38 protein-coding genes and 3 pseudogenes (1 of these 41 running past the window's edge) are annotated in these 57671 nt (G+C 53.1%); 29 read left to right on the plus strand and 12 right to left on the minus strand.

Annotated features, from left to right (window positions below; genetic code table 11):
- The first annotated feature begins 90 nt into the window (after positions 1-90).
- The 15 genes from WMO46_RS05670 (at position 91) to WMO46_RS05740 (ending at position 14751) form a co-directional block, all read left to right on the plus strand.
- Positions 91-438, plus strand: coding sequence for a hypothetical protein (locus tag WMO46_RS05670; RefSeq protein WP_281717338.1), 348 nt, complete (start codon positions 91-93; stop codon positions 436-438).
- Positions 439-849: 411 nt separating this feature from the next.
- The gene (locus tag WMO46_RS05675) at positions 850-1986 is read left to right on the plus strand and encodes a replication initiation protein (RefSeq protein WP_129651766.1); all 1137 of its coding nucleotides are present in this window, start codon (positions 850-852) and stop codon (positions 1984-1986) included.
- 4 nt (positions 1987-1990) lie between these two features.
- Positions 1991-2764: a ParA family protein gene (locus WMO46_RS05680; protein ID WP_349093977.1), complete on the plus strand. Its 774-nt coding sequence runs from the start codon at positions 1991-1993 to the stop codon at positions 2762-2764.
- Positions 2754-2996 carry a hypothetical protein gene (locus WMO46_RS05685; protein ID WP_129651764.1) on the plus strand — a complete coding sequence of 81 codons (243 nt, stop codon included), beginning with the start codon at positions 2754-2756 and terminating at the stop codon, positions 2994-2996. Before WMO46_RS05680 ends, WMO46_RS05685 begins: the two co-directional genes overlap by 11 nt.
- Positions 2986-3258, plus strand: a complete 273-nt coding sequence (locus WMO46_RS05690; protein WP_349093978.1) for a hypothetical protein — start codon at positions 2986-2988, stop codon at positions 3256-3258. The genes WMO46_RS05685 and WMO46_RS05690 overlap by 11 nt, the downstream gene beginning before the upstream one ends.
- Positions 3255-3881 (plus strand): M23 family metallopeptidase, encoded by a 627-nt coding sequence (locus WMO46_RS05695; protein ID WP_349093979.1) that lies wholly within the window; start codon positions 3255-3257, stop codon positions 3879-3881. The genes WMO46_RS05690 and WMO46_RS05695 overlap by 4 nt, the downstream gene beginning before the upstream one ends.
- A gap of 20 nt (positions 3882-3901) precedes the next feature.
- Complete coding sequence (locus tag WMO46_RS05700) at positions 3902-4444, plus strand: DUF3575 domain-containing protein (RefSeq protein ID WP_349093980.1); 543 nt, start codon at positions 3902-3904, stop codon at positions 4442-4444.
- A 74-nt stretch (positions 4445-4518) separates the two neighbouring features.
- Positions 4519-6252: a tetratricopeptide repeat protein gene (locus WMO46_RS05705; protein ID WP_349093981.1), complete on the plus strand. Its 1734-nt coding sequence runs from the start codon at positions 4519-4521 to the stop codon at positions 6250-6252.
- A gap of 109 nt (positions 6253-6361) precedes the next feature.
- Complete coding sequence (locus WMO46_RS05710) at positions 6362-6613, plus strand: hypothetical protein (RefSeq protein WP_349093982.1); 252 nt, start codon at positions 6362-6364, stop codon at positions 6611-6613.
- A 1-nt stretch (position 6614) separates the two neighbouring features.
- On the plus strand, positions 6615-7493 hold the full coding sequence (locus tag WMO46_RS05715; RefSeq protein ID WP_349093983.1) for a FimB/Mfa2 family fimbrial subunit: 879 nt from the start codon (positions 6615-6617) through the stop codon (positions 7491-7493).
- Between the two features lie 46 nt (positions 7494-7539).
- Entirely contained in the window at positions 7540-8607 is a 1068-nt protein-coding gene (locus WMO46_RS05720; protein ID WP_349093984.1) for a DUF4906 domain-containing protein, read from the plus strand.
- A 135-nt stretch (positions 8608-8742) separates the two neighbouring features.
- On the plus strand, positions 8743-10149 hold the full coding sequence (locus WMO46_RS05725; protein ID WP_349093985.1) for a hypothetical protein: 1407 nt from the start codon (positions 8743-8745) through the stop codon (positions 10147-10149).
- 2 nt (positions 10150-10151) lie between these two features.
- Complete coding sequence (locus WMO46_RS05730; RefSeq protein WP_129651758.1) at positions 10152-10862, plus strand: hypothetical protein; 711 nt, start codon at positions 10152-10154, stop codon at positions 10860-10862.
- A 4-nt stretch (positions 10863-10866) separates the two neighbouring features.
- A complete protein-coding gene (locus tag WMO46_RS05735) occupies positions 10867-12186 on the plus strand; it encodes a hypothetical protein (RefSeq protein WP_349093986.1) in 1320 nt (439 codons plus the stop codon).
- Between the two features lie 18 nt (positions 12187-12204).
- On the plus strand, positions 12205-14751 hold the full coding sequence (locus WMO46_RS05740; RefSeq protein ID WP_349093987.1) for a DUF4906 domain-containing protein: 2547 nt from the start codon (positions 12205-12207) through the stop codon (positions 14749-14751).
- A 407-nt stretch (positions 14752-15158) separates the two neighbouring features.
- On the opposite strand, the pseudogene WMO46_RS05745 reads toward WMO46_RS05740, so the two are convergent.
- The 5 genes and pseudogenes from WMO46_RS05745 to WMO46_RS05765 form a co-directional block, all read right to left on the minus strand.
- Positions 15159-16337, minus strand: a pseudogene (locus WMO46_RS05745) (IS4 family transposase).
- A 12-nt stretch (positions 16338-16349) separates the two neighbouring features.
- Positions 16350-17564: a transposase gene (locus tag WMO46_RS05750; RefSeq protein ID WP_349093988.1), complete on the minus strand. Its 1215-nt coding sequence runs from the start codon at positions 17562-17564 to the stop codon at positions 16350-16352.
- A 116-nt stretch (positions 17565-17680) separates the two neighbouring features.
- A pseudogene (locus WMO46_RS05755) lies at positions 17681-18623 on the minus strand (IS982 family transposase).
- A gap of 247 nt (positions 18624-18870) precedes the next feature.
- Positions 18871-20754: a DUF5689 domain-containing protein gene (locus WMO46_RS05760; protein ID WP_349093989.1), complete on the minus strand. Its 1884-nt coding sequence runs from the start codon at positions 20752-20754 to the stop codon at positions 18871-18873.
- 16 nt (positions 20755-20770) lie between these two features.
- Positions 20771-22276, minus strand: a complete 1506-nt coding sequence (locus tag WMO46_RS05765; RefSeq protein ID WP_349093990.1) for a SusD/RagB family nutrient-binding outer membrane lipoprotein — start codon at positions 22274-22276, stop codon at positions 20771-20773.
- 514 nt (positions 22277-22790) lie between these two features.
- Here WMO46_RS05765 and WMO46_RS05770 point away from each other — a divergent pair.
- Entirely contained in the window at positions 22791-23117 is a 327-nt protein-coding gene (locus WMO46_RS05770; protein WP_349093991.1) for a hypothetical protein, read from the plus strand.
- A 1086-nt stretch (positions 23118-24203) separates the two neighbouring features.
- On the opposite strand, the pseudogene WMO46_RS05775 reads toward WMO46_RS05770, so the two are convergent.
- From WMO46_RS05775 to WMO46_RS05785, 3 genes and pseudogenes are all read right to left on the minus strand, one after another.
- Positions 24204-24395: pseudogene (locus WMO46_RS05775) on the minus strand (Arm DNA-binding domain-containing protein); the annotation flags it as partial.
- Positions 24396-24842: 447 nt separating this feature from the next.
- Positions 24843-26384 (minus strand): arylsulfatase, encoded by a 1542-nt coding sequence (locus tag WMO46_RS05780; RefSeq protein WP_349093992.1) that lies wholly within the window; start codon positions 26382-26384, stop codon positions 24843-24845.
- Positions 26385-26476: 92 nt separating this feature from the next.
- Positions 26477-29416 carry a fibronectin type III domain-containing protein gene (locus WMO46_RS05785; RefSeq protein ID WP_129650495.1) on the minus strand — a complete coding sequence of 980 codons (2940 nt, stop codon included), beginning with the start codon at positions 29414-29416 and terminating at the stop codon, positions 26477-26479.
- Positions 29417-30160: 744 nt separating this feature from the next.
- On the opposite strand from WMO46_RS05785, the gene WMO46_RS05790 reads away from it, so the two are divergent.
- The 4 genes from WMO46_RS05790 (at position 30161) to WMO46_RS05805 (ending at position 38139) form a co-directional block, all read left to right on the plus strand.
- The gene (locus tag WMO46_RS05790) at positions 30161-33328 is read left to right on the plus strand and encodes a SusC/RagA family TonB-linked outer membrane protein (RefSeq protein ID WP_410520084.1); all 3168 of its coding nucleotides are present in this window, start codon (positions 30161-30163) and stop codon (positions 33326-33328) included.
- Between the two features lie 12 nt (positions 33329-33340).
- Positions 33341-35107 (plus strand): RagB/SusD family nutrient uptake outer membrane protein, encoded by a 1767-nt coding sequence (locus WMO46_RS05795; protein WP_129650497.1) that lies wholly within the window; start codon positions 33341-33343, stop codon positions 35105-35107.
- A gap of 54 nt (positions 35108-35161) precedes the next feature.
- Positions 35162-36718, plus strand: coding sequence for a calcineurin-like phosphoesterase C-terminal domain-containing protein (locus WMO46_RS05800; protein ID WP_129650498.1), 1557 nt, complete (start codon positions 35162-35164; stop codon positions 36716-36718).
- Between the two features lie 149 nt (positions 36719-36867).
- Positions 36868-38139: an Sb-PDE family phosphodiesterase gene (locus WMO46_RS05805; RefSeq protein ID WP_129650499.1), complete on the plus strand. Its 1272-nt coding sequence runs from the start codon at positions 36868-36870 to the stop codon at positions 38137-38139.
- A 423-nt stretch (positions 38140-38562) separates the two neighbouring features.
- On the opposite strand, the gene WMO46_RS05810 is transcribed toward WMO46_RS05805, so the two are convergent.
- The 3 genes from WMO46_RS05810 to lpxK are packed head-to-tail and all read right to left on the minus strand — an operon-like array spanning position 38563 to position 40930.
- Complete coding sequence (locus WMO46_RS05810; RefSeq protein WP_129650500.1) at positions 38563-39093, minus strand: single-stranded DNA-binding protein; 531 nt, start codon at positions 39091-39093, stop codon at positions 38563-38565.
- Entirely contained in the window at positions 39094-39903 is an 810-nt protein-coding gene (locus WMO46_RS05815; RefSeq protein ID WP_019149722.1) for a purine-nucleoside phosphorylase, read from the minus strand. It lies immediately after the preceding gene.
- Positions 39887-40930 carry a tetraacyldisaccharide 4'-kinase gene (gene lpxK, locus WMO46_RS05820; protein ID WP_019149721.1) on the minus strand — a complete coding sequence of 348 codons (1044 nt, stop codon included), beginning with the start codon at positions 40928-40930 and terminating at the stop codon, positions 39887-39889. The genes WMO46_RS05815 and lpxK overlap by 17 nt, the downstream gene beginning before the upstream one ends.
- A gap of 148 nt (positions 40931-41078) precedes the next feature.
- Here lpxK and WMO46_RS05825 point away from each other — a divergent pair, with 148 nt between their 5' ends.
- The 5 genes from WMO46_RS05825 (at position 41079) to WMO46_RS05845 (ending at position 44579) form a co-directional block, all read left to right on the plus strand.
- On the plus strand, positions 41079-42374 hold the full coding sequence (locus WMO46_RS05825; RefSeq protein WP_129650502.1) for a M23 family metallopeptidase: 1296 nt from the start codon (positions 41079-41081) through the stop codon (positions 42372-42374).
- A gap of 5 nt (positions 42375-42379) precedes the next feature.
- Complete coding sequence (ispD, locus tag WMO46_RS05830; RefSeq protein WP_349093993.1) at positions 42380-43117, plus strand: 2-C-methyl-D-erythritol 4-phosphate cytidylyltransferase; 738 nt, start codon at positions 42380-42382, stop codon at positions 43115-43117.
- Positions 43101-43640 carry a PH domain-containing protein gene (locus tag WMO46_RS05835; protein WP_129650504.1) on the plus strand — a complete coding sequence of 180 codons (540 nt, stop codon included), beginning with the start codon at positions 43101-43103 and terminating at the stop codon, positions 43638-43640. The genes ispD and WMO46_RS05835 overlap by 17 nt, the downstream gene beginning before the upstream one ends.
- Positions 43641-43684: 44 nt before the next feature.
- Entirely contained in the window at positions 43685-43849 is a 165-nt protein-coding gene (rd, locus tag WMO46_RS05840) for a rubredoxin (protein WP_019149717.1), read from the plus strand.
- A gap of 154 nt (positions 43850-44003) precedes the next feature.
- Positions 44004-44579, plus strand: a complete 576-nt coding sequence (locus WMO46_RS05845; RefSeq protein ID WP_227901047.1) for a hypothetical protein — start codon at positions 44004-44006, stop codon at positions 44577-44579.
- Between the two features lie 177 nt (positions 44580-44756).
- Here the strand turns inward: WMO46_RS05845 and WMO46_RS05850 are convergent, their stop codons facing one another.
- Positions 44757-46775 (minus strand): dipeptidyl-peptidase 3 family protein, encoded by a 2019-nt coding sequence (locus tag WMO46_RS05850; protein WP_410518165.1) that lies wholly within the window; start codon positions 46773-46775, stop codon positions 44757-44759.
- Positions 46776-47162: 387 nt separating this feature from the next.
- On the opposite strand from WMO46_RS05850, the gene WMO46_RS05855 reads away from it, so the two are divergent.
- The 4 genes from WMO46_RS05855 to WMO46_RS05870 all read left to right on the plus strand — a co-directional run.
- Positions 47163-48722: a fimbrillin family protein gene (locus WMO46_RS05855; RefSeq protein WP_349093994.1), complete on the plus strand. Its 1560-nt coding sequence runs from the start codon at positions 47163-47165 to the stop codon at positions 48720-48722.
- Between the two features lie 40 nt (positions 48723-48762).
- Positions 48763-50556 carry a sialidase family protein gene (locus tag WMO46_RS05860; protein WP_349093995.1) on the plus strand — a complete coding sequence of 598 codons (1794 nt, stop codon included), beginning with the start codon at positions 48763-48765 and terminating at the stop codon, positions 50554-50556.
- A gap of 44 nt (positions 50557-50600) precedes the next feature.
- Entirely contained in the window at positions 50601-54569 is a 3969-nt protein-coding gene (locus WMO46_RS05865) for a two-component regulator propeller domain-containing protein (RefSeq protein ID WP_349093996.1), read from the plus strand.
- Between the two features lie 220 nt (positions 54570-54789).
- Positions 54790-57671, plus strand: the 5' portion of a protein-coding gene (locus tag WMO46_RS05870) for a SusC/RagA family TonB-linked outer membrane protein (RefSeq protein ID WP_349093997.1). It continues 388 nt past the right edge of the window; the window shows 2882 of its 3270 coding nt (coding positions 1-2882); the start codon lies at positions 54790-54792; its stop codon lies off the right edge, out of view.

Below are 57671 nucleotides of genomic sequence, written 5' to 3' on the forward strand. Positions count from 1 at the left end.
AGATCTATATAATCCCATTATTCCGGGGCTATTTGATTAATTGTTTAACTCGTCCCATTTTAACGGGACACTAATGAACACGGATAAATGATGATCCCGGACCTCAAAACAATAAAGCAACTACTTGAAGAGGCTATCGCAGTCGGTTCTTCAACGGTTCTGAAAGAGTTGCGGCCAAAATCCGATACTCTATCTCGTAAGAAAGCAGAGTTAGAATTCGGAGAATCCAGAATCCGAGAACTACTCGAAGCCAATTTAATTAGTTTAAGAAAAATTGGTGCGAGATATTATCTGAGTAGAGTAGAAATCAATCAAGCCCTTTGTCAATCATCAGTTCAATTACTATACATCAAAACTCAAGATGGGCAGCAACCGACCTCTGACAAAAAAAGAGTGGGCCGAATACTGGGCAATCGTAGACGAACAAGAAAAACGTGAGTATCTACGCCTGCGGACATACACTGTGCTGTTTAAGATGCTTTGTCCTGCATGTTCTTATAATGCAGAGACAAGGAAAAAGATAGTCTATGATTGTCCAAACTGCCGGATAATTAAATGGCACAACTGTTCGATAAGACAAGTTCAGAGCGGAGAAATAAAAAATAGAATTATAACGAAATATCCAACAACAGAATGGATTAAGGCTTATGATCACGCACGAGCCCTGAAATGGAGTTGGAAAAAGCACGAATCGAAGTTCAAACAAGACATCATGGGGAATTGGATTCCAAAATGATATTCGAATATGCGTAGAAAGCGCATATATGGTTCTTTTAATAATCTATTTTTCGAAGTAAAGTAGAGAAAACTTCGGGGAGGCAGTTGCCCCTGTCTCCCCAAATTTTACAGATGGCGAATCAGGTTAAAATACGAGATAGGGGTGGCTACGTCTACACGATTCCGGAAAATAACATTTCGGAAGCAGCTATTGATATATCGTCATATACGAAGGTCAAGCATCCCAATCTGTTTATTGATATGAGATCTGCGTATTCATACACGCAGTTCCTCGCACTGTTTCGTATCGCAATATCGTTACAACCAATTATTCGGACCAATTTCGACACACCTGATGGAAAAATTTCCATCCAAGCAAAAAATGTCTACTGGGATAGAGAATCACACATAGTAGAAATTGTATTACCACTACGAGACTTTGGCGTTAGGCCCGAACATTATAACGAACTCGAAAGGGCTCTCCTCGACATGAGCCGTATCAGTGTAACTTTTCCACAAAAATCGGCTTTGACGAATGAAGAACTGACTGCAACCGGAGGATTGTGCCATGTTGCGATTGAACGAAAGAATAAACGTCGTCAGAATGCACATTTCTTCTTTCACGAGCAGATCGTACACACAATCATTAATCCTCAAAACGGTTTTTCCCAAATATTAAAAGAAACGGTTGAGAAGGTCAGTTCAATCTATACTGCCAAGTTATATTTCAATATCTGTCGTTGGGCAGATAAAGGCCAGTGGGTTGTCAGCTATTTGGAACTGCGATCCATCCTGAATATTGATCCAACAAAATACAATTCATATCACGATTTTCGGAAACGAATACTGAAAAGCAGTGCTGATGCTTTGATGAACAAAACGAATTATTGGTTTACGTTTTACGAACGGTTTCCCTTGCGCTCGAAGATTCCTGATATAATCTATTTCATTATTCATAATGGCCAGTTGAGTGACCAAGAGCAGCGTGATTATAAAAACCGAGTAGATCGGATTAAGGACATAAGCTCACATTTTGGAATAACCGCTCGTTCCATGAGCTCTATCTTAGAAAAGATTACCCCGCAGAATAGTCGCTATGTGTACGAAAAACATAACGAACTACTTGCATATATCGGTGAAAATGAAAGTGAAATTACGAATCGTGCAGCCTATTACAGACAGGCTATGCAAAATATAGTGTTTGGCGAATTGCTCAAGCCAGCCGAGATACAGACAGAATTCGATTTCTCAAACCCTTCAATACTTTAGGACAATGAAAGTTATAACAATTCTCAACTTAAAAGGCGGGGTTGGTAAAACCACGTCTACAATCAATCTGGCAGAGTATATAGCTTCGGTTGAAAAAAAGCGCGTACTACTCATTGATGCAGACCCACAGGCAAACCTTACTCATTTCTACCAAACAGACGTGCCCAAACAGGATAATTTTTTTGGAATTTTCGCCATGCGGGATAAGGTTCAACCGACCATCATCAAAAGGAACCTGCATATTATCCCTTCCAATGCCCGGTCGTCCAAGATCAATTCATTGATCGAAGGGGAGCATAATTCACTATATATTCTCACCGACATATTGCACAGTCGAGATTATACGGATATTTATGACTTTGTAATTATTGATTGCCCGCCCAGTTTGGGCCAAACGGTTGTCAATGCAGTCGTAGCAGCAGACTATGTAATTATTCCAGTTACAACCGGGGAATTTGCATCTCAAGGTCTCGAATCAGTGATTGCGGCAATAACAACCATCCAAAGGGAATACAATCCAAAGGTTACAATCCTGGGAATACTTCCAACACTTTTTAGTGCCGGTAGAGTCGCATCCCAAAACCTTATTTCACATTTGAGCGATAGCGGTTTACCCATGTTCGATTGCCGGATTCGATATTGCGAGAGTTTCCGTAGAGCAGAGCTGGCACATAAAAGCGTATATGAATTTGACCGACGCAGTAATGCGGCTCTCGATATGACTGCATTCTCAAAAGAAGTAATGCTTCGACTCAAAAACAGTAATTATGACCAGTGAATTGGACAACCTGATTACCGACATGGGGCAAGGCTCCAGACGTCGCGGTATAAAAAAGGGGCGTAAAAAGATCAGAACGACTGTTCGAAGATCCACTATTGAGTTCACCGCAGAAATGGACTCCATTATCAAACAGCACCTATTCAAACATCATAAATCCTACGTCTGGGAAGCTGTTTACGACGGATTAAAATGTTTGGCCAAAAACGAAGGATATAAATATGACGAATGAAGAATATAAAGAGCGTCGCCAGGCACTCGGTCTGGCAATCGCCGCATTGGATAAAGAACACCTCGAAGACCGAGAATTTACAGACGGGAAACTTGTAGAAATTGATTACGACTGGCACAAACGTATCGGCGTGATCTGCGGCTGTTTTATCGACCCCTTCGATGGTTCCATCCAATACAGGTATCATCCGCTGCGAAAGAACGGCATTCCTGCAAAAAATATATGTCATACCTACCACGGCTGTAAAATTACGAGAGCATGACATTTCTCATATTATGCACCGCAACAGTTTGCAGTCTCGCATCGCAGACCGATATCGAACGATTATTAAATATGGCAGGAAACTACCGCCAGGTCGAACAAACGATTCTGCTGCTCAAGCGGCCGAATCCGATAATTGACCATGTACCCTGCATCTCGCCACTTCGGGCCGAAGATTTTCGACACCTCCGGATCAGCTCCGCTTACGGGCCTCGTCTCCATCCGCTCCTGAATGAATACAAACACCACGCAGGCATAGATCTGCCTGGCAACCCGGGCGAATGGGTTTATGCGACAGCGGGAGGAATGGTAGCGAAGGTCGGCCGGACAGCAACGATCGGAAAGTTCATCCGGCTACGCCACAATTACGGTTTTACAACCCTTTACGGCCATTTGAGTTCGATCGACGTTGTGGAAAGTGACAGTGTTCATATCGGTCAGGCAATCGGGCGCGTTGGCAGCACCGGCCGCAGCACGGGGCCGCACCTGCACTACGGAGTCACCAAGAACGGGGTTGAGCAAAACCCGCTCCCCTATTGCTATTTGTACCTCCGATGGCAGAAAATGTTGAATCGTGAAGGGAAGAAGTACATCAAAAGATCCGGTCCCAATTTAACGAATTAGCATTTTAATAACGTTTTATAATGAAACATATCCTTCTATCTATTGCCGCAATTCTTATCGCAGCGGTTGCACAGGCACAGTTCTCCTCAGTATCAACTAATATCGTCGGCTGGGCCGCCGGTAATATCAATGTCGCCATCGATGTTAACGTCAACCTCCACAATACAGTCAACATCCCCGTGTCGATCAATCCTTTCAGATTCGGCGATACACAGTGGAGCCATGTCGTCCTGCAACCGGGCTGGCGGCACTGGTTCGTCGAGCGTTACATCGGACATTTCATAGCTCCATCGCTGGTCTACGCCAACTATACCATCGGTTACGACAAGCACACTTTCAAAGGCAATGCCTATGGCATAGGTTGCTCCTGGGGCTACTCAAAACTCCTAAGTACTCGATGGAACTTCATCGTCGAAATAGGTGCCGGTATCGTCTATACCCCCTACACCGAAAAACTGCGGACGAAATACATCGGGGAATTCGACGACGAATACACCTACTGCCACCGTCGGTTTCTGCTCCTCCCACTCAAGTGCAATTTGGCTTTTTCGTACCTTTTCTAACCCAGACACGGATAATGAGAATCTTCAAAACCACCACATATTTTGCGCTCTGTATCATAACGATCTCCTGTGCCATGACGCACTCTCTGCAACGGCAAACCCCAACGGCCGACATTCACCTGCCCAGTAACGGCCCCGTGGAAACTCCCGAAATTGAAGACGTTGAACGAGCCGTCACGCAGATGCGCAAGATCTCCATGAACGGCAGCCGTGACAGCGCCTATCTTGCCGAGGTCGAACGCGACTCCACGGGAGAATTCACCATCAAAGGCGAGAACATTCAGACGGTCTACATCGTTGCCAAGTCGAAAACCGTAGCTGAGCGCAACGGCGAGATTGCGATCGACTTCATCGTGGGCATCCCCAGCACCCTTCAGAACAACACCTGGGGGTTGTCCCTCACCCCGGTCATAGAGAACAACGGAACAGAAGAGGCGCTGCAACCCCTCTCTATCCGGGGTGAGCTTTTTTCCGAAGTGCAAAAACGCCAGTACTGGCAAATGAACAAGTATCTGAACCGCATTCTCGGCGATACAACGGGACTCTCATCCACGGTCAGTCTTGCGGCCAAATACTACGAAGCCTACAACCGATACCTGGGAAACGATAAAAAACGCCTGGCTGAGAAACTGGAAACCACGTACAAGGAAACGATCTCATTCCCCTATTTATCCGATCCACGTCTCGATTCGGTGCTGTTTCGAAAAGGCGAACTCAGGTATTATTATACGCAACGTTATCGGCCGACCAAAAATACGCATCGGCTGCACCTCTATTTTCGGGGACACGTCGATGCAATCGACCGTAGCCAATACGCCCTGGCCAACAGCGATACGTTGACCTATACCGTGACATCCATGCTGTCGCTTTTGGACAACGAACCCCGGTATATGCTCAAAATCATAGACAAGTACGTCGAGGTCCGAGATCGCAACTACATCACCTTCCCGGTCGGCCGTGCCAATGTAATAGACACGATGGGCCAGAACCATGTGCAGCTTGCCAAAATCGAGCGCCTGATGGACACGCTCATCAACCAATACGAATTCTTCGTCGATTCCATCACCATTACCGCTTCATCATCTCCCGACGGCTCGATGGCGACCAACAACCGTATTGCCGGGGAACGGGCCCGATCGATCAAAGAACGTCTGGTCCGAAAGTTCGGCCGTGAAATCGACACGCTGATCCATACTCGTTCGATCGGCGAGGACTGGACACTTCTCAAACATCTTATCCGCCACAACAGCGATGTCCCCAACTGGAAGCAGATCACAGCCATGATCGACCAAAGCAGGAACCTCGACGTAACGGAGCCGCAAATCCGCCAGCAGTTTCCCAAAGACTATGCCTACATGAAGGAGATCCTCTATCCCCAGTTGCGAGCCGTGGACTTCCGCTACAACTTGCGCCGGGTCGATATGGTCAAGGATACCGTTGTATTGACCGTGCTCGATACTACCTACATGCGCGGAGTGCAGCAACTCCGTGACCGGGATTATGTCGGGGCACTGCGCACCCTGAACGACTACAAGTGCCAGAATCTTGCAATCGTGTTATTGTCATTGAGCTACGACGAAGCCGCATTCGAGATTCTGGAGCAGCTACCTCCGGCCGAGAAGAACGCACGCACAGATTACCTCTCGGCCATTGCGCTCTCGCGCATGAACCGGCCGCGCGAAGGACTGGAGTATTACCTCAAGGCGATTCAGGCAGACCCGGTGCTGAAGTTCCGCGGCAACCTCGACCCCGAAATCCAGATACTCTATAAGCAGAACAACGTAAAATCTACGACCTATGACAGTTGAGTTAGGCTTATTCGATATAGTGCTCTATGCACTTCTGTTGTGTGCAGCAACCGGATTATGTTACAAATTGTCGAACTCGGTCTCTTTTCGCAGAAAGAGCTACGAGACTATGGCACTCGACCTTTGGGAGCAGGGAAAGTTCGAAGATGCCGCATATATCATGGATTGTCTGCACCGGTGGCATTTCACGAAAGAAACACACGCTCTGGCGGCCATAGTGTACTACAAGGCCGGGCGCATCGACGACGCGCAGGAACACCTGACCATGATTTGTAAACCGAAAAATGTACTCTTCCTGTTTTTGACCTCCAACGCGACACTCAAGACGCTATTCGACGAACTCAAGAAACACAACAATTAATATGAAATACCTCTGCTACATACTCACGGGGCTTTGGCTCGTAAGCTCTCTGGCCAGCTGCGAGATTCACGACGACATCGACGTAAGTGTGAAGCGCAAGGCCGTTGTATACCTGCGCTACAACTACAACGACGGAGAACACGACACGATGGACGAAGTGCAGACCGTGCGGCTGTTTTTCTTCGACCTGAAGACCGGACGACAGTACCGGGACACGACACTGACACGCGAAAAGTTCCTGACCGATACCGGAGCCATGCAAACCTACATTTCAAATGGAGAATATGGAATTGTGACGCTTGCGAACGTAGGGCATGGCTCCACGGTATCGGCAGACAACCTCGGCGATGCCGCCATCACCTTCCCTGAAACGGGGGCCGACCCGGTTTTCTTCAACCGCATCGAAACGCCGATCCTGAAGGGCGATTCGCTGCGCTTCGACATCGACCTGTTCAAGTCGGTATATAAGGTCAACGTCTTGATCGAAGGGATGCAGAACATCGACAACCCCGAAGACTTCTATTTCGGACTGAACAACTACGCCGCTCTGAATTTTGACAACAAGCCCTGCGGCGGCTTCAAGATGTATCGCCCCCGACTCACCGTCGATCCAGTTGCCGGCACCATGTCGGGGACATTTTTCACGCCCTACTTCCCGTCGAACCTGCCAATCTCGCTCGGCATTTACACCAACAATCCCGCCTCAATCTACGGACATGAACTCTTTGCTGCCACAATCCAACGTTACATGGAGATCGTACCAAATCCGGGGCATGATGTCGAGATAGACATTCGCATTCTCCTGAACGGAGCCAATGTGACGGTGATTATCTCCGACTGGGAAGGAACAGTTATTCAAGAAGAACATTTCGGAGTATAAAATAGACTCGAAATAAACTTATTATCTTACTTAATTAATCTCCTCTATGAAAAACATTATTATCAAATTGACCGCGATCGCGGTAACGTTGGGATTCGCTGCCTGCGAAAAAAACGAAGCCAATCCAACACCAGAAAACAGCGGGAAAACCGGCGAGATCGAACTTGTCCTGAAAAACGGGAACGTAGCCGATGAAACCCGCGCCTTTGGTTCCGGAACTACTGAGACCTGGGAGAAATCGATCTCCTCGGCCATACTGATCGTCTACAACACCTCCGGCACGCAAATTCTGCGTCGCGTCCTAACCGCTACGGAAGTAAACAATTCGGCAAGTTCGCCGATCAGGTTTGTTCTTCCGGGCGTCAATGTTGATACTACGTGCGATTTCTTTGTCATTATCAACCGCACCGTTGCAGACAACATCATCACCAAAACCGGGCTACTCGCAGAGTTGGAAAGCGATGTCGCATCCTACAACAGCACCTATGCCAACGTCACTACGAAAGCCATGCGCACCGGAGGATTTGTTATGACAGGCTCCGCGAGCGCAAAGATTGCAGTAGGAACGACGGCCGTGTCTTTGACTGTGAAGCGCGTCGTGGCGAAAGTCGAGATACAGACGATTATGACCGACGCATTTCGCAGCAAATACGGCAATGGCTGCGTCGAAATCAAAAAGATAACCATAAGCAGGGGTGCTGAGAAGTCCTACCTGATAGATCAAACATCGAGTAAGTACGCGACCGTAAACTCTTCCTTCACCTCTGCACAAGACGCCTATTGCGACAAAACCGGGGCGTCGAAAACAAACGCTTATAAGTACAACAACCTTTTCTACATCAATGAGAAGGCCGCAGCTGAAGCCGGATCGCGTGTCAAACTCGACATCGAGGCTATCTATGATGCCGACGGAAACCTCTCGACGACAGACGACCAACTGCCGATTTCCTACGAAACTGAGTTAACGGGAGCAACCAGCGGCAAAATCGTACGCAACGGCTCCTACAAGGTCAACGCCAAACTCGATGGCCTGACAGGCCAGGATGTAACGCTGGCCATCACCGTTGCAAACTGGGAAGCACTCGTAACGCAGGATGTAAATCTGGGACAGTAATCCATTCCATCATCCCCGCATTGCCGGGGATGATTCCGGCCACCGTAGCTCAATGGAAAGAGCGCACCTCCCATCGGGAGCTGAGGTTGTGGGTTTGAGTCCCGCCGGCGGCACACATTTCTAACATTAAGCGCCATGAAACAAATACTTCTTTCCCTGTTGCTCGCAACCAGCGTCGCCTGCAACAAAAACAATGACGGTCCCGCACCGCAACAAGAGAATCCGTTCACTTTGAACGTCGAATATGAAAACCGCGCCTATAATCCGGGTGAAACGGTAGATGTTACATTGACCGTTGAAAAGAAAACAGCCCAAGAGGATTACTTCCTCTTTGCCCCCGTATTCTATGGAACGGGAACTATTACGCTCGAAGGAGAGCCTATGAGCTGGAAAAAGGGGCAGCAGATTCCATACGGAATCATCAATGAATCCGGCTCGTCGGCAACGCTACATTTTAACGTGGCTCCTGAATTCAGCAACAAAGCTAAAAATGAATACAGTCTGCGGTTTTTCGTCAGCGGCCCTGACGGAACGCACAAAACATACAAAGAAATCCAGATCAAGACTCAAAATACAGCTCCGATCACGGCACAAATCATCAGCACCGGAAAAACACACATCGAATTGGATGAAACTTTTTCTTTCGAATGGTCAGCATCAAAAGAAAACTATACGGGCAATTTCAAAGTAGATACTAAAATCTCAGAAGGGGACGGATATTTTATCGATCCGGACAATGACAATCGCACCGTATGGAGTTTCAACATACCGGCCAATTCCACGAAAAGACTCGAATACCAACCCCTGAAAACCGGGATTCACAAATTTACTATTACAATTTTCGACGGCATGAGCAGGACGGCATTAGACGGCTCTGTCGAGGTAATGCCGGATAGCTACGGCCCGGAGTCCGGGCAGATTAGCCCTGATCTCGGAGTGTACATTTACGCTGGGGCACGATATTACCCGCGCTCGAAGTGGAAAACCGAATGGGGGCTGAAAGCCGAAGGGGTAGCGATCGTTTCAAGCCAAAGTTCCTTTCTTCTGGCTCCCGCGCCTAAAAGCGGGAAATGGGCAGATCCTCTGCAAGAGGGTGATCCAGAGAAAAGAGATTACATGAGTATCATGCCGGAATTGACATGGACGATGGATTATGACATGGCCAAAGCGGATTTCGACGGGTATAAGAATACGAAAGCGTTGGTAGATGCCGACAGCAAAGGATTAATACAGGCTCCGATAGCGAAACTCTGCTACAATTATGATCCCGAGCAGCCCGGGAAATGGTATATACCGGCCGCCGGGCAGCTGTTCCTGATCCACGAGAATTTCGAAGAAGTACAGGCATGTTTGAAAGCAATCGGAGGCCAGCGTTTCGAATACCAGTATCGAAATGAATATTATTGCAGCTCCACAGGGTGCAACAACATCAATATCTTTGCCCTTATATGCAATTCGACCGGGACCTCCTCATTCGGATCGCACTGGATTTATCCAAGTCATTCTTACAAGACCTACCCCGTTCAAACCTTAACATTTTAAGTATGAATAAGACAATCATTATTTTGATAGGCTGCATTCTATTTAACAGTTGTTCAAAGTCAACCTATCGAATCACCGAGCCGGCACCAACGCTCGAAATAAAAGCATTGCAGGATACCTATACGCTCCAGGAACCGGCATACATCCAGCTCAAAGTCTCGCAACAGGGATATGACGGGGAGTTTCAGGTCTCGGCAGTACTCAGTGAAGGTGTCTGCGAATTGACCATGCAGGGCCGCGACCTGCCTACCGACGGGACATGGGCATCGATGTCCAATGCCACGGAGATACTGACGCTCACACCGACCAAAGCCGGAACACTGAAAATCTCTTTCGAGGTAAAGTCGAAAGATGGCGGCCAAAGCGGCCGTAGCTTCATAAACTTCACGGTGAAAGAGAGCCCGGCCCTACAATTTTCCATCGAATGTCCGGAGACCGCATCCATAGCTTCCCCGGTAGCGTTGACGATGATCGTTACCAAAACCGGATGGGAAGGAGCCATACCCGTAAGATATGAACAGCTCAGCGGTAACGGAACACTTCAATACGGCGCAGTTAATCTTGCACCAAGTGTAAACTTTTCCGTACCGGCGAACTCCGAGCAGCCACTCTACTACACGCCTGATGCACGAGGTATTCACAAACTCCAGTTCTCGGCAACAGACGGGCGAACGACAGAATACAAAGACATCGAAATCATCATAACAAACTGATACTATGAAACAGATTATAATAGCTGCACTCTTATTCATATCGGTTGGATGCACCTCTTCAGAGTATCGGATCGTTGAGCCGCGGCCGACACTGGCACTTTCGAAAAACTCGGCCAACTGCGAACTCGGCCAGGCGGTAAACATCACATTGACCGTCGATCAGGAAGGAGTGGATGGAAATTTCTCGATTTCCGCATTTATCCGTCAAGGGAAAGCGCAAATCTCGATCGAGGGAAGAGAGGTTCAAACGACCGGGCAATGGGTCACATTGGACGGGAAAACCGCTCGAATAGACATAACGCCGGAGGCCGTCGGGGAACTGGTCGTAAACCTCCAGGCGAAAGCACCATCCGGAGAAACCAGCGATCAGCAAGAACTGTCAGTAACCGTAACCGCACCGTCCCAGATAGCCGCCGAAGCAACCTGTGAAGCCAAGATCATAAATCTCGGGCACGAAGCCAAAATTCCCGTACAACTTCGGATCGACGGAAAAAGTCCGGATGGAAAATTCATGGTAACCCCATCGATCAGTCAGGGTCAGGGTAAAATATTTCTCGAGGGGAATATCGTCAACGATGCAAAATGCCCCGTAGACGAGAACACGACGTTCGAATATCTCCCGGAAGTGATCGGGGAACAGATCCTCGAGTTTCAAGTAACCACCTCCCAGGCGACAGCCAAAGCAAGGGCATATATGGATGTCGTAAGGAATATCGTCGTCACAAGCACCGTCGAGGGATGCTTCTCGATCGAGGGAGCCGGAGAATATAACACTGAAGGGCAAGAAATAACTCTCGCCCTGGTCAATGACGAACTATTCAACTTCGAGGCGGCAGGATGGTATGACGCATCCGGGAATTTGCTTTCCGCAGAAGAAACATATTCAATGAAACTATCGACCGACTGCATCACGGACATCGAAGTAAGGCTGAAACAGCGGAATGTAACGATTACCCGAACCGGAATAGCGCAACTCGAGTATCAATACCTCGTGATGGAGAACGGCCGTCCCGTACCAAAAGTTGCCTATGATTACCGGACGCAATACTCGGCCGACTATAAAGCATCGGAACCTATCAAATTCTACTACGAAGAATACAGGCTCGACAAAAGCAAGATTCCACCGCCTGCCGTGAAAAAGAGTGCGGCGCCGGCCCTGCCCAAAGGGGCCACAAAATCCGGATACTTCTGGCGGTACGACAAGAAATACACCGTCTACCTGCGGGCATCGGACAATCCGGAGTTTAAGTTCAATTTCAATCAAAGATGTATAGAATCGAAAACTACGAAATACTACATCCCTACCGATATAACAATGCAATAACCTTCAAAACCACACGACATGAAAAAGACAATTTGGATATTAATGGCAGCATGGATTCTGCACGGTTGCAATCAAGACAACACTCAGGATACATCCGATCCGCGCAGCGTTGCGATCGAAATAAAAATCCAGCCCGACAAACTCGGAAAAATCACGAGGGCGACAGACGAAATGTCCATCAAAGACGTAAACATCTATCTCTATAATGACAAAGGCGAGATCATACTGCATCGTTATCAGACAAGTCCGACGCTGCAATTCCAATGCGTTCCAGGAAACTATCGGATGCGAATTGCGACCAATTTAGGGCACGATGTGGGGGAAAATCCGGCATCGGAAGATTTCATCGTTACACACGCCGACGAGTATGATATCCTGCCGATGTTCTACGAAGGCAATGTTAGCATACCGCCGTCAGGAGGGACACTGCCCGCAGTAGAAGTACAACGCATCGTAGCAAAAATATCCTATAATATTGCCGTCCAACCCACGGATATAGAGCTGCAATCCGTACAACTTCGCTCCGTACCTCGCTCGGTATCCCCTTTCGATGCTACAGTCACTCCGTCGGACAATCCCGACGATTATACAGACTGCCCCGAAACCGAAATCTCAGGCAAACAAGCTACCGGAACCTGTTATCTGCTATCCAATATGCAGGGTTCGGTCCCATCGATTACCGATCAGCGGCAAAAAAACAAAGATAATGCCCCCGGCAATGCCTCCTATCTGCTGATTCGGGCGTTGGCCGGCAACAAGGTACTGACATATACGGTCTTTCTTGGTGAAAACAACACCTCGGATTTCAATGTCCGTGCGAATGTACAATATCAATTCAATATCTCGATTCTGGGAAACAATGAAGTAGACACCCGGATTTCCGCCTATACATTGCAAGTGTGGGATGATTTCGACGACTACAACTACGGTGGATACTGCCTGATGGACGGAACACGTTACCTGCACATCGACGTAGAATGCTTCGACGGATCGGCTCCGACTCGGGGACATTTGAAACTCCTTTCGGGAGATCTGAAAGGTTTTACGTTCAACTACGGAGATACCGGAGCAGAACATGATTTCGACTTGTACGATATGAACGGAGACAACACCTACGAAATGGAATATACTCCAAAATGCTTCACCGAAAAGAATTCATTGCTGGCATACCGTATTACGTTGGTGGATGCACATGGATTCACGCAATCATACGACTTCGAACACCGCATGGCAAATACCATTCGGACACATGTTGTCGGTTCCGGAAATATCACCGTAGCAGGTGCACTTTATTCCGAAACTCACGACATGTCGGTTATAACCCTTTGCATGGAAGGATGTACCCTGACGGCAACTCCTGCCGCCGGATACTTGTTCGATGGGTGGTATTATGACGAGGAATTCAGCAACAAGGCATCGGATCAAAACCCGTATGCGTTTGCGACGACAGATTGGTTCCGCGACATGTATGCAGTATTCCGGACTGAAACGGAGCCTTTGGACAACGAAGGAACGGCCAATTGCTACATCGCGCCGAAACTCGGGTCTTCATACTCATTCAATGCAACGGTAATGGGCAACGACAAAACAACACTCAATATCACCCCGCAGAAACTATCCGGAACACAGGCCCGTGTGATCTGGGAAACCGGAACAGTACGCGGGACAGTCATAACGGATGTCGAATACAAGTCCGGACGCATCATTTTCAAGACCGGGACAGAGCGGGGAAATGCGCTTATCGGGCTCTTCGACGCTTTTGGAAATTGCATCTGGTCCTGGCACATCTGGTCGGTAGACTATGACATTGAGACATCGGGGCAAACTTATGTTTCCGGAGCCGTATTTATGGACCGGAACCTCGGAGCTCTGACAACAGACTGTACGCAAGCTGCCGCCAAAGGGCTATACTATCAATGGGGACGCAAAGACCCGTTCATGTATCCTTCGACTTTCCAGCAAAACAGTTGGAATCAGAAGGTGCAGGCTCCGGCAACCTATATGTCCGGATTCGAATATACTGAAATAACGGCCACAAGTGAGTGGGAAGAAATGATGAGCCCGGAATGGGCGGCAGCACATCCGTCGAATTATATCAATCCGCTGTTCCCGCAGGATTGGGACGACTTTCCCTCCGTATCGGACTGGTCATACAAAGATCGACCGAATCTGTGGGGAAACAGAACCACGACCTCTATAGACAAAACCACCAGCAAATCCATCTACGACCCATGTCCTCCGGGATGGAGAGTACCCGATCTGGAAAGTTTCAAAGGAATAGAATACGTGAGCAGTACGGCACCCTATTATGTAACGATACGCTATAATGGAAATGCTACGACACAAATTCCGTTGGGAGGACGTTATTTCGAGATATACAGCCAAAACGGAACAATAGGAACACTATATACGGCTGCACCTTACGGCTGGAACTCGGATAGGAACTACTACTATTTCGAACGTCGTGGGACAGGAATCACCTTCCAACCACAGGCCAGCACAACAATCACGACGTCAGACCTGTCTCGATATTGGGCCAGTCCTGTGCGGTGCATACGGGAATAAGCCGGAACATCATTTCTATGCAACCAAAGAGGAACGAGATAAAACTCGTTCCTCTTATGCCTTCTATTCAATTAGGCATATATCATATAGCAACGCCTGAGCATCAACTTTTACCTGAAATTTTCGCTGAAACATTTCGATCATACTACCCAAAATACATTACGCGGCGTTACAAATAAAAACCGGCAACAAAAGTTTAGAATTTGCAAGTAACCGAATGTGCAGAAAAAAGCAAATATCAGGTATAGCTATTTTAATACTTTATTCTATTCTGCCTATATTCGATAAAGTCCGATCGGGCAGGCTTGGCAGTAAGTTGAGTTACCTACCCGTTACCTGCCCGAAATACCTTAGATATTTGTTTTCATCTTACATTAGTGTCCAATAAAAATGGACGAGTTTACAAATTAATCAAATAGTCCTTCAAAAAGAGGATAATCGAGTTCTTTGACTTCATTGATAACAGTCTTATCGAACAGGTCTCGTAAGTGAGTTTTGTCCGTTAGTGAGATACTTAGAATCTGCAAGACTTCATATGTCGATCGCTTCAACTGCATATCATGCCGGACAACTGCAACGAGACAATACGTGATGATAGCCACACTGATTTGTATGCGCACAGCATTCTCTGTTGTACCCCAAAATTTCTTTATCTTAAGATGCTGTTTTAGCCATTTGAAGAATAGCTTGACCAACCATCTTTTCTTATAGAGATTGGCGACATCCAGTGCAGAAATATGCTTGGCATTCGTCAGGAAAGTAAACTCGCGATCATCCTCTTCGTCGTAGTAGCGAATGAGTCTGAATGACTCTGGATACTTCTTCTCGGAAAGGTAACCTGTCAGCTTTACTTCTGCATCAGTCAGTACGTTCTTGGGCATCCTACGTTTCCATTTGACCATCTTATATTTCAAGTTCGTCTTAGCTCTGACTACGAAGAAGGAGCATGTAAGGTGAATCCTATAGAGTTCCTTGAAAGAGTCCTAGGCCCTGTCGAATATGTAATAAGCATTTGGTTCATAGGATATTGAAGACATTGCGGTAGAATCATGCTTGGATGCTGTGGTCACAGTGTAGAAAGCCGGAACCTGAGCCTCTATGTCATACAAGACATGAGCTTTGACTCCACCTTTCTTCCTTCGGAACTTCGCCCATGGAAACGTAGCAAGACACAATGGGATTGTAGTTGAATCGAATGCATACTTCTTCCCAGGAATCTCCAAAATGTTGGCCGCTCGCTTTTCGCAGGCCTCCGTCATCATATAGAATGCGAAATCTTCGAAGATCCTATAGCCACGATTCTGATTAGCATAGGCGAGAGTTGCCTTGGCAATGGATTTACATCCTAGACCTAGATGGTATTGTCGGGCTCGATGTGCTTCCAAAGCTACAATCAAGTCGCGCAGACTCTCTCGATTACTCAGTTGGCCGAACATCATTGCTAGTAGCTGATTCCAGCAGGTGAACTGCTTCACATAGCGATTACCATCATACTTGCGAACGAAGTTGTTAAACTGAGTTCTGTTCAGAAAAGCGGTAAGTTGAGCGAATACGTACTTGTCTTGATTTAATAGTTCGTTAAAAATTCAACATATCGGCTAAGCGGCTTCTGCCACTATGCCAAATAGTTCTTTGATAAGTTTAGTATTAAAAGTTCTGTTCGGTTTCAGACCGGACTTGCTAAAAATTCTTTTGAACGTATAAATGTTACTCAGACAGGCCTTTAGCAGTCCGATGGAAAGCGACGGATAGTATCGTTGCCGCATGCCCTTTGCGATGTTTACCAAGGCCAGTGAAGCATTGAAAGCGAAGTCAAGTTTCCTCAAGTCTCTTGCCTGACAATCATTGAGTCCGGAAAACTGCTTGGAATCCCGAAAGCAAAACTCAATCTGGAATCGTGTACGGTAGTATTCGATGATGTCTTTGGCCGACATGTCAAGGTCGGTGGAGAAATAGATTTTATGTCCTCCTGATTTTGGATAATGAACCACGACTTTGATGTTGCGTTTCATCGCCTTTGAATATGCCTTGACTGAGTAAGCTCTTCCTCCCTCAATGTCGAGAATCTCGCAACGCTGAAGGTCGAGTTTCTCAAAATCAATCTTCTCGCCTTTGATACGCGGTCGTCCCCGTTTGCCTGTGCGGACACCGTCATGTGAATACCATAAGGCGGCATCATCACGCAGGCGGCTGATGACATGGAATCCAATCAGACAGGCCTCATTGACGAACTTTGCCTTTGAGAACCATGCATCCGCAACGACATAACGTGTTATGCCGAGCAACTTGTCCTTGTATTTGCGGAGCACGTCAAGATACCAGTCCACAAGATTGTAATCTTCGCCTTGCTTTTCCAGATACGCCTTGTTCGGTGTCTGTTCCGCACGTAGCATCATACAGTCCCGACTGTCAATGTCAACAATGCCGATACCGAGAATTTCCAAGCCTCGTTTCATTGCAGAAGCGCATCCCGACCGGAACTTGCCGATATAAGGAGTCTTCTTTCCCGACTTTGAGATGTAGCTTGCGTCTATGGCAATGGCTTTTCTAACACTTTCACCAAATCGCTGCCGAATAAGAAAGTGATTGAACTGCATCCAGTCAAACTCACGTTCAAACAACTGCCGGAAGCGTTGTTCCGAACTGTCTGAGTAACGCCCCATTTGGGTGAAATTAATCTTTCTTGGTAGCACCATATACAAAATCATGAGTCGGATGAATGCTGTTTGAAAACTTTTGCGTAACTTCGCTGAACAACTTTTCAAAGCATCGGTTACGATTTCCTCATATTGGTCAAGTGCTGTTTGGTTCATTGCTTTAATGTGTGGTAGAGTACCATTAAAGATAATGAAAATCAGCCACTTGACCTATTTTATTATACTAAACCTTGTTAACTAACTCGTTTGTTTTCAACGGATTAACTGTAAATTTAACGGAGTATTAAGTTAATATATTGGAGGATTGTAAGTGCGCTAATCTTCCCGATAATCCGGGCAACCAATCCATCTGTATCTTTCGCATAATTCCTTATAATCATAAACTGGTCACACAATTGCGAGAATAGGGTTTCAATTCTTTTTCTCGCTTTGGCAAAAGCCGGAAACATCGGCTTCCATTCTTTCTGGTTACATCTGTATGGTACCTCCAATCTGATATTGGCTGTTTCAAACAGATCCAATTGAATTTGGGCACTTATATATCCCCTGTCCCCTATGACTGTACAATTACTATAGTCCACCTTCACATCCTTCAGGTAATGAATGTCATGCACACTTGCCTTAGTGAGGTCAAAGGAATGGATGACTCCGCTTAACCCACAGACCGCATGGAGTTTATACCCATAATAATACAAACTTTGTGATGCACAGTATCCTATCCCCGGCGCTTTCTCAAAATCCTTCTTCCCCATACTGCAACGCTTGGAACGGGCAATACGGACATACTTCTATCGGCTTCGAATCAATACAGAAATAGTCTTCACCACCATCCATTTCAGAAACCATTCTTTCTCGGATTGCATTGCATAGGGAGGAAGTTATTTTACGCCTGTCATTGTATTGTCTGCGGGATATAAGATTGGGTATTTCAACCCTATATTCCTGTAGCTTTGCAAACAACAGCGACTCACTGTCAATATCCACAGCCTCAAATGCCATGTTCAATGCCACTATTTCAAGGTCTGAGAATTTGGGAACGACTCCTCGTCTTAGTACATTCCCTGATTCATTGACTAAATTGCCGGCTACTTGCTTGCATATGCTCAGGATTTTTGCGAATATTGCATATAGGTTGTGCATACGATATTTGTCCATTAAAAGTTTAGCTACCTTTAATTTACTAAATATCAACAATATGCACAACTTTTTAAACATAAATCTTTTTTATCTATTTAATTCCGCCAACGGGTTGCAATACATTATGTCAATCAGCATCTTGCACTATGATTATATTTAACCAGAATTAATGACCATCCAGAATCAGATTTTTGCCAATATTATCCGGCCGACTTACTCTTAAAACTACAATCTTGAGAGAGCACTCAACTTATCTTAGATTCTAATTTCAATTGGGAGGGGGAGAGGCAGTTGTTTCCAAAACAGCCACCTCTCAATCATAAGTTTATTTCCTTTCCTCTATAGAAATATAGCAGAGTTTGTTGCTTCCATTGATGGAAATCAACGGATTAGACTTATTTTCCTGAGCCCGTTCTGCACTAGAACAACGTAGCCGGATGCGCAATAACGTTTTGCCCTGTACTCCCGGGAGTTTCATGTCGACATTCATCAGGATATTACTGTGATCTGAGTTCGCGTCGCCCCAACTCCAGCACTCATAGGTTCCGACCTGTGTCCATTTGGCTCCAGTTTCGCTGCTGTCGGTCCATTCCACTGTAAAGTTTTTCGGTCCGTCGTTCGAACTGCCGGTGTAGAGCGAGAGATATATATCGCCTGTTGCGTCGGCTGTCGATGTGGAAAACTCCCAACTTTGGCCAGTACCGCTACCAGTATCCCACCAGTGGTCAAGTTGCGGGCCATGATGGCCGTTCGTAGCGCTATTCTTCTGAAAAGGATCGATACGGTCATAGTTCCAGCCCTGTTTCAATGCGCCGAAAGCTCCGAAAGTCATATCGCCGGCTCCTGTTTTAGGGATCCAAGAAGATCCGAGCGTCGTGTTGATCCACTTTCCAACGTTGTACCACTCTACAATCGTCCGGTAGACCGAAGGTATAGTCGAATCCGAGAGGTCTACGGCACGACGGATCCGCAGTACCAGTCCGTCTCCATGTTTCATCAGGATGCCGGTGACGTTGCAGTTGCCAGCAGGAACCAGCCGCGCATGTTTTTCGGTAAAGGTCGTATGGGTGCGCAGGTTGATATTGTTACCATAGGAGTCGCGCAGTAATGTTACACAATCGTTCCCGGTTTCTTTATTAGAATTATAAAGAGTTCCGAACGGATAGGTAAAACATACATTTGTCAATTTGACCAGCGTATTTTCCAATTCGGCTGGGTCTATGGTCGACAAGTCGGTTACGGTTACGGGCGTCGCTTCGGTTCCGGTCAATGAAGTCTCCCCGATTAGGTTGGCCTCGGTAAGATTGGTGATCTTAGTGACTCCGTCCACCGTTTTCATTTCACAGGCAGCAAGCCATACGCCGACCTTGTCATTGAGCGCATAGACGTTTTTCTCGGCATCGCTGAACTCGAACAGAATCCCGCGTCCGCTGTTATCTTGGAGATACATCTGGTAAGCTTCGGTGTTACCCGAAGTCTTGTCACTGGTAACGAACCCTTCGATTTTAATGTTATCCTCGATAATACCGCTGTTTTCGACAAACACCTCTCGAATCGTTTTCAGAATCGCTTTATTTTTGTCCAAAACCGGGAACTGTATGATCGTCAATTCAGTATATATATTCGGATCATCCTCATGGAAAAACCGGATGATGCCGGCTCGGCGTTCAACGCCTGTATTGTCGCCCAATCTGAATGCCTGGGTCTTCTCGGTTGTTTCACCAAGGGTGAGCCAACTTACATCTTCACCTTCGGCTTGCGGAAAAACTTCGGCGATCCAGTTGACATTGGCCGATACCAATACAACACCGGAAGTCGTTTCAGACGAGAACGTAAGCCGTTCTTCATCGAGTTTCAAATAGGCCGGCAGGCCGTTCTGCTTTACGTTGATCGTCCGCTTAGACCCGTCCTGCAAAGTTATCTTTACCTGACAGTTGCGGGCATAACCTTTGTTCCGGTCTTCAGCGTTGATGTAGAAACGCCCTTCGTCCTCCCCGATCTGCGGATAAAGTGTACACCACTCTGCGTCGGATTCGACCGTCCATTTCCCGACGGCATTCACAGCCATGAAATAACTGGTGTTCGTCGGAGCCAAGACACAGTCAAGAGAGGCCACTTCCAGATACAGGCTCAAAGTCTCGTCCTTTTTACACGATGACAGCAGCACGGCTGCCGTGATCAGCATTTTTAAAAGTTTTATCGGTTTCATGCCGCGTTAGTTTTTGTTAATAACTCCCTTGAGCCCACCAGACCTTGGTCAGCATATCGTCTTTGCCGCCCATGCGTTCCACGGCTTCGTGGTAGTGTTCATAATTGGTGCTTTGGCTGATGATCGGATAAATCAGGCGGGTCGGCATGTGTGCGACTCCTTGCGCATCCTTGTTCTGTGCCGCAGGACCGATCGGCAAATCGGGAAGTCCCGTGCGGCGGTAGTCATTCCATGCCTCATAACCCACCAGGAAAGAAGCAATGTACTTCTGCTCCATGATCATTTCGAGTCCCCGGTCGGGATTGTATTTGGTCGGGGTGTTGGCCAGCAGGTTGTCTGTTTTCTGGCCGCTGCCACACCACTCCTGCACCGAAGCCGTGACGCCGCGTTCGTAATAAGTCCGGGCGTCGCCTTCGATAAACCCGCGGAACGCCGCTTCGGCCAGAATAAAATTCAGTTCAGCGTAGGACATGTAGGTCGAAGGCTGGGTATTGCTTTCGAGTGTAGTGGCATATTGCGAAGCGCCTTCGCCAACCCATACATCGACCTTGTCATAATCATAGCCGCTCGGAATGCCGCGAAATTGTCCAAGGTATTTCGAGTTGGAGGGGATCGAAACCCCACCTACAAATTTCTCGGTACGAGGGTCTGACGATATGTTTAACAGGTCGACCAGTGTTGAGCACATCCGTTTGTTGGCCAGCAACTTTACTTTCAGTTTCCCGGCGGGACCGAATCCATTGATATTGGGAATTTCGCCCGTGAAGTAGAGAATTGCCCCATCTTCATTGTTGGTGAATACCGGATAGGTCGCCGGATCAGCCAGCATTTTTCGCATTTCGGCCGGAGCATTCATCTCCGCTTGGCGGGTTACACGCATCAGCAGGCGCAGGCGCAGTGAATTGGTGAATTTTTGCCATTTGGTAATGTCTCCTCCGTAGAGAATGTCTTTCTGGGGACTGTCAAGCGTTCTTGATTTGTCGTACAACGAATTGGCTGTCTCCAATTCGGCCAGCAGCGACGTATAAATCTCTTTCTGTGTATCGTATCTCGGAGTTACATTATTTATTTCCGTTCCAGCCTGAAAGGCCTCGCTGTAAGGAATATCACCGAAAATATCGGTAAGCTGCGTGACAAAATAAGCTTTGAGGGTAAGGGCGATCGCTTTACAATTATCATCCTGGGCCGTTTCGGCCAATTCGTACATCCGCTGACAGGCAGCCGCACGGGGTGCTAGTCCAGCCCAGGTGTCTTTCGAATCATCGGGTTTGATGATAAAGTTGCTGATCTGCTCCCCGGATTCCACGTAAACAGAGTACTGCATCAGTTCGCTGTTGACACGTACGGAGCGGTAAAGAATCGTCCAGTTCCCTCCGTGAACAATATCCTGCAACAGACTCAGCGGCTTTGCTTTGCCGTACGGAATGCTGGTTGGGTCGGTATTAATCTCCTCAAAGTTGTCGCAGGACGAGAGGCTGCCAAGCAGCAGGGCAAAAAAGAATATGAATTTATATCGGTTCATCGTCGTAAAAGCGTTAGCTTTTATTCGTGCGTCTTGAAACTTGGACAATTTCAACGAACGTAGCACAATGAATAAAGTTCAACGCCCATGTTGCTGCATCTGCAGAACAACGTGGGCTTTATTCAATTGTTTGTGCTACGGGTAAGTCCAAGACCTCAAGACGCAAGCGAAAGAATTAAAGTCCGCGTTTTTATTTGCACCATACCCAAATACAGCAGCACAATGAAACTAAACTATCCTAAATGTACCCACCCACCATGAATGTGAGAATAGACAAAAATGATGTCAAATAAGTTGAACAATAATAATACTAACAATGGAATGTTTTGAATGCAAATCAGAAATACCTGATGGTGCGAGACGATGCCGATATTGTGGAGCACCACAACCAATAATAATAACGCAACCACGACGCGGAGGATGCCTCCGCATTATACTTTGTATAATCATCATCATTATAGCTTTATGGATTGTAGGGGAAAGTGTAGACACGAAACCCGAACAAAGCCAAACAATGCAACCGAACAAAATCGAAACAAAGTCAAAAGATAAACCAAGTACAACGATATCTATCAAACCGCAAGGCGAAGTGCCTAAACAAAAGAAAATAGAAAGCAAAACAACAGTAAGTACTCAGGGAAGCACAAACGCGTCATCTAAGAATGAATCCCATATAGATAAAAAGGACACTACAGATCACACAGAATGCCAAACTGAAAAAGACCAAGAAAAATATGAAGAAGAACTAAAAGAAATCAAGAGAACACAAGAAAAAGCTCTCAGAAAAGCTAAAAAAGAAGCCAGAAGAAAAAACAAGGAACGAAATAAACACAAAAATTAAAGAGATTAGATATGGGACTATTATTCGGATATGACAGAAAAAAAGGTAAAAAATGCTGCAACTGTAGACAACGAATAGATATTAGTGCAGATCGATGCCCATACTGCTATTCGAAACAACCAAGTTGGGCCGATAACCCATTGGAATTTGTAAGAAGATTCGGATGCATAGGAGCACCAACCATAATTGGAATAATAATCGTCATTTTCTATCTATTGGCAAATTATTGGGATTGAAACTGAGATGACATAATTCCATACAAAGCGTGTAAGGAATTACAATCTATTTGAATTTCACAAAACTCATTAAGACGCAATATCCTATAAATGCCAAAATGACATACCTACTAAAAGGCAACCCCATCCGTAGGATGGGGTTGGTTATATCACACCTGTCATCAGGGTGTCAATATGGCGGAAAAAAAGCATTGGCATGAAGATTGTTCAAGCAATCAATATGCTGATAGTCAGTGCGAAAAATTAAATTAATTAAGCAAAATGATTACTATTTTAACCACTAAAGATGGTGTATCTCGATACACCATCTTTACGATGGCCCGACTCGACAGCTCGGGCAGTATTTCGCCTATTAGCGGAACTCCGCGTAAATGTGAGAAAATAATCCTCCCCGAGGATGAACTCGCACAACTGGAGCAATCCGCAAAGGAAGACCGCTAAGCCGGGAGTCCGCGATGGGGCACCTAATGGGAGTTAGGTGCCCCCAATTTGTATCTCCATACCAATGCAACTATATATACGTAAAGCCTCGGAAAATTTAGTCGGTGTAAAATAGTACGTAGTTACCTTTAGTTTGTCTTTAAATTGCTAGGAGGAGGAAACAAAGGAATGTACAATCCTACATTTGCGTCCAAAAACGCAATCAACTGAACAACCTTTCGCATCAAATTACGGTACGAGGTGCATATTTAGCATGATGGTCTGGTTATAAATGCCATATATGATGAAAACTACACTTGTTCGGGGGCAAGAGTAGCTTTTCCAACACAATCTCCTTGAGTTGTTCATCGGTCAGCTTATCTTCCTGCAAAGGGTTCAGCGAAGCATGGAAGACCGTGTCGGTCGTTCTTCTGTTGGCTTCGAGGCTTTTGCCCTTGGCACGACCGTCCTTCACTTCCCACAAATGGGGAGGAACGCTGAGTTTGGCACTGAACTGGGCGATCGTACCGTTGACGGTAATACGGCCCATGACAGGAATAACCGGCTGAACTTTGTGTTTGTCCTTTTCGAGGTAGAACAGAACCTTGAATGTGCTGCGCATACTCCGATGAAATTTAGGGGTTAAAACTAATTTTCTCAGAGTTGCCTGTCAAGATGAAGCGCGATGCAAGAAATTGCAAATGAATATCTTATGCAAGATATAGCAAAACAGACGAGGTAACGATCTGAAAACCGTAACCTCGTCTGGAATTACCTTATTATGCTTGGAGTTCCTCGAAGAAGAAACCCTGTGCAAATATTAAATCGTTAAAAACTTAATATTTACACCCTTTTACCTCTCTCGGAAAACGAATGAGTAGTACTCGAAGTACTATCCTCTTACATCCCAACAGAGTTGTAACTTACAAAGTTATAACTCTATTGGGATATTAAAGGGTTCTGCCATTACTGTCTATCTCCGAATCCATCGTAGAACCGCAGCAGATCGACTGCCGGATCGCGCAGGACGGCCGAAGGCGGCGGCAACGGAGTGCAGCCTTTCATCGCATCATTCGTTCTCATCGCTCTTCGATTTTTCGATCCGCATGCGGAATTTGGGATTCTCGGGCTCCTCGTGCGACGAGAAGACATACGACCACATGCGCTCCACGATCTCAGGATGTTCGGCGGCTACGTCGTGTGTCTCGCGCGGGTCGTCGGCCAGGTTGAAAAGCTCCATCTGCCCGTTGCCGGCCTTGACCCGGCGGAGCAAGCCTTTCCAATCGCCCCAACGCACAGCCACCCATCCGTTGCTTCCGGGAAACTCCCAATAAAGGTACTCGTGCTGCCGCAACGTATCCCCGCGGCCGTCGAGAAGCGGCCGGAACGAAATGCCGTCGGTCCGAGGCGTGCGGACGCCGGCAAGATCGCAAAGCGTAGGCATAACGTCGGGAAAATAACCGATCCGGTCGCAGACGCCCGGACGCAGTCTGTCGCCCCAAGCCACGATGAAGGGGATGCGGATGCCCCCTTCGCGGAGCGACGACTTACCCCACCCCTTGCCGCAACGGAAAGGCCGTGCGCTGTCGAACCACTCGCTCGATGAACAGGAATTCGAGGCCGGACCGTTATCGCTGGTGATGACGATAAGCGTGTTGTCGAGGATGCCCAACTGGTCGAGCTCCGCCACCAGACCCCCGATCTGACGGTCGAAATAAGTGATCATCGCCGCATAGGTAGCGTGAGGCCAACGGGAGGGATAATATCCCCGGCCCTCGATCGGACTCTCGTCGCCGAACTTATCGACGTAATAACGCACGTCGGCGTCGGGAGCCTGCATCGGGCTGTGCGGAAGCGGCGTGGTCCACATCAGGAAGAAGGGACGATCCCGGTTCTCGCGAACGAACGACAACACCCGGTCGTACATCAGATCGGGGCTGTACTCAGTCTGCGTGTACTTGTCGTAACTGTGAGGGTCGAACGGGTCGGCGCCCTCGTCGAGCGGAGTTCCCGGAGCCACGAGCCGGTTGCTGAGATAGAGCCGCCGGTCGTTCTGCCAAAGGAACGGCGGGTAATAGGTGTGTGCCTGCCGCTGGCAGATACATCCGAAGTAGGTGTCGAAACCCATCTTCCCCGGTGTGCTTTCGGTCGCAGGACCCCCGACGCCCCATTTGCCGATCATGCCCGTAGAATAACCGGCATCCCGCAACACTGTGCCCAATGTCGGAGTTCCGGCCTGCATCGGAGCCTGGCCCTCGAGCGTCGAATCGCGCAACATGGCCTCGTGGCTCCAAACGTCACCGCGCCACTCCATCTCGTCGTTGGCGCGGATGTCGGCGTGGCCGCTGTGACGCCCCGTCAACAACCCGCAACGGGCCGGAGAGGAGAGAGGAGCCGAAGTGTACATCTGTGTGAAACGGATGCCGCGTGCGCTCAATGAATCGATATTCGGAGTCTCGATCTTCTGCTGTCCGTAACAACCGAAGTCGCCGTAACCGGCGTCGTCCATCAAGATAAAGACTATGTTCGGGCGCGGAGGCGCATCGTCGGAACATCCGAAAAGACCGAACGAAGGCAATACGACAGGCAGCAATAAATAACGAGTCTTCATACCATGAAATTTATTAGCATCGCTATTTTCTCTTCAATACAAAATGTTGATAAAAACAGGGACCGCAGACACCCGCAGTCCCTGTTTCAAAACTAATTAGCCTTTTTGACCTTCAGATTATCCAACCACATACGATGGTTTTTACCGTCGTTTTCAAGAGCCGAATAGATTTTTATACGGGTATCGGCCGTAACACCGCTAATCTTCACCTTATGGGTCGTATAGCGATAGGTATCCTTCAGCCCCTCCCCGATCATTTTATCCACAAGCACGTTACGCAAAGTCACCGTGGCACCGTCGCCGCTGATAACAGCGTCGGCCGAGGTCTCGCCCGTCACGCCCACGATCGTCGCTCCGGTTACCATCACCCCGAAATATTCGGTGATGTCGGTATTGGAGGGCGCCATCATATCCCCCGTCGAACTGGGCTCGTAATACGGACATGCATCAAATTCCAGTTCGATCTCGGTAGCTTCGGACAGCGAGGAAAATTTCGGCAAAGTCACCCATGCGGGTTTACTGCCGCCGCCGAATTTCATATACCCGGCGGCAAGTCCGACATTGGTACTGTTGGCGCTCCAATCCGCGCGGTCCCACTCAGGCAGGTATGCGCTGAAATACGAGTCGTTGTCCTTCACACCCTGGCAATAGATGAAATTCTTATCGCCCGTCGCAATCAAGATTTTATCCGGATCGGAGAAATCGGTCGTACTGCCCAAACTGAATCCATAAGCGCCATAGAACGGCTGCCCGCCGCCGGGAATATTTTCGAAATCCTTATACAGCAGGTAACCGGATTTATCGGGCGCGGCATTGGTCGTAACGGCAGCGGAAGCCCACTCGGAATCAAGGTAAGCATCCTTATTGGCCGTAGACTTGCGCCGAAGTTCCAACGTATATGCGGTCCCCGGAGTCAGACCGCCCCACACGAGCCGGTAATATTTGTACTTCTTAAAATTGAATGCCGAGAAGTTCTCGAACGATCGAATCACATTTCCGCCGGCATCTTTCACCCGGAAATCGTAAGTATCGCTCGTCCCCACAGGCTGCTGTTCCAGGGCCGCAGCAGACAACTCCCACTCCAGTACGGCCAAACCGTGCGTTTTGGCAAAGATACGCGCCGTCGGAGCGATCATCGGAACAGGGTCGGTCGTCTTGAATTGGGATGCCGCCATATCAGAATCGAACTCGCTGGCTGCCGAGCCGTCGCCGACAAGCGCCTGAACCGAAACCGTATAATCCGTACCGGCCTTGAGTCCCGTAACCGTGTAGCTGGTTTCAGCAACCACGGTGGAAACGACCTCCTCCTCGTCGGCAGCCGTCCTGATCACGACGCGGTAATTAGCCGCACCGCTCACTTCGGCCCAGCTGATCTTGGCTCCCGAGGAAGTCACATCGGCAGTCCCCAATTCCGTAGGTATCGCTAATTTCTCAGCCGCAAAGCCCAATGTCCCCACGACCTTCTGCGTCGGGTCGGAATTGAATTCCGCATTCCCGGCATAAAGCGCCCTGACGGTAAAGATATAGAGCCCCGGCTCCAACCCGGTAAATTCGCAGTTGGCGTCCTCGGTGTCGATCGTCTTCTTGAAATCGGGACGGCTCTGCTGCGCTACGGAAACCTCGTAGGAAGTGGCACCCTTCACGCCTTCCCATGCGAACGATATGGACGTCTCCGAAGGAGAATAGGTGATCTTTTCGAGTTCGGGGGCGGGCAGTTTCCCGGTCACTTCGACTTTGTCTCCGGCCATAACGACGATATTGTCGATATTGATACGGTAGCCGGTCTGTTCGTAGGTCTGCGCTCCGATCTTGATGCGTGTTTTATTGGTGGCATTCTGCACTGTGAAAGTCAGCGTCTTCCATTTGCGTCCGGAAGCCGACGTTTGGGCCGGCAGCACGGTATTGTTCACCTCGCCGTTGGTTACGGTTCCGGCCCCTTCGGCCGAAACGATATAGGTGCCCGTTTCATTATCGAATCGCAGGAAATCAATCGAAACAGACACTGTTTCGGGAGCAGCCGAAAGACTTTCGAGCTCCGGCGTCATGATCCAGCCTCCATTGGCCGTGACACCCAGTTTCACATAGCCCGGATGCTCGTAAACACGCTCTCCGGACCACTTCTCGACACCGCGGTTGATGCGATATTGATCACTCATGGATTTGAACACATCCTTCGTACCGTCGCTTCCCGCCGTAATTTGACCCGGCAGGGCCTCTTCCGTGCCGTCGAAAGTCGCGCCGGCAGCCGAAGAACCGTTCGCACCCGGCCCCTTTTTGTTGTTCGGGTAATCACCGCCCCATTTGAACAAGTCGAAGCCCATCCGAAATACTTCGTTCGAAGAACTTACGGACCCGGAAATCTCGCCCTGGAACTTCACGACCCCATCGAGTTTGAATGTCACGTGGCAAACCAACTCTCCCAGTGCCACAGGGACACCGGTGATAGGCAGCGAAATCGTGCCGCTACCCTCATCTTCGATCGCAGACCGATACGGACTGCTGATGCTGAGCCCCTCGGCAGCAACGCCGTCGAGTGTAGCTTCGATCTCTACGACCTCTTTGCCGAAAGCCTTGTCATAGACGATGTCGAGCATCGCAGCGGATTCCGTATTGGATTTGAGAGACCCTGAAATCACGGGGTCGCTCACCGAAAAATTACCGTCGGCCTGCGTAACCTCGATCTTGATCTCTTCACCGTTATTGGGTTTCAAATAGATATATCCCGTGCGTTTGTTTCCGGCATTACGCTCTGCCGTAACAGTCAACCACTGGTAATCGCGCCCGTTGCCGACACTGTTGTCAGGGGAGATGGAAAACCAATTATTCACCGGAGTTCCGCTTTCGTCCGAACACTCAACACGCGCCGACCATGAACCGGCATAGCGTACCGAAACCTGGGTCGTAGCGCCTGAATTGTACGCCAACTCGACAGCATCGGTATCCCGTTTGAGCGGGGCTACATCCGGATCGTCGGAACAAGCCGCCAGACAGAAAGCCGATACAAAGAGTATCGTCGTTATCCAATTTTTCATAATTTCATAGCATTTGATTAGAGTAATCTATTACAAAAAAATAGTAAACCGGATGCGCTGTGATTAGCGCCTCCTTACTCTCAAAAGATATGTCGGAAGACTTGCAAGGCAAATATAAGCACGTTTTTGCTTTTTTGCAATTTTTTACGCCCCAAAAACAATATCACAATGCAAATTATTTCGAATTATTCTTTTTCACAACCATACAATCAACATCCACAAGCACAAAAGGAACAAAAAAGCAAACAAATAAAGTTGCCGAATAAAATACTGATATCGGATGCCGAACGGCTACACTTATAATTATAAAGAACACTTCCAATGCGCATTTTTCCAAACTATGTTTTTTACACATTTTCCACACTAAAAGTTGCATAAAAGAAAATAAAAACATACATTTGGCAATAGAATTAAGAACCTGACAAATAAACCTCACAAATTTAACATGCGTATGCAAACAACCTAAAATTACTTTGCTTACACTCTTCAAAAGAGGCTGTATCGGAAATGGCTTGCAACCGACCGAAATTCCGGAAGAGTCCATAACATGCTTCAGTATGGAATCCGGCAACAAACCGACTGATAACTTAAATTGAAATAAAATGAAACAATGTTACACGCTGACCGAACTTGACGTAGCGGGCAAAATATGTTCGTACATCAGGCTTATGGCGGTCGCCTTCCTGTGCGTGACATTATCGCTCCCAGCCTCTGCGCAAGGGGGGGGGGAAATTTGTTTCAGGCATCGTTAAAGATGATGCCGGAAATCCTCTCGTAGGTGTCACCGTCACTGTCCCCGGCACCACAAAAGGCACCACGACCGATGCCAGCGGAGCCTACACCCTCAAAGTTGAAAAAAACGAATCCTTGAATTTCAGCTACGTAGGCTACAAGCCGCAAACGATTCCCGTAAACAATCAATCCACCATCGACGTTACCATGAGTGAAGACAACACCAGCCTCGAAGAGGTCGTCGTTGTCGGCTACGGCGTGCAGAAACGCCGCGATATCGTGGGCGCGGTCGAGACCCTTTCGACCAAAAGCCTCGAAGAGCGCATGGGGTCGTCGATGAGCATTTCGCGGTCGTTGCAGGGCGCCATCCCGGGCCTTACGATGACATTTTCCGACGGCAAGCCCAACCGCGGTGCCACGATCCGCATCCGCGGTGCGGAGAACTCGATCGGATCGGGCGGTTCGGCCCTGGTGATGGTTGACGGCGTCGAAACCGACATGTCCACCGTGAATCCGGACGACATCGAGTCGATTACGGTGCTGAAAGACGCCTCGTCAACCGCCGTTTACGGTGCGCGCGGCACCTTCGGCGTCATTCTTCTCACCACAAAAAAACCGCAAAAAGGCAGTGCCAAAGTCACCTACAACGGCACGTTCACCTTCTATAAGCGTGCGACCAAGCCGCAAATGGTAACCAACGGCTACGATTATACCACCTCGTTCTTGGAATCCTATGTCAACGCATTCGGCAAAGATCCTTCGAACATCAACAACGTATTCAATTTCTCGCGCACCTGGTACGACGAACTGGCCCGCCGCAACAGCGACCCGTCGTATGAGAAATGGCGTATCAACAACCGCAACCAATACGAATACTTCGGCAACACCGACTGGTACGACGTGTTTTACAAGAACTACACGACCGGACACCAGCACAACATCAGCATAACGGGCGGCGGCGACGTGGCATCGTACTATGTTTCCGGCCGCATGTTCGAGCAGGACGGCATCTACAATGCCGGCGATGAGAAATACCAGCAGTTCAACGTCAAGGCCAAGGGTATCGTCAATGTGAAACCCTGGCTGCGCGTGGAGAATACTACCGACTTCATGTATCGCTACTCCCACCAGCCGACGGGCCACACCGGCATCTCCACCACGCCGATGACCGTATCGCGCATGCTCAACCACCAAGCCTTCCCCGTAACATTAGTCACCAACCCCGACGGCACTTGGACGGAAGCGTCCGTATACACGGGATGGGCCGGCTTCGTCGAAGGCAACTCGTGGCGCAAAGACCGCAAGTTCGACATGAACAACCGCACAGCGGTCACGATCGACCTTCTGAAAGACGTGCTCGTAGCGGCTGCCGATGTCAGCTTCTATTTCAATCAGACGGACCGCCGCCAGGCTGTGAACAGCTATACGTACTACACCGGCCCTGAGAACTCGGGCGAACGTCCCGCAGGTTCGCTCTACGAGGAACGTTCCTACAACCGCCAGAAAGTCGCGTCGAGCGCCACACTGACCTACACGCCCCGCCTGGGCGACAACCATTCGCTGAGCGTTATGGGCGGATGGAACATCGAAGACTATACCTACAAGAGCAACCTGATGAACCGTGAAGGCATCATCATCCCCTCCAAACCCAATTTCAGCCTGTTAGAAGGAGAAGCGATGACACTGAAAGACAACGGCAGCTACGATTGGGGCCTCGTCGGTGCTTTCTATCGCGTAAGCTACTCGTATAAGGGCAAATACTTGCTCGAAGCCAGCGGCCGTTACGACGGAAACTCCAAATTCCCGTCCAATCAGCGGTGGGGATTCTTCCCGTCGGGTTCGGTGGGATGGCGCATTTCGGAAGAGAATTTTCTCCGAAACGCCGCTTGGCTCGACAACCTGAAAATCCGTGCATCGGTAGGGTCCGCCGGCAACGGTCTCATCAGCGACGCCTATGCGTACCTCTCTTCGATGTCCATCGCACAGTCGAGCCTGCTGAACAACGGCGCGGTATTCAACTACACACAGGCCCCGTCGCCGATTCCCGACGGTCTGACATGGGAAAAAGCCACGACCTACGACCTGGGTCTGGACTTCGAGGCATTCAACGGACGCCTGAACTTCTCGGCCGACATCTACCGCAAGAAGACCACCGACATGTACGTCGTCGGCGAGGAACTGCCCGCCGTATTCGGCAACAGCGCCCCCAAAGGCAACTACGCCGACATGCGCACCGATGGCTGGGAGGCGAGCCTCTCATGGCGCGACAGCCACACAGTCGCAGGCAAGGCCCTGAGCTACAACATCAAGGTCGCCGTATGGGACAACGTCAGCAAAATAACACGCTACACCAGTAAAACGGGGACCCTTCCCACCAACTATAAAGTCAACTATTACGAGGGCATGACACTCGGCGAAATGTGGGGCTACAAGTGCGACGGGCTGTTCCAAAGCGACGAAGAGGCGCAAACTTGGGCCAACTACTCGAAATTCACCAACCGCTCGGCAACCTGGCAAGCCGGCGATCCGCGCTATCTCGACCTGAACGGCGACGGATACGTGAACAACGGCAACAATACCATCTACGACCACGGCGATCTGGTGAAGATCGGCAACACGACGCCCCGTTACAGTTACAGCATCCAGGGTGGTGTACGCTGGAATGGCATCGGTATCAGCATGATGTGGCAGGGAGTCGGCAAACGCGACTGGTATCCAGCCAAGGAGTCGGGGTATTTCTGGGGACAGTACGGCCGCCCGTACAGCATGGCGCTGCCGTGGCAGAACAGCGACCGCTGGTCGCCCACCAACCGCGACGCCTACTGGCCCCGTCTGGTCGGTTACTCGGCCAGCGACTCGGGGCTGATCCTCTCACAGCCCAATACGCGCTACATGCAGGATGCTTCGTACATCCGCCTGAAAAACCTGACCATCGACTACAATTTCCCGAAGGAACTGGTTAACAAGATCGGTCTCCAGGCGCTCAAAATCTATGTATCGGGCGAAAACCTGCTGACCTTCTCGCCTCTCAAAAAATACGCGAAGAATTATGATCCGGAAGGCATCTATGCCGGCGATGCAGACTACGGAACCGATAAACTCGGAACCGATAATTTCGGCGACGGCGACGGCTATCCTGTCATGAAATCGTATACGATCGGTTTGAGCATAACTTTCTAAATTCAGACGGCAATGAAAAAGATAATATACATCCTGTTCCCGGCCTGTTTCCTGCTTGCATCCTGTGAAGATTTTCTAAACAGGGACCCTGATGCCGAAGTCGGGTCGGGCGACTATTTCACGGATGAGAGTTCGCTGCTGACCTATGTCAACGGATTCCTCAACAAATACACACCATCTTCGGATGATCTGGGATTCGGTGACGGGTACTCGGACATCGTGGCTACCGAAAAGTCCTTCACGTTCCTGACAAATGCCTCGTGGACACCCGACTTGCAGACCGGATGGGCGATCAGCAACTGGACACCGATCTACAACATCAACTATTTCCTCGTACACATGCGGGAAGCAAAGGGGCTTTCCGAAGCGACCTACAACCACTATGAAGGCACCGGGCGCTTCTGGCGCGCATGGCAGTATTTCGAGAAGGTAAAGACCTTCGGCGCAGTACCCTGGTATGACGAGCCGATCGACCCGGAAGACATGGCGGCGCTCTACAAGCCCCGCGACAGTCGCGAATACGTCATGGAGCGCGTGCTCGAAGATCTCGACTTCGCCTGCGAACACTGCTACACGTCATCCGACTGGATCAACTGCGCACGCATCAACCGATACATCGCCCTGGCCTATAAAGCCCGCGTATGCCTGTTCGAAGGCACCTACCGCAAATACCATCAGGTAGATCCCTCCACAGGCGAGGCATGGGTGGACAAACTGGCGTCCGAGAGATTCCTGCGCGAGTGTGTCAAAGCCTGCGAGGAGTTGATGACCGCCGGTATTTACACCCTCGTGAACAACCCGGCGCAGGTCAAGACCCAGTACCGGGAGCTCTTTACGCAGGAGGCCGTCAACACCGCCGAGGTGATTTGGGCGCGCCAGATGAGCGTCGGCATGACCACATTCCACGACCTGACATGGCGTTATACTTCGGGCAGTTACGGCCAGCGCTGGTCGCTCGACCAAGATTTCGTGAAGACCTACCTCAACCTGGACGGTTCGCGTCACACGGCGACTGGCGAGGAGTTCACCACAGAAATCGAGAACCGAGACTACCGCCTCTCGCAGAGTATCATCACCCCGGGATACACCAAACTGATAGGCGGTGTTTCGACGCCCACAGCTCCCGATTTCACGGTGACGCTGACCGGGTACCAGATCATCAAGTTCAACATCGACGACAAGGCTTACGAATCGGCTAAGGTTTCCTACAATTCACTTCCTATCATGCGTTACGCCGAAGTGTTGCTCAACTACGCCGAAGCAAAGGCCGAATTAGGGGAATTCAGCGACGACATTTGGAACAAAACCATCAAGCCGTTGCGCGAACGTGCGGGTGTCGATGGCAAGCGTCCAACGTCGGCAGACGCCTACTTGCAGGAGTACTACGGTCTGAGTGACTGCGATTTGCTGGAGATACGCCGCGAACGTGCCATCGAACTGCTGCTCGAAGGGTTCCGCTACGACGACCTGATGCGCTGGCATGCCGGCGAACTACTGAACAAACAGTGGTATGGCATCTACATCCCGGCGATGGACACCTCTTACGACCTCAACGGCGACGGCATCAACGATGTCTGTGTGGTATCGGACAAGGCCGGCAACGAGCAGGGCGTAACCTACATCATTCTCGACAACAAGTATTCGCTGGAAAACGGCACGACCGGGCGCCTGCTTTACACCGTGGGCCGCAACTTCGAGGAGAAACGCTATTTGCGTCCCATTCCCAAGACGGCACTGAACATCAACCCCGACCTGGGGCAAAATTATTACTGGAGATAGACAGGGAGTGTGCCCCAAGGCGCACTCTGCATATAAACTTTAATTCAACACACCATGAAACGATATATATTTCGCATCGCCGCCCTGGCCGTCTTGGCATTTTCGGGATGCTCAAATGACAATGACCACCCGGTAAAGACCCCCATAGATCCGTTGACCGACATCTACGGAGTGGTGTCTGACAACCGGGGAAACAGATTGCAGGGAATCGTCGTAAGCGACGGATATACCTGCACGGCCACCGATGAGAACGGCGTATACCAGCTCACGGCCAACGAGTTTTCCTACCATGTTTATCTCTCGTTACCCGAAACATACGAGGTGCCCATAGCCGACGGACTGCCCTATTTCTGGCAAAAACTGACCGATGGCCGCAAACGCTACGATTTCATGCTGACGCCGCTGGCAGGCGGTGCAGAGAACGAATTCAACCTCTTCTGCGTTGCCGACCCGCAGTGCCAGAACACCACCAATGTGTCACGTTTCAACAACGAAACCGTACCTGACATCGCTGCACAGGTCGCAGCATCGACACTTCCCTGCTATGGCATTACGCTGGGCGACATCGGATGGAACACCGCAAACACGGACTACACGAACGACGTATTCCCGTTGATGAAGAAAGCCATGCAGGCAGACAAGGTCGGTCTGCCGCTCTTTCAGGTCATGGGCAATCACGACAACAAGGTGATCGCGGTCAGCAAGAACAATTATACCGTAGCGCATGACATCGCCGCACAGCGGAATTTCGAATACACCTTCGGCCCCGTGAACTATTCGTTCAACCGGGGTAACGCACACATCGTCGCCATGGACAACATCGTTTTCCCGAACCATACGGATTATTTCCTCGGATTCCGCGACGACCAGGTGGAGTGGCTGAAACAGGACCTGAGTTTTGTTCCGAAAGATAAAATGATCATCTTCTGCGTACATATCCCGATGGGTGCCAGCAACAACCAAAACGTGCAGGCCGTACTCGATTTGCTCGAATCGTTTGCCGAGGTGCACATCATGTCGGGGCACACGCACTACGCCAAAAACAATGACTACGGCAGCCGCTACGAACACGTGCACGGCGCCGCCTGCGGGGCTTGGTGGCATTCGACGATCAATACCGACGGCACGCCCAACGGTTACGCCATCTACGGAGTCAAGGGTGCGACTATCGACCACTGGATTTACAAGGCCACCGGACTCGATCCTGATTTTCAGATTCGCCTCTACCGCGGCAGCGATATTTTCATGGAAGGATATACGCCTTCGTACCAATTCTACTACAAGGGCGACAACCAAATCGTAGCGAACATTTGGAACGCTGACGAGAAGTGGAAAATCGAGGTCTACGAAAACGGGCTGAAAACCGGAGAGATGCAACCTTACGAAAACAGTGCGACAAAACGCGACGCCTGGGCTTCGGGATACCATTGCGGAGTACAAGGCCGTTCGACCGACACCTACGACCGGACCAACACGAACCATCTCTATTACTACACGCTCCAATCGTCTGCGGCATCGGTCGAAGTACGCGCTACGGACAGGTTCGGCAAAACCTATACCCAATCGACGTTCACGACCGGCCTTCCGAAAGATTTCCCGGCGGGAGAATAGGATTTCCGGGAAAAATCCGGAACTTTATAAAGTACGGTTCAAAAACCATTACGAAATGAAACGACTGTCAGCATAACAACATAAACCATTGGCGGTTTCTGATTCGCTCCGATGTCCCAGGCGAATTATCTTGACAGCACGCCATTCCTATGGAAGGCCAGCAACCCAACCGCGATGACCAACTTTTGCAAGAATATCTTCGTACCGTCAAAGAGCATTCTTGCGGACTATTAAGTAAAATTAAGATGAAAAAATGTTTCTATTTTTTGTCCGTTGCAATATTTTTTTCGATCGAGGCCATAGGAACTTCAGCTGCTATTCCTCATCGGATCGTCATTCCCGACATCGACGGATATAAGACCCTTAAAGGAGAGTTGCACATACACACCGTCTTTTCAGACGCATCAGTATGGCCTACGACCCGCATTGACGAAGCTATGACGGAGGGACTGGACTTCATTGCCATCACCGATCATGTGGACGCCCGCCTGTTGAAACAGAAAAACAAGGGCCTCATGGATTTTGATCGTAATGAATCGTACAAAATCGCCGCATCAGCCGGTAAATCCCATGATGTGCTGGTAATCCACGGAGGCGAAATATCGCGCGGCATGCCACCCGGACATTTCAACACCCTTTTCGTCAGCGACTGCGAGACTATCGGCAAGGCATCCGATGCGCACGAGGACCACTACAAGGCCATGAAAGCGGGGCTCGCAGAAGCCCGGGAGCAGGGCGGATTCCTGGTCTGGAACCACCCGCACTGGGAGCGTCAGGCGCAGAATGAAACCCGCTGGTATCCTGAACACACCGCGCTTTACGATGCGGGAATGATGCATGGCATCGAGATATACAACGCTTTTTGCGGTTATTCGCCCGAAGCGCACCGCTGGGCGATGGAGCGCGGTCTTACACTCATCTGTGGTACAGACAGTCATGTGCCGATGTTTCTCAGCGTTGATTTTATAAAAGGCGACATCCGTCCCGTAACATTGGTTTTCGCCCGGGAACGTTCGCTCGGCGGAATTCGCGAGGCGCTCGATGCACACCGCACGGCAGTTTTCGCCAACGGCATGGTTTACGGCCGCGAGGAGGTATTGCGCCCTCTGATGAAAGCGCTTTTCGAGGTATCGGACGTGAAATATGCGGAGAAAAAGGTGACTTTCCGTGTCGTGAACCGCAGTTCGATTCCGCTGACGCTCCGCAAAGCACCGGGTAGCGAAAAGATCGTCTATCCACGGGAGATGGTCATTCGTCCTTTCGAGGAAGTGATACTGACCGTTTACGGACTGGACAACAAAAAACCAATTGGGCTCGACGAGTTCGATGTGAATTTTGCAGTAATGAATTTTCTTATCGACGTAGAGAGCCCGATGACCTATTCACTACATTTCGAAATGCCAGAAAAGTACCGGCATTAACCATTCGGATAATGATTTTACACGGGACGTATCCAAGTTTGGCTGAGTCAAAGTCGAGATATGATCTGTAATTTGAATTTCATTTCCTGAATTCATTGGACTGTTTAACAGAGGAAAGACGCTCCGTGCACGTCTTTTCTCTGTTTGTCTTTCGGATGGTACGATCGGCCCATGACAGGGATAACCGGGTGAACTTTGTGTTTGTCCTTTTTGATGTAAGACATAGAAAACAGACGAGGTAACGATCCGGAAACCGTAACCTCGTCTGAAATCACCTTATTAATTCGGAATTTCTCGAAAAAGAAACCCTATGCAAATATTAATTCGCTGAAAATTTAACATTTGCACCCGCCTGCCTCTCTCGGAAAACGGACGGGCAGCACCCGCGTACTATCGGGATGTGCGGAAACAGCCGCTTACGAATCAGAACGGCAGGTCGTCCGGATCGTCCGCTGGAACGGAGGGGGACGAAGGAGCCGCAGCCTGAGGCTGGGGAGCCGCAGCAGGCTGCTGATAGCCCCCCTGCTGATAACCTCCGCTTTGCTGATAGCCCCCGCCCTGCTGGTAACCGCTCTGCTGCGCACCGTAGGCCGGGGCCGGAGCGCCGTCCGAAGCCGGATTGTCGCTGCGACGGCCCAGCAGGTTCATCGTATCGGCCAGAATCTCCGTCGTATAGCGTTTGTTGTTGTCCTTGTCCATCCACTCGCGGGTGCGCAGGCGCCCTTCGATATAGATCTGCGAACCCTTGCGGACAAAGCGGTCCACAACGTCGGCCAGACCCCGCCACAGCGTGATCGTATGCCATTCGGTGTGTTCCTTCGTTTCGTTGGCCTGACGGTCGAACAGCCGTTCGGTCGTCGCCAGGCGGATGCGGGCGACCTTCGCGCCGCCTTCGAGCGTGCGCACTTCGGGGTCTATGCCCACATTGCCGATCAGTATGACTTTATTTACCATTTATTGAAGATTTTTAATCATTTTGCGGAAAAGAACCTCCATGCGCACCCCGGCCTTTTTGCCCTGACGCTGCACGTCCTCGTGGTCGCCCACTTCGTCCGAAAGGCCGCAGTTGGTGATGACCGAGACGCCGAAGACCGGGATCGACATGTGGCGCGCCACGATCACCTCGGGAACGGTTGACATGCCCGCGGCATCGCCGCCGATGGCCTTGAAATAGCGGTACTCGGCCTGCGTCTCGAACGTCGGGCCCGTGCCGCCGACATAGACGCCGTACTGGAGTTTGATATTCTCCTCCTCGGCGATCTTCGTGGCCGCGGCGATCAGCGACTTGTCGTAGCAGTTGTGCATGTCCGGAAAACGGGGCCCCAGCTCGGCGATGTTGGGGCCGATCAGCGGATTGGGCATCAGGTTGATATGGTCGGTGATGACCATCAGATCGCCCACGCGGAACGAGGTGTTGATGCCCCCCGAGGCGTTCGACACGAAGAGGTATCGGATGCCCAGCTGCTGCATCACACGCACGGGGAAGGTCACCTGCTGCATCGTATAGCCCTCGTAGTAGTGGAAGCGGCCCTGCATGGCCACGACCCTGCGGCCCTCGACCGTTCCGAAGATCATCCGGCCCTTGTGGCCCTCGACCGTCGAGACGGGGAACCCGGGTATCTGCTTGTATTCGATGGCGAACTGCGTGTCGATCCGGTCGGCGAAATCGCCCAGCCCGGTGCCGAGCACGATGCCGACTTCGGGCGCGAAATTCCGGGTCTCGGCCTGAATGAAAGCGGCCGTCTTCTTAATTTCCTCTAACATCTTCTTCCAGTTTTTGCAGAAAATCCGTTGCCGAATCCTCTATGAATGAAATATTTATCGGTAGATAATACAGGTTGCGGCGGACCGCCTCGGGAATCTTCTTCCGGTTGGTCATCTTCACCGCATCTTTCTCCGTCGTTACAATCACCGCGCCGGGATGCTTCGCCAGCAGCGCTTTCAGGGCGTTCATGTCGCGGACCTTGTAGACGTGGTGGTCTTCGAGCGTCATCTCAGCCACGACGGCATAGCGTTCGCGGAGGGTTTGCAGGAAGGGTTTGGGGTTGCCGATGCCCGAAAGGGCGATCACCGGACGCCCCTGGGCCAGCGGTTCGTCCGGAGCCTCGCCCACGAAGAGCGGCTGGGGCATGAAACTCTCGAAACGGGTGAAATAGACCCGCTGGTAGGCCACCTGGATCAGCACCTTGCGCAGAATGCGCCGGTCGATGGGCGCCATCCGCTCGGGGCACTTCGTGACCACGAAATAATGGGCGCGGTGCAGCTCTTCGGGCAGGTCGCGCAGCGTGCCCAGCGGCAACATCCGGTCATGCTGGATGGGGCGCGTGGCGTCGATCATCACGACATTGATCTTCGGCTCCACGTAGCGGTGCTGGAAACCGTCGTCCATCACGATCAGATCGACTTCGGGGTGTTCGGCGCAGATGCGGCGGATGCCGTCGGAACGTTTCTCGCAGACGGCGACCACCGTGTCGGGGAATTTGAGCTTGATTTGCAGCGGTTCGTCGCCCACGTCGCGGTAGTGCGAATCGCAGCGCACCTCGCGGTAGCCCTTCGTACGCCGCCCGTAGCCGCGCGAGAGCAGCGCCACGTTGTGCATCTGCGACATGTAAGCGATCACCATTTCGGCCATCGGGGTCTTGCCCGTGCCGCCGACGGTGATGTTGCCGATGCAGATGATCGGGATGTCGAACTTCTCGCTTTTAAGGATGCCCCAGTCGAAGAGGCGGTGACGGAACGTCACCCCCGCTTTATAGAGGACAGCCGCAGGCGCGAGCAGAATTTTCAACATCTTTCCAACCGGTTTGTACAGATAACTTTCAAAGGTAACGATTTTTCCCGGGATTGCCAAACGCAAATCCGCAAATCTCGGCCGATCGCCGCAAATAGCATACTAAATGCAGCGGGCGACGCGTTTTTTTACTATCTTTACGGCATCTATGAAAAATTTCAGACTCACGATATGCGCCCTGCTGCTCATGACCGCAGGCGCCTGCAACCGGACGCAGGGTCCGGCGGCCGGAACGGAAGGGGCGGAGGAGCCCCGCAACCTGCTTTACGGCATCGACGCCGACAACTACCGCACCGAGACGGGCGAAGTGGGGTCCGGAGAGACGATGGGCAAAATACTCAACGGATTCGGCATCCCGGCCTACACGGTCGATCGGCTGGACAAGGCTTCGAAGGAGATCTTCCCGCTGCGCAACATCCGCGCGGGACACAAATACACCGCCTTCATCCACGAGGACTCGCTCTACGCCCCGCACCTCGACTACCTGGCCTACGAACTTTCGGCGACGGATTACGTGGTCTTCGGGTTCCACGACAACGACTCGGTGTCTGTGCGCCGCGACTGCAAGGAGTACACGCTGCGCCGCACGAAGAAAAGCGCCGTCATCAACTCCTCGCTCTGGGGCGCCATCATGGAACAGGACCTGCCCTACGCGCTGGCCGCCGAACTGGAGGACATCTACCAGTGGACGGTCGATTTCTTCGGCATCCAGAAGGGCGACAGCTTCACGGTGATCTACGACGAACGCTTCATCGACGACTCGGTGTCGGTCGGCATCGGGCGCGTCTGGGGCGCGAAATTCTCCCAGGGCGGCAAGGAGTACTACGCCATTCCGTTCCGCCAGAACGGCAAGATCCAATATTGGGAGGCGGACGGCGCGAGCCTCCGCAAGCAGATGCTCAAAGCCCCGCTGAAATACTCGCGCATCAGTTCGAAATTCACCTACGCGCGCAAACACCCCATCTATAAGGTCTACCGCCCGCACACGGGCGTCGATTACGCCGCGCCGAAAGGCACGCCCGTACACGCCGTGGCCGACGGCACGGTGATCTTCAAAGGCTGGGGCGGCGGTGGCGGCAACACGCTCAAGATCAAGCATCCGGGCGGCTTGCAGACGGGTTATCTGCACCTGAGCGGCTATGCCAAGGGCATCACGAAAGGGTCGCGCGTGTCGCAGGGCCAGCTGATCGGCTACGTCGGATCGACGGGCGCATCGACAGGCCCCCACCTCGACTACCGCGTCTGGAAGAACGGCACGCCGATCGACCCGCTGAAAATCCCGCAGGAGCCCGCGGAGCCGATCTCCAAGGAGAACCGCCCGCTGTTCGAATACGTCCGCGACCGCATCACGGCCGAACTTAGCGGCGACGTGAAGCCCGAGGAGCAGATCACGCAGCTGGATTCGCTCGTCCTGCCCGCAGCGGCCGCACAACCCCGACAGTAAAGCCTATGGAGAGCACGGGAATCATCATCGTAGCCGGAGGCAGCGGGCGCCGCGCAGGCGGCGTGCGTCCCAAGCAGTTCGCATTCCTCGCCGGAATGCCCGTACTGGCGCGCACGATCAACAACTTCGCCGCGGCGATGCCCGGGGCGGAGATCGTCGCCGTACTGCCGGAGCAGCACATCGAATTCTGGAAAAACCTCGCGGCCCGTTTCGACGTGGCGGCGCACACGGTCGCCGCAGGCGGCGCCGAGCGTTTCGACTCGGTGAAGAACGGGCTCGCGGCGCTGACGACCGGCCCCGAACTGATCGCCGTGCAGGACGGCGTGCGGCCGCTGGGAACGGCCGGGATGATCCGCCGCGTGGCCGCGGCCGCAGCGCTCCACGGAGCCGCCGTCCCGGTCGTGGAGGCCGTGGATTCGTTCCGCGAAACGGAGGGAGAACCCGACGCGGAGGGCGTCGTACCCTCGCGGATCGTCGATCGGCGCCGGCTGCGCATCGTGCAGACCCCGCAGTTCTTCCGCGCCGAGGTGCTGCGCCGCGCCTACGAGACGGAGTACCGCGCGGAATTCACCGACGACGCCTCGGTGGTCGAAGCCGCCGGATACCGGGTGTGCCTGGCCGAGGGCGAGCGCGGAAATCTGAAACTCACCACCCCGGAGGATTTCACCGTCGCCGAGGCTCTGATCGCAGCCCGCGAGGAGGCCGGGGAAGAACGAGCAACGACCGATGCAGAGCATCTATAAATACCGTTTCGACCGTCGCACGATCTACTGGACGCTGGTCTACCTGGTGGTTTTCATCCTCCTGGGCGGACTGCTCTACCACCTGTACGAAGGGGGTTATCTCTCGGCGTGGTTCACGTCGTTCATCGTGGCGCTGATCGCCCTGATGTCGCTGTCGATCCCCCGCCGGATCGTCGTCTCGGACGAGACGGTCGAAATCCGCTGCCTGCTCGACATCACCGAGATCCGCCGCGACGAAATCGCCTCGGTGCGCCGCGTGGACGCCCGGCGGATGCAATGGTTCGTGCCGATCTTCGGCGGATGCGGATTCTTCGGCTACTACGGCCACTTCATCGACCTGCGCCGGTTCGACCGCGTGCGGCTCTACGCCTCGGAGTGGCGCAACTTCGTCGAGATAACGGACATCTACGAAGACCGGCTCTACGTCTCGTGCGCCGACGCCGACCGCCTCGTGGCCGAACTCACCCCGCCGGGCGGCAACCGCCCCGACGAAGAGGAGGACGAAGAGGAAAGCGGCAGCTAATTTGCAGGAACACCACCATTCACCTTAAATAAAAACAGAAAAAGATGAAAAAGTATCGTTGTGTAGTCTGCGAGTGGATCTACGATCCCGCAGTCGGCGATCCCGACGGAGGCATCGCCCCCGGAACGCCTTTCGAAGAGATTCCCGACGACTGGGTATGCCCCGTCTGCGGTGTGGACAAGAGCAATTTCGAAGAGGTCGCAGAGTAGACCGGAAAGCGAGGCGCATCCCCGAAAAGGTGCGCCTCGCGGCATTTCGGAGAGCCGTTTCAAAAAAATCGGGGGGGGTATACAATCTCCGCCGATTTTTGTTATTTTTGTCCGTCGCGCACGGTGCGCGGCTAAAAATCAAATCAATACGATGATGAAAAAAATCCTATTCCTGATGGCCGCAGCGGCCGTGATGTGGGGGGGGGGTAATGCCGTAACGGCGCAGTCCCTCGAACCCGAATTCGAGGGTGAGGTCGTCGGCGTATTCCCCGACGGCACGTCCAAAAAGCTCGAAAAACACAACGTGCGGATGCGAACGGGCGCCGGCGTCTACATCGCCGGATTCGCAGCCAGCAAATCCAAAACGAAAGTACTCGTGGAAGGCGGTTCGGCCAGCGTGCGGTTCGACGCCTCGCAGCCGATCGCGCTCATCGTCCGCGCCAAGGACAACAAGGCCGATCCCATGTCCATCGTGCGCGTCTTCCGCATGAAGAGCAGCAAGAAGAACCGTTCAGCGGTGATCTCGGCCGTCGGGTCGTTCTCGGTGAGCTCCAACACCATGGACTACCTGCGGTTCACGGCCGAGAAATACGGCGAAAGCTCCTACCGCCTGACCTTCGACGAACGTCCCGCAGGCGAATACGGCGTCATCGTCTCGAACCCCAACAACGTGGACGAGAAGATGGTGATCGTTTCGGCGTTCGCCATCGACGGCGGAGCGAAAGAGTGATCCCGGAAACACGCCGTCGTTTCCGATCAGTGCGGTGCAGAGCTTCTCTGCACCGTTTTTGATTGTCGCGGAGCAGATGCCGTGCATCGTGAAGAATCCCCGGATGGGTAGTCCTCGGCGGACGTTCCATTCGGGGATTCGAGGGATGTGCGGCAGGTGCGCCGCAATCATCGGAAACTAATTGACGTTCGGCAGGAACGAATAGTTCTTCGAATAGCCGAGCATCTGCTCCACGTAATTCGCCGGATAGGAGATCTTCACATCGACGACCTTGCCGTCCTTCTCCACCAGTTCGAATTCGGGGTTTACGAAACCGCCGTAAGGCTCGATGTTGAGCGCATAGTAGCGGTCGCGGACCTCCTTGTGCAGCTCGGGATCGACCACGACGGCGTACCGCTCGACCAACTCGCGCCCGGCCTCGTAGTCGCCCTCGGACTTGATGCGCTGCACCTCGCGGAGCATCTCGCCGAAGAGCCCGCGCAGCTTCTCGAAATCGTTGACCACCACGTAGGTCTTGCCGTTCTCCTTTACCATTTCGATCACGTTGTCGGCCTTGCCGCGCTCGTAGCACCATTCGGAGATCAGCTTGCGGTTGCGCATGTGCGACTCCTCGACGTTCTTGCCCAGCTCGACGCGCGCCAGCTGGGTCATCATGCCGTTCAGAATGTATTTCGCATAGCCCGCCTTGGCCACGTCGAACGACGGCACCAGCCCCAGTTCGACCATCTTCGGGTCGCCCAGGTAGTAGAGGCCGAAGAGGTCGGCGCGGGTCTCTTCGAGCGTCGAACCGTAGCTTTTCAGCTCGCCGCCCTTGACGCCCGGCGCCAGCTGGCCCGAACCGTGGCCCAGACACTCGTGAAGGTCGGTGTGGAGGTCGTCGGCCAGCTTGCCGTATTTGTCCATCCGCTCGCGGTCCTCGGCGCGGAGCACGAACTCCTCGTTGAAACCGTTGCCGTGGGCGGCCATATCATAGGCATAGGTGATGTTGTCGATGGTGACCGACTTCGAACCGTACTCTTTGCGAATCCAGTCGGCGTTGGGGAGGTTGATGCCGATGGGCGTCGAGGGATAGCAGTCGCCGCCCAGCATCGCCACGGTGATGACCTTGGCCGAAACGCCCTTCACGACCGGCTTGCGGTAAGCCTCGGCCACGGGCGAGTGGTCCTCGAACCACTGGGCGTTCTCGGAGATGACCTCCGTGCGGTGGCAAGCCTCCTTGTCCATGAAGTTGACGTTACCTTCCCACGCCGCCTTGCGGCCCAGCGGATCGCCGTAGTCCTCGATGAAGCCGTTGATGAAATCGACGTTCGACACGGTGTCTTTCACCCAGCCGATGTTGTAACGGTCGAACTCTTTCAGATCGCCCGTCTTATAGTAGCTGACGAGCGCCGCGATGTTGCTCTTCTGCGGCTCTTTGGCCACGGCCTGCGCCTTTTCGAGCCAGTAGACGATCTTCTCGATGGCCGGCGAATACATGCCGCCCACCTTCCAGACCCGCTCGTAGATGCGGCCCGTCTTCTCCTCCTTCACCAGCTGCGAGTTCAGGCCGTAGGAGACCGGCTCGGGATTGCCCGCATCGGCGGCGGCCATGTCGGCGTAGAACTTCTCGGCCTCGGCCTGGCGCACGTTGCGGTAGTAGTTGCCCGACGAGGTCCACAGCAGGTCGTCGCCGGCCCGCTGGTTCAGCCGCGTCTTGTACATCTCGGGGTTGAAGATCGCGTTGCAGACCATGCCGATCATGCCGTTCAGCTCGCCGAAACGCTCCACGGGAATCGACTCGCAGACGCCGAGGAAATACGACTCGGTGAATTCGGGCACGAACTTGTCGTTCGAATAGTGGTGGTGGATGCCGTTGGCGAACCACACCTTTTTCAGATACTTCTCCAGCGCTTTCCATTCGGGCGTCGTGCGGTCTCCGGCGTAATTCTCATAGACCACCTCCAGCGTGCGGCGCACGGGGAGGTTGACGGCGCAGTTCTGGTCGAAGAAGATGTCGCGTCCGCATTTGGCGGCCTCGGCCAGATAATAGACGAGCTCCTTCTCTTCGAGGGGCAGTTCGTCGAAGCCGGGGACTTCGTAACGGATGACCTTGATGTCGTCGAAACGATCGACGATCCACGGCGCCTCGCCTTTGGGCGACTGGCTGCACGACGCAAGCGCAATAGCGGTAAAAGACATAGATACGATTTTTTTCATGTCGTTCGGGTTTTTCAATGGAACAAAGATAGTGCAAGCCGAGGGCAATATCAAATTTATTTGAATTTTGCCGAGGCGCAGCCTATCTAAACCGGGAATTGTTTCCCCGGTAAAGTAGTGCAAGCCGAGGGCAATATCAAATTTATTTGAACATTGCCGAAGCGCACGGGCTTAAGAAGCCCGGTTTATGAGCAGCAGAAAGGTCGCATCCGAAACGCTGCGCCCCATTCCGAATCCCGTTTCCCGGACGGGTGTTGCACCTGTTGCAACTATTGTTCTATCCGAAACCGCCCCGATCCTCTATTTTTGCGTAAACGGTTGTTACGCGAAAGTCATTCATCAACAAAAACACGAACCTGAAATTAAAAAAACCTAAAAACAGCAGCCATGAGAAAAACAAGTTTTTCGACCGTGTGTGTGCTTGCCCTGCTGGTCGCCGGATGTCAGAATTCCGACGACGACAACCGGGGACTGGAGTACGACACGCTTCGTGTCAACTTCAAGGGAAGCATGACGAACGGCACCTGGGAAACGGGCGCCGAGGTCGGCATTTTCGCCTCCTGCACACGCAACGACGCACAGGATACGCCGATGAGCGAGAACGCCAACGCCCGGTACACGGCGGCGGCCGAGGGCGAATCGTCGGCGCTCGCCGGCACCACGGAAGCGGACGCCGTGATCGCCGACGCCTCGGACCACAACTACCGCTTCTACGCCTATTACCCCTATTCGGGTGCGGCGGCCGACCCGAAAGCCGTCGCGGCGGCGGCCCCGGCCGAACAGCCCTACACGGGGAAGGCGAACGGAGGCCTTTACACGGCGTCGAAAAGCGTGACGACCGTGGTGCCCACCGTGGAACTGCAATTCCGTAACGTTTTCGCCATGATGGAACTCTATCTGCCCGACGACCTGCTGGACGAGGACGGCAATTCGGTGGTGAAGACGCTGACGCTGAAACCCGCCGTGGCGGAGAATTTCAGCGGGGCGCTGGCCGTGAGCGGCACCTATGACCTGACGACCGGAACCTTCACCGAAAACCCCGCGACGCGGTCGCAGCAGATCGTCGTCGATTTCGGCGTCCAGGGGCTCACGCTGAACAGCGCCTACACGAAAGTGCCGCTCGTCGTGGCTCCCTGCACGGTCCCGGAGGGCGGATTCGAAGTGGCGTTCACCGACAAGAACGACCGGGCGAGTTCGCTGACGATCCTCGCCAAGGCCGAGGATGCAGGCACCGTGCTGGCAGCCGGCGAGGTGTCGAAGCAATACCTCAGCGCCGGCAGCGACGGCATCATTCCCGTAACGTTCCCCGTGGTCTTCCCGCTGGGATACGAGAACAACCTTCCCGTCTTCTCGGCGGCGACGCAGCCGCAATGGCTGACCGACGGCCTCTGGATATGCCCGTCGCAGACCCAGGCCCATGCGAAGTGGATCAAGGCATCCGACCCGAGCGACCAATACAAGCAGAAACTCGAATACGTGGCCAGCAACATCGGCTCCCCGGGCATCAAGGGCATCTGGACGGGCGACTGCTTCGAATTCACGCTGCCGGTCAAGAAGTTCGCGGCAGGGACCTCCGTCACGCTCACCTTCCCGATGTACACCCGTCAGGGCCCGGTATTCTGGGACATCGAGTACCTCGACGGCGAGACATGGAAATGCAACCGGGAGAACGTCACCTGCTACGATCCCGCTTACAGCATGGAGTGCACCTATTCGCTGGTCCGCGGCGGCAAGGTCATCGAGCACACCATGACTTTCGAGAACGAAGTCAAGAGCGGCGAGCTCAAATTCCGGATCAAGTGCGCCGACGGGCGCGTCCAGGCTGCGGCCGCCCAGACGGTCACCGTGCGGGAGATACCCTATACCGATGCGAATGGCTACGGCGCCCCGTTCTACTTCTATCTGGCGGGATCGGACGTAACGAGCGTAACATTCTCGACGAACTGAATAAAGTGAACGAAAAAAACGTAAATTTGTATAGGAACCGATGAAAACTACGAAACTCAGAACGATTTTTCTTACGGCGCTCTGCGCGGGAGGCTGTTCGGAACCGGGCGGCCCTCCGGCGGCGGAGTGCGACGTACGCATAGCGTGGGACCGCGGCACGTTTCAGGAGATGACCTCCGTGCCGGTCGAGAACAAGGGCTACACCGAGCAGGAGCTCCACTACCCCCGCATCAAGGCGCTCTCGGACGGAACGCTGCTGATGACCTTCATGAACGACCACTTCGGCTGGGACGCCTTCGTGCGGCGCAGCGAGGACGGCGGACGCACGTGGAGCGACGCACAGATGGTGCGCCAGCGTTTCGACGCCCGCTCCTCGGCGGGGGCCGACCAGATGGTCTTCGTGAACCCGGACTTCGTCGAATTGCAGGACGGACGCATCCTGCTCGCCTACCAGTGGCGCTACAAGAAGGGCTACAACGACATCGCCCACACCAACGAGAACTGCGGCGTCGAAATCATGTTCAGCGACGACAAGGGCCGCAGCTTCTCCGAACCGCGGAACATCTACACGGGCCGCTGCTGGGAACCGGCGATGCTCCAACTCCCCTCGGGCGAAATCCAGATGTACATCACCGACAGCAACGAGACCCTCAACGGCGTTTCGCAGCCCTGCACGATCCTCATCCGGTCGTTCGACGGCGGCCGGACGTGGCAGGGCAAGGAGAGCTGTTCGTACCGCGACGGCGAGATCATCTCCCGGACGTTCGACGAACGCTGCACGGCCGACGGCATGCCTTCGGGCGTATGGCTCGACGACGATTACGGGATCGCCGTGCCGTTGGAGGTCTGGAGCGGCAAGTACAAGATGGACCAGACCCCGGTGGTCGTGCGCACCGACGCCGCGACGAACTGGCGTTCGGACCAGTCGATCCGCAGCGAGGGAGGCCCCGAATACCCCCGGAAGAAACAGCTGAACAAGGATTTCGTGGGATTCGGCCCCTATTCGACCAAACTGCCTACGGGCGAGATGATCGTGCTCTCGAACGGCGTCTACAAGAACGTACAGGGCATGTGGGTCTTCATCGGCGACAAACGGGCCGACAACTTCCGCTTCGCCACCTCGCCGTTCGTCGGCTACTGGGGCTCGATCGACTACATCGGCAACGACCGCGTGCTCGGAACCGGGACTTTCCGCTATCCGGACGGGGAGCGTTCGCGCGGCGGCGTGCGGCTGATGGTCGGGCGGCTGAACCGCGCCAAGACCGTCGCCAAAGGCGATGTGGAAATGGCGCCCGTCGGGGAGTTCGACCGGGAGAACAACGACTACTGGTTCCTCGGCAAGGAGACCGCCGCATCGGTTTTCACCGACTTCGGCTACACCGACGACTGCTTCATCGTGGCGACCTACCTCTTCGATGAAAACCTCGTGGCCTTCACTCCCGAGAACTCCGACGCCCCGGCCCTGCTGCTGGCGCGGCGGTCGGCCGGCGGAGGCTGGGACACGTATAAGATCCTCGTCAACGCCGAGGGCCGCTGGCTGGTCTACCGCGAAGAGAACTCCTCGTGGCGGCCCGTCGCCAAAGGCCGGACCGAGGTCGATCTCCAAGGCACGGTCAACGACGCCGGCGACACCGACCTGGGCTTCGGAGCCCGGCTGTGCATCGGCTGGGAGCTGCTGGGCGGCAAACCCGCGCCGGGCGAGGAGCTCCGCGCACACCTCCGCCACCACTACAAGGAGACGGTGAAAGAGGGGCCCGTATTCGCGCTCGTCGAGGAGGCCGAGGGCGAGAACAGCGACTACCCCGGGGAATGGCTGCGCATAACGTTGAAATGAACGCCGTGAAACCGGACAGACGGACAGCGAAACGGGCGGCAGGCATGCTTCTATGCCTGCTGGCCTTTTTCGCGGCTGTTCCGCAGGCCGGGGCGGTCAACCCCGGCGCGCGGTATTTCACCCATCTGAAGACCACCGACAGTGGACTCTCCTACAACTGCGTGCACGCCATCATCCAGGACTCACGGGGATTCATCTGGCTGGGGACCTCGGACGGCCTCAACCGCTACGACGGCATGCGGTTCCGGACCTTCCACAAGAACGAGCTCGGCGGCAATTCCGGATTCATCGTCTCGCTCTGCGAGGACGACCGGGGCGACATCTGGATCGGCACCGACAGCGGCGTGGTGCTCTACGACGCCGCGACCGACCGTTTCAGGACCCTCGACACGCCCAGCGACCGGGGCACGGTGATCCACAACAAGGTGACCACCATCAAAAAAGACCGGCAGGGCGTGATCTGGATGGCCGTCAACAACCAGGGTCTCTTCTCCTGCGACCCGGAAAGCGGTGCGCTGAAAAACTATTTCGTAGAAGAGGGGCGGCAGACGCTCCCCGCGAACATCACCTCGTTCTGCTTCGACGTGAACAACGAGTGCTGGCTCTCGCTCTACTTCTCGAACCTCTACCACGCCGACAAGGCGCTGACCGAGGCGACGCCCGTGGAGTTCGGCGACCGCGGGCAGCTCTTCCGCAACGACAACATCATCGAGATCATCGAAAGCCCCTACAACACGCTCTACGTGGCCAGCGTTGACAAGGGCGTCTGCGAGATAGCGCCCCGGAGCAGCAAAATCCGGACGCTGATCCCCAACGCCGAGAACCGCTACGTTCCCGAATCGCTCTTTTCGGGCCGCGACGGCGAACTGTGGGCGGCCACCACCAAAGGCATCTACGTCTACAACCCCGGCAGCGGCGAAACCATCCGTCTGAAAGCCGACCGGCAGGACAAATTCTCGCTCTCGGACAGCCACACGCTCTCGGTGCTGGTAGACGACTCCGACGGCATCTGGATCGGCACCAACGCCGGCGGCGTGAACTACTCGGGGGCCTTCCACCAGAATTTCGACAAATATCACATCGTCGGGGACGAACCGCTGGCCAACTGCCTCGTGCGGGGATTCGCCGACGACGGCGAAGGACGGCTCTGGATCACCACCGAGAAATCGGGGCTGATGACCTACTCGCTCAAAACCAAAGAGTTGCGCAAATACCGGAACAAACAGCTTCCCGAAGCCCTCTTCGGCATCGGCCACGACGACGGAAAGCTGTGGCTGGGTTCGTTCCAGGGGCTCTACCGGCTGGACCTGAAAACCGGAGCGGTGAAGGTATACAGCCGCCGGGACGAGTCGTCGAGCCTGCACGACAACAAGATATACACCATCTACAAGACATCGGAAGGCGATCTGCTCGTGGGCACGACGCTCGGCATGCTGCGCTACGACCGCGCGGGCGACAGTTTCACGCCCATCCCCGTCTTCGAGGGCATGTTCATCACCGACATCGCCGAAGACATCTCCGGCGACCTGTGGGTGGCCACCTACGCCAACGGGCTCATCCGCTACGACCCCGCGGCGGGAGCGATCGTGCGCAGCTACACCTATGCGGCGGACAATCCGCGCTCGCTGCCGAGCAACAAGGTGCTTTCGGTGTTCCGCGACAGCGCAGACCGCATCTGGGCGACGACGTTCAGCGCGGGATTCTGCCTCTACGACGGGCAAAACGACGATTTCGTGGTCTATGACCAAGCCCTGCTCGGTGCGGGAAACCTGCCGAGCGACATCAACTACCGGATCGTCGAGGACGACAGCGGCAACCTCTGGATCTCCACCAACAAGGGGCTGATCTGCTTCACGCCCGCCACGCTGGAAACCAAAGCCTACACCACCACCGACGGACTGCTGAACGACGAATTCAACTACAATGCAGGGTTCAAGACCTCCGACGGCACACTCTATTTCGGGTCGTCCGACGGCTTCGTCCGCTTCAACCCCCGCACGTTCCACACCGACACACGCGTCCCGGAGATCGTCATCACGGACCTGCGCATCGGCGAGCGGATCGTGAAGGCGGGCGAAGAGGGATCGCCCCTCGCATGCAACATCGACCGCACGCAGCACATCGCACTCAACGCACGCCAGAACTCCTTCGGGTTCGGATTCGCGCTGCTCGGATTCGCCTCGCCGGCGAGCAACACCATCCTCTGCCGGCTCGAAGGCTACGACACCCATTGGCGGAAGGTTCCGGAGAGCAACCGCATCTTCTATTCGAACATCCCCGCGGGCAGCTACCGCCTGCAAGTCAAGGGCGTCAACAGCAACGGCATCTGGAACGACCGGCATCCCGCCGTGGAGATCACCGTGGCGCAGCGTTTCTACAAATCGACGCCGGCGATCCTGCTCTACGTCCTGCTGCTGATCGTCGCAAGCATCCTCGTGTCGCACTACTTCTACCGCAAGGCCGTGAAACGCGAGCGGCAGCGGCAGAACGAATACAAGCGGGCCCGCGAAATCGAACTGTTCAACGAAAAGATGGCTTTCTTCTCGAACATCGTCCACGAGATCAAGACCCCGCTCACGCTCATCCGCACGCCGTTGCAAAACATCCTCGCCTCCGGGGAGTGCGGCGGCGAGGTCCGCGAGGACCTGATGGTCATCAACAACAACACCGAATACCTGTCGCAGCTGGTGAAGGAGCTGCTGGACTTCGTGAAGATCGAGTGCCACGGCTACATGCTCAACTGCGGCAACCTCGACCTGATCGAGAAGATCGGCTTCCTCTGCTTCAACTTCGCGGAGACGGCCAAGAGCAACAACCTCCGGCTGACGTTCCGCCACGAGGAGGAACAACTCTCCATCCTGGCCGACGAACCGGGACTGAACAAGATCCTCAACAACCTGCTGCACAACGCCCTGAAATACGCCGAATCGTATATCGAGGTCGAAGCCCGCAGCGAGGGCGGCAATGCCGTGGTCTCGATCCGCAACGACGGCCCGATCATCCCGAAGGAGCACCGCAGCCGGATATTCGAACCCTTCGTGCAGTACGGTAACGACGCCAAAGGCGTCGGCATCGGGCTTTCGCTGGCCCACACCCTCGCCGAACTGCACGGCGGATCGCTCGTCCTCGACGACGGCACGGAGTGCACCGACTTCATCCTCACGCTGCCCCTGCGCCGCACCGCGGCGGAGCCCGCCAACGGGGAGGAGGCGACAGCCGCACCCGAAGGCGGTCCGGAGAAGCCGGGACTTCCGACGCTGCTCATCGTGGAGGACAACGCCGATCTCTCGGCCTACCTGAAACGCAAGCTGCAAGGCGAATACCGCATACTCACCGCCGCGTCCGCCGAACGGGCGCTGGAACTGCTCCGCCAGCAGGAGGCGGACCTCGTCCTCTCGGACATCGCCCTGAACGGCATGAGCGGACTGGAACTCTGCAAGCGTATCTGCGGGGATTTCGAGACCTCGCACATCCCGGTGATCCTCCTCTCGGCGCTCTCCTCGACGCGGTCGAAAGTCGTGGGCATGGAGTGCGGCGCGAGCCTCTACATCGAAAAGCCGTTCAGCATGGAGTATCTCCAAGCCTGCATCCGGAACATCCTCGACAAGCGGAGCGCCATGAAGAACGCCTTCAAGAACAAGGCCATGCCCCTCGCGGCGCACCTCTACAACCTGCCGCACAGCGACGAGGAGTTCCTCTCGCGGCTCGACGCGATCATCCTAGCCAACATCAGCGACCCCAACTTCTCGAACGAACAGCTCGCCGAAGCCTTCTGTCTGAGCAAATCGACGCTCAACCGCAAGATCAAGGGACTGCTCGACACCACGCCCAACGACTATATCCGCACCAAACGGCTCGTCGTGGCCGCGCAGATGCTGACCGAAAACCACTGCCGCATCAATGAAGTCTGCTATTCGGTGGGGTTCAACACCCCTTCCTACTTCGCCAAATGTTTCAAAAAATTCTATGGTATCCTCCCCGCAGAGTACATGAAGGAGCATAATGCCGACTGACGGGGCGTTGTTCCCTGAATTGCATTTTTTGTTCTATTCCGATTCGCAGTTATTCGCCAAATTTGTGATACGGCCAGCCCGACCCCGGCCGTGCCGAACTACCATGAACCGAACCGCAACCATCCTCACACGTACCGCCCGGAGCAAACCCGGACAATAAACCGCCGGACTTTCGCAACAACCGCATAACCGAATTTACTAACCATCAACCAATGGCCTTATGATTACATCAAAACAACGATTCGTCCTGGCCGTGCTGCTGTTCGCAGCGTCTTTCGCCTTCGCACAGCAGCAGTCCGCCAGGATCACGGGAACTGTCTTTGATGATGCCCGGAAACCCCTCGTCGGGGCCTCCGTGGCTGTCGCCAATACAACCCGCGGCGTGAGCACCTCCTCGGACGGCAAGTTCGAGATCGTCGCCTCGCCGAACGAAACCCTCGTGATAAGCTACCTCGGATACGCCACGCAGGAGATCCGCGTAGGCTCCCGCACCCGCATCGACGTAACGCTGGAACCCCAGGCGAACCTTATCGAAGACCTCGTGGTGGTCGGATACGGCATCCAGAAGCGTGTGAACGTCACCGGCGCCGTGTCGTCGGTCAACTACGCCAAGGAGGCCGAGTCGCGGCCCGTGACCTCGACCGCCCAGCTCTTGCAGGGCATGAACGCCGGACTGATGGTCTCGCAGACCTCGGGACAACCCGGACAGGAAGGGATGCTGATGCGCATCCGCGGCATCGGGACGCTCAACAACTCGGCGCCGCTGGTCATCGTCGATGGCTTCGAGAGCTCGATCGCCAACGTCAGCCCCGATGACATCGAGTCGGTGTCGGTGCTCAAAGACGCCGCCTCGTGCGCCATCTACGGCAACCGCGGCGCCAACGGCGTAGTGCTCGTCACCACCAAGACGGGGGGGGGTAATGCCGGCAAGTTCAACATCTCGTACAACGGCATGGTGGCCTTCAACCGCCCGGCGAATCACTTCGAACTGATATCGAACTACGCCGACTACATGGAGCTGATGAACGAATCGGCCGAGAACATCGACGGCACGCTGCCCTTCTCGCAGGCGATGATCGACCTCTGGCGCGAAAAGGAGAAAGACCCCAACGGCATCGCCGACTCGGGCTACCCCAACTACGTCGCCTACCCCAACACCGACTGGATGAAAGCGATGTTCGAAAACAACGTCTACCACAAGCACAACCTATCGGCCAGCGGATCGTCGGGCGGCACGAAATACCTCATGTCGTTCTCCTACGTCAACAACCCGGGCGTCGTGGCACGGACCGGCACCGAGCGGTTCCAGCTGCGCACCAACGTCTCGTCGCAGGTCACCAAATGGCTGGAAATAGGCACCAAGCTGTGGGGATACGAGGGCACGCGCGAACTGAACGACTTCGGCGGCGCCTCGGACTACATGTCCCGCGCCACGCCGGGCATCTATCCCTACTACGACGGGAAATACGGCTGGGTGGAGAATCCCGAACAGGGCTCCTCGTCGCGCAACAACCTCTACTTCATCAACCGCTTCGGCGGCGAGGAGAGAAGCCACTACGTCAACGCCGCGGTCTTCGCCAACGTCAAACTCCCCTACCGCATCCGGTACAACGTCTCGTTCAACTACGCCCGGTCGAGTTCCGAACACCGGTTCTACGGCAAGACCTGCAACGCCTTCTCGTTCTCGAAGAACGACTGGGCCTACCGCTACGAGGACCTGAGCAAGCTGGAACTGACCCAGACCGACAGGGGCACCTACCGGTGGACATTCCAGAACAACCTTTCGTGGGACTACACCTTCGCCGAGAAGCACGACCTCACGGTGCTCGCGGGATTCGAAGCCATGTACAGCAACACGTCGAACTTCAAGGCCCAGAAGACCGGATTCGCGCAGGACAAACTCGTGGAGTTCGACACGGCGACCACCGTGACGAGCATCGACGGCACGCAGACCGACTTTGCGACGGCTTCGTTCTTCGGCCGCCTGACCTATGCCTACGACAACCGCTATCTCTTCGAAACGAACCTCCGCTACGACGGCTCGTCGCGCTTCGCCCGCAAGTCGCGCTGGGGCATATTCCCCTCGGTATCGGCCGGATGGCGCATCTCGCAGGAGGCTTTCATGCGGGATTCGGGCATCGACAACCTCAAACTGCGCGCCTCGTGGGGCAAACTGGGCAACCACTCCATCGACAACTACGAATATCAGGCGACCTACGCTTCGGGCTACCTCTACTCGTTCGGCGGCAAGCAGTCGCCGGGCATCGTGGCCTCGCTTTCGAACGACCTGCTGGAGTGGGAGACCACCACGTCCACCGATGTCGGAGTGGAGCTGGGCGTGCTGCACAACCGCCTCACCTTCGAGATGGACTATTATAACAAGGTGACCGACGACATCCTCTACCGGGCCCCGATCTTCGCCACCATCGGCCAGAAGAGCGCCCCCAACCAGAATCTTTGCGAGGTGACCAACAACGGTCTGGAACTGACGCTCGGCTGGCGCGACCGGGTCAAGGATTTCTCCTACGGCATCTCGGCCAACTTCACGCGCAACTGGAACGAGGTGACCAAATACAAAGGACGGCTCAAAGCGGGCTGGGTGACCGGCGAAGACGGCACGCGCGTCTACGACACCAATCTCGGCGATGTCACCACGGCCGTGGGAACCACGCGCCGCGTGATGGAAGGCAAACTCATCAACGAATTCTACCTGCTCGACACCTACAAGGGCAACGGCAGCTACTTCTTCAGCGACGGCTCGGTCAACCCGCAGGGCGGCCCGCGCGACGGCATGATCCGCACCGAGCAGGACATGGAGTGGGCCCAAGCGATGGTCGCCGCAGGCAACACGTTCCTTCCCAACCAGACCATCGGCAAAAAGGGCATCTGGTACGGCGACTACCTCTACGCCGACACCAACGGCGACGGCATCTACGGCAACGAGAACGACTATACGTTCCAGGATGTCTCGATGAGTCCGAAATACTACTACGGATTCCAGGTCGATCTGGCGTGGAAAGGCATCGACCTCTCGATGACGTGGGCCGGGGCCGGAGGCTTCTCGATCTATTGGCGCTACCTCGGGTTCAACTCCTACTCCAC

The sequence above is a fragment of the Alistipes intestinihominis genome, from assembly GCF_040095975.1.
GTDB classification, from domain to species: domain Bacteria; phylum Bacteroidota; class Bacteroidia; order Bacteroidales; family Rikenellaceae; genus Alistipes; species Alistipes senegalensis.

Bases quoted from the DNA above. Each gene is read 5' to 3' on its own strand.
- WMO46_RS05795 (WP_129650497.1), top strand. From the start codon at position 33,341: ATGAAAAAGATAATATACATCCTGTTCCCGGCCTGTTTCCTGCTTGCA.
- WMO46_RS05770 (WP_349093991.1), top strand. From the start codon at position 22,791: ATGCAACCGAACAAAATCGAAACAAAGTCAAAAGATAAACCAAGTACA.
- WMO46_RS05785 (WP_129650495.1), bottom strand. From the start codon at position 29,416: ATGAAAAATTGGATAACGACGATACTCTTTGTATCGGCTTTCTGTCTG.
- WMO46_RS05850 (WP_410518165.1), bottom strand. From the start codon at position 46,775: ATGAAAAAAATCGTATCTATGTCTTTTACCGCTATTGCGCTTGCGTCG.
- rd (WP_019149717.1), top strand. From the start codon at position 43,685: ATGAAAAAGTATCGTTGTGTAGTCTGCGAGTGGATCTACGATCCCGCA.
- WMO46_RS05805 (WP_129650499.1), top strand. From the start codon at position 36,868: ATGGAAGGCCAGCAACCCAACCGCGATGACCAACTTTTGCAAGAATAT.
- WMO46_RS05725 (WP_349093985.1), top strand. From the start codon at position 8,743: ATGAAACAAATACTTCTTTCCCTGTTGCTCGCAACCAGCGTCGCCTGC.
- WMO46_RS05855 (WP_349093994.1), top strand. From the start codon at position 47,163: ATGAGAAAAACAAGTTTTTCGACCGTGTGTGTGCTTGCCCTGCTGGTC.
- WMO46_RS05760 (WP_349093989.1), bottom strand. From the start codon at position 20,754: ATGAAACCGATAAAACTTTTAAAAATGCTGATCACGGCAGCCGTGCTG.
- WMO46_RS05825 (WP_129650502.1), top strand. From the start codon at position 41,079: ATGAAAAATTTCAGACTCACGATATGCGCCCTGCTGCTCATGACCGCA.
- WMO46_RS05700 (WP_349093980.1), top strand. From the start codon at position 3,902: ATGAAACATATCCTTCTATCTATTGCCGCAATTCTTATCGCAGCGGTT.
- WMO46_RS05695 (WP_349093979.1), top strand. From the start codon at position 3,255: ATGACATTTCTCATATTATGCACCGCAACAGTTTGCAGTCTCGCATCG.
- WMO46_RS05845 (WP_227901047.1), top strand. From the start codon at position 44,004: ATGAAAAAAATCCTATTCCTGATGGCCGCAGCGGCCGTGATGTGGGGG.
- WMO46_RS05705 (WP_349093981.1), top strand. From the start codon at position 4,519: ATGACGCACTCTCTGCAACGGCAAACCCCAACGGCCGACATTCACCTG.
- WMO46_RS05670 (WP_281717338.1), top strand. From the start codon at position 91: ATGATCCCGGACCTCAAAACAATAAAGCAACTACTTGAAGAGGCTATC.
- WMO46_RS05815 (WP_019149722.1), bottom strand. From the start codon at position 39,903: ATGTTAGAGGAAATTAAGAAGACGGCCGCTTTCATTCAGGCCGAGACC.
- lpxK (WP_019149721.1), bottom strand. From the start codon at position 40,930: ATGTTGAAAATTCTGCTCGCGCCTGCGGCTGTCCTCTATAAAGCGGGG.
- WMO46_RS05675 (WP_129651766.1), top strand. From the start codon at position 850: ATGGCGAATCAGGTTAAAATACGAGATAGGGGTGGCTACGTCTACACG.
- ispD (WP_349093993.1), top strand. From the start codon at position 42,380: ATGGAGAGCACGGGAATCATCATCGTAGCCGGAGGCAGCGGGCGCCGC.
- WMO46_RS05860 (WP_349093995.1), top strand. From the start codon at position 48,763: ATGAAAACTACGAAACTCAGAACGATTTTTCTTACGGCGCTCTGCGCG.
- WMO46_RS05810 (WP_129650500.1), bottom strand. From the start codon at position 39,093: ATGGTAAATAAAGTCATACTGATCGGCAATGTGGGCATAGACCCCGAA.
- WMO46_RS05730 (WP_129651758.1), top strand. From the start codon at position 10,152: ATGAATAAGACAATCATTATTTTGATAGGCTGCATTCTATTTAACAGT.
- WMO46_RS05735 (WP_349093986.1), top strand. From the start codon at position 10,867: ATGAAACAGATTATAATAGCTGCACTCTTATTCATATCGGTTGGATGC.
- WMO46_RS05780 (WP_349093992.1), bottom strand. From the start codon at position 26,384: ATGAAGACTCGTTATTTATTGCTGCCTGTCGTATTGCCTTCGTTCGGT.
- WMO46_RS05715 (WP_349093983.1), top strand. From the start codon at position 6,615: ATGAAATACCTCTGCTACATACTCACGGGGCTTTGGCTCGTAAGCTCT.
- WMO46_RS05740 (WP_349093987.1), top strand. From the start codon at position 12,205: ATGAAAAAGACAATTTGGATATTAATGGCAGCATGGATTCTGCACGGT.
- WMO46_RS05720 (WP_349093984.1), top strand. From the start codon at position 7,540: ATGAAAAACATTATTATCAAATTGACCGCGATCGCGGTAACGTTGGGA.
- WMO46_RS05750 (WP_349093988.1), bottom strand. From the start codon at position 17,564: ATGAACCAAACAGCACTTGACCAATATGAGGAAATCGTAACCGATGCT.
- WMO46_RS05835 (WP_129650504.1), top strand. From the start codon at position 43,101: ATGCAGAGCATCTATAAATACCGTTTCGACCGTCGCACGATCTACTGG.
- WMO46_RS05765 (WP_349093990.1), bottom strand. From the start codon at position 22,276: ATGAACCGATATAAATTCATATTCTTTTTTGCCCTGCTGCTTGGCAGC.
- WMO46_RS05680 (WP_349093977.1), top strand. From the start codon at position 1,991: ATGAAAGTTATAACAATTCTCAACTTAAAAGGCGGGGTTGGTAAAACC.
- WMO46_RS05865 (WP_349093996.1), top strand. From the start codon at position 50,601: ATGCTTCTATGCCTGCTGGCCTTTTTCGCGGCTGTTCCGCAGGCCGGG.
- WMO46_RS05690 (WP_349093978.1), top strand. From the start codon at position 2,986: ATGACGAATGAAGAATATAAAGAGCGTCGCCAGGCACTCGGTCTGGCA.
- WMO46_RS05800 (WP_129650498.1), top strand. From the start codon at position 35,162: ATGAAACGATATATATTTCGCATCGCCGCCCTGGCCGTCTTGGCATTT.
- WMO46_RS05685 (WP_129651764.1), top strand. From the start codon at position 2,754: ATGACCAGTGAATTGGACAACCTGATTACCGACATGGGGCAAGGCTCC.
- WMO46_RS05710 (WP_349093982.1), top strand. From the start codon at position 6,362: ATGGCACTCGACCTTTGGGAGCAGGGAAAGTTCGAAGATGCCGCATAT.